We start from the raw sequence: 56437 nt of genomic DNA, 5'->3' as shown, positions 1-56437 counted from the left end.
GTGCAGTACTTCCCCGACGTCGACTATCTGCAGCGGGTCCTGCGCGGCGCACTCGCCCTGCTCGCGCCCGGCGGCCACCTCTACGTGGGCGACGTACGGGACCTGCGCCTGATCGAGGCGTTCCACTGCTCCGTGCAGGCGGCCAGGCTGCCCGACCGCACACCGGCCGCCGACCTGCGCAGGCTCGTGGACCAGCAGATCGCCCACGAGGAGGAACTGCTCATCCACCCGGCCCTCTTCGAGACGGTCGCCCCCAGCTCCCAGGTCTGCCTGCTCGCCAAGTCCTCCCCGCACCGCAACGAGTTGACCCGGTTCCGCTACGACGTGATCATCGCCGCGCCGGGCGGGGAATCCGCCCCCGAGGTGCCGGACGCCTGGCGCCCCTGGGCATCCGGCCCGCCCGACCAGGACGGGTCGTACGGCCTGTCGGGCCTGCCCGACGCACGACTGAGCGAGGACCTGGCCAGGGTGCGGCTGCTGCGCGAGGCAGACGCGGACACCGTGGGCGCGTTGCGCCGCGCCCTCGCCGATCGCGATCCGCAGCCGGCAGGTGAACCCGCGGACCTGCCCGTACCCGACGGATACACCCTGATGCCCCGGCTCGGCGCCGCACCCGGTGTGCTCGACCCGGAGTTTCGCGGGGCGAACCGCCCGGCGGGTGGCCGTCCCGCTCAACTGCCGCCCACCGACGGGGCCTTCGCGAACGACCCCCGGCGCGCGATCCGCGAGCGGCTGACCGTGGCGGGGCTGCGCGAACATCTGCACCGGACACTGCCCGACTACATGGTCCCCGCCTCCCTGATGGTGGTCGACCAGTGGCCGATCGGACCCAACGGCAAGTTGGACCGCGCCGCACTGCCGTCGCCCAGCTCGCTCAGGCCGGCCCTCGCGACCGGCTACGTCGCCCCGCGCGACGACACCGAGCGGATCATCACCCGGATGTGGCAGGAAGCTCTCGGCCTCGACCGGATCGGCGTCCACGACGACTTCTTCTCGCTGGGCGGGCACTCCCTGCTCGCCGTCCAGATCGTCGGCCGGATCCAGGACGCGTTCGCCTGCGAACTGCCGCTCGGCGTGCTGCTGCGCGCCCCGACGATCGCCGCCGTCGGCACATGGATCACCCAGCACTCCGGCAGCCGGGCGCCGCGGCTCGCACCCATCGCGCGCGCCGCCCGCCGGCACCGCGGACCCGGTCTCGCGACCCCGGCCGAACAAGGAGCCCGACCATGAGCGAACAGGCCCTGGCCGACGACGAACCGTTCGAACTGCCCGCCTCGTTCGGGCAGGAACGGCTGTGGCTGCTCGACCGGCTCGGCGCCGGCAACGCCTACCATCTCGGCGGCGCCATCCGCCTGGACGGTCAGCTCGACCCGGACGCCCTCGCCCGCGCCGTCACATGTCTCGTCGAACGGCACGAGATCCTGCGCACCACACTGGAACTGGGCCCCGACGGGCAACTGGTGCAGCTCGTCCACCCGGGCACCCGGGCGACGACCGCCCGGCTCCAAGCACCGCAGCCCACGCTCGCCGCCGCCCGCCACACCCTGGCCGAGCATCTCGACGCGCCCTTCGACCTCGCCACCGGCCCCCTGCTGCGCACCGCGCTCGTCCGATTCGGCGAGACGTCCTGGTTGTTCGGCGTCTCGATGCACCACATCGTGTCCGACGGCTGGTCGATCGGTGTGTTCCACCACGAACTCGCCGCGTTCTACCGTGCCGAGACCGCCACCGGCCCGGCCGAACTGCCCGAACTGCCCGAACTGCCCGAACTGCCCATCCAGTACGGCGACTTCGCCGCATGGCAGCGCGAGACCGTTGCCGCCGCCGGACCGGAGTTCACCGACTACTGGCAGGAGCGCATGGCGGGCGCCGTTGCGCTGGAGCCCGCGGAACCCGTCGACGGCACCTCGTCGGACGTGCCCGTCGAGGTGCCCGCAGCGCTGATGGAGGCCGTCGGCCGACTGGCGAAGCAGGAGTCCGCGACGCCCTTCATGGTGCTGACCGCCGCATACATGGCGGTCCTCGCACGCTGGACCGAACGGGACGACGTCGTGGTGGGCACGCCGGTCGCCGGCCGGCCGCGGCCCGAACTCCACCACCTCGTCGGCTTCTTCGTCAACACGTTGCCGCTTCGCACCCGCGTGGACACCGGATCATCGTTCCGTACGCTGCTCGGTGCGGTACGCGAGACCTGCCTGGGCGCCTTCGAGCACCAGGACCTGCCGTTCGAGCGGATCGTCGAGGTCTCGGGAGCCGACCGGGTCCAGGGCCGCACCCCGCTGGTCGGCGCGCTCATCGCCCTGCAGAACACGCCCACCCCACGATGGGACCTGCCCGGCATCACGGCCGAACCGGTCGAACTCGCCGACCTCCCCGCCCAGTTCGGCCTCAACCTCTACCTGTCGGAGACGGCGGACGCGGGACTGACCGGGCGGCTGGTGCACAACGCCCAATGGGACCCCGCTGACGTGCGGCGCCTCGTGGCGGGCTGGCTCGCCCTGCTCACCGACGCGCTGGCCGACCCGGCCGAACCGGTCGGACAGCTGTCACTCGGCGTGCAGGGAGACGGTGCCGAGGAGGCCCGACCGCCCGTCGCCGACGGCCTGGTGCACCACTGGATCTCCGCGGCGGCCAGGGAACACCCCGACAGGATCGCGATCAGCAGTGCCGACGACGAGATCACCTACCGCGAGCTGGAGGAGAGGTCGGGCCGGTGGGCGCGGCTGCTGCGCTCGCACGGCGTCGGCGTCGGACCGGAACGCCCGGTCGCCATCTGCATGCAGCGCTCGATCGCCCAACTCGTCGCGGCCCTAGGCATCCTCAAGAGCGGCGCGGCCTATCTGCCGCTCGACCCCGCCCACCCCGAGGAGCGACTGGCCTGCCTCGTCGCGGACACCGGCACGCCCGTCGTCCTGACCGACGCGACCACGGCCGGCCTCTTCGCGGACAGCACCGCCGCCGAGCTGCTGCGCGCCGACACCGTGCCGGAGGATGTCCCGTACGACGGCCCATCGCGCGCAGCGCAGGACCAGAACCCGGACTCCCTCGTCTACGTCATCCACACCTCCGGCTCCACCGGCACCCCGAAGGGGGCGATGAACACCCACCGGGCCCTGGCGAACCGGGTGGGCTGGGCGCAGCGGGTCTTCGGACTCGAGCCCGGCGAGGCCGTCCTGCACAAGACCCCGTGGAGCTTCGACGTCTCCGCCGCCGAGTGGCTGTGGCCGCTCACCGCGGCGGCCCGGATCGTCCTCGCGGAACCGGGCGGCCACCGTGACCCCCGGTACCTCGCCGGCCTCGTCACCGAGGAGTCGGTGACGACCTGCCACTTCGTTCCGTCGATGCTCCAGGCCTTCCTCGCCGACCCCGCCGCCGCCACGTGCGCGGGCGTACTGCGCCGTGTGCAGTGCAGCGGTGAGGAGCTGCCGGTCGCGACGGCCCGGCGTTTCAAGGAGATCCTGCCGGACACCGAACTCTGGAACCTCTACGGGCCGGCCGAGACCTGCGTCGACGTCAGCTACCACCAGGTCGCCCCCCAGGACCTCGACCACTCCCGACTGCCCATCGGACACCAGATTCCCGGCTCCAGGCTGCACGTTCTCGACCGGCGCGGCGAGCCGGTGCCGCCGGGCGTGCCCGGTGAACTGCACATCGGCGGGGTCGCGGTGGGCCGCGGCTACCTGTCGGCGCCCGCGCTCACCGCACAACGGTTCGTCCCCGACCCGTTCGCCGCCGACGGCGCCCGCCTGTACCGCACCGGCGACCGGGTCCGCCGACTCCCCGACGGCGCACTGGAGTTCCTCGGCCGCTACGACCACCAGGTGAAACTCCGGGGCATCCGCGTGGAGTTGGGAGAGATCGAGGCCGCGCTCGGCCGGTATCCGGGCGTCGCACAGACCGTGGTCCTGGTGCGAGGCTCCGGCGCCGACATCCGGCCAGTCGCCTACGTGGGATGCCCGGGACACCAGCCGACCGGTGAGGACCTGCGCAGCTTCCTGCTGCGGACGCTGCCCGCGGCCCTGGTGCCGAGCACGTATGTCGTCCTTGCGGCGCTGCCGGTGACATCCAACGGCAAACTCGACCGCGCCGCGTTACCCGAGGCCGGCCCCGGCCGACAGGACAAGACGCAGACCGTACCGCCGCGCACACCTGCCGAGAGGCTGCTGGCCGGGATCTGGACGGACGTGCTCCAACTCGGCGACGTCGGCATCCGGGACAACTTCTACGAGCTCGGCGGCAATTCGCTGCGGGCGGTACGGGTCTTCCAGCGCACCCAGGAAGAAGGACTCCTGATGGCCCTCGAGCCCATGCTCGGCGACCACACCATCGAACAGCTGGCGGCCGGTCTCGCCACCAGCTCCGGCGAGACCCTGCACGACATCGATCGACTGCTATGAGGTCCGCCTACCAACAGCGCACACAGAAAGTGGGAAGGATGTCGGTTGCAACAGTGGCCCTGACGCGTCGGGCTGAAGCACTCGGGAAGTGGGGGGACGCCCTGGCGGGCGACGACTTCGTCGCACTGCCGGGCAGCGAGTTGACCGGCTGGTTCCCGCCGGCGGACCTCGCGCGATTCGCCGCCACCTGGGAACACCTGCCACGCGACGAGACGGTCACCGGCGGCGTGGTCCGCGAGCGAAGGTACGGGCGCCTGATGGCCTCGCGCGGCCCCACCGGTCAGTGGAGTTTCGCCCCACTGCCGCACCGGGCCTTCCAGCAGACCGCGGAACACATCCCGCTCTACGACGGACAGGCCAGGATGTTCAGCCCGATCCCGGAGAGCACGCTGACCGATCCGGCGCTGACCGAACTGATCGGCATCGACCTGGCCGTCGTCGCAGCGGCCGCCCCGCAACTGTCCAGGGCCGAGGTGGGACTGCATCAGATCCGGGTGCTGGCCACCCCCGATGCGCCGGGCAGCCCGACCCCCGAGGGCAGGCACCGCGACGGCCACGACTTCATCGGCATGCACCTGATGGGCCGGGTGCACTGCGCGGGCGGCGAGTCCGTGATCCACCGCGACGGCCTGCCGCAGACGCGGATGACGCTCACCGATCGGCTGGACTCGCTGGTCGTGTCCGACACCCGGATAACCCACGAGGTCACGCCCACCGTCGCCGACGGCACCACCGGCGTACGGGACATGCTGCTGGTCGACATCAATGAGCGCTGACCCCACGCGCGTCGAGGAGACGCGGACGCTGCGCGGCCTGGTGGAGATCCCCTCGCCGTCCGGATCAGAGGCCGCGGCGGGCGCCTTCCTCGCCGCGCGGATGACAGCACTCGGGTACGACGTGCGCACCGACGCCGTCGGGAACGTGATCGGCGAGATCGGCGACCCCACCGGACCGGTGATCATGATGGTCGGCCACCTTGACACCGTGGCGGGGACACTCCCGGTACACGAGTCCGGCGGCCTGCTGTTCGGGCGGGGCACGGTGGACGCAAAGGGCCCGCTCGCCACCATGGTGCACGCCGGTGCACGGGCGGCCTCGTCCGGATGCGGGCGGATCGTCGTCATCGGCGCGGTGGAGGAGGAGGCCGCCTCGCGAGGCGCCCACCACCTCACCACCACCCTGGCACCCCCGGACGCCCTGCTCATCGGCGAGCCCAGCGGAGCCGGCACCCTGGTCGTCGGCTACCGCGGAGTCCTGCGGTTCTGCTACGAGGTGCGCCGCCCGCCCGCACACACGAGCAGCCCCGCGGAACGGGCGGTGGAGCTCGCGAGCGACCTGTGGCAGCAGGTGCGGACCCTGCTGCCTCCCGCGCCCGTCGACGCCCCCCTCTTCGACCACGCCTCGCCGGCACTTGTCGGCCTGGACGGCGGCCTCACCCACGCACGCGCCGAGATCTCCTGCCGGATCCCGCGCGGCTTCGACACCACCGGATTCCTGGACGAGGTACGCAAGCACGCGGCGGACGGCGAGATCACCGTGGTCGAGCAGGTGCCGGCCGTCCGGACGGGGCGCGGCGCGCCCCTGGTCCGCGCGTTCGCCGGTGCGGTGCGCCGCAGCACCGGCGCGGTCGCCGTCAAGGTCAAGCTCGGCACCTCCGACATGAACGTCCTGGCGCCCCACTGGTCGGCGCCCGCCCTCGCCTACGGCCCCGGGGACTCGAAGCTCGACCACACAGACGAGGAACACATCCGGCTGGAGGAGTACCTGCTCGCCATCGACATCCTGGCCGAGGCACTCCCGGACATCGCGAGCTCCCTGGCCCGGCCGGTACGAGCCGCCGGCCCCTACCCCGAAGAGAGGCGAACGTGAGCGTCGACGACCTCCCGCTGGCCGTGCTGGCCTCCCGGATCAGACTCGAGGAGAAACTGCTCCTCGCCGAACTCGAACGGCGCCGGGTCCCGTTCGAAGTCGTGGACACCAGGACGACCGTCTTCGGGCCCGGCAACGACCTCCGCTACCACGGCGCCCTCACCCGCGAGATCGGACACACCCGCAATCTCTACGCCACACGGCTGCTCGAGCACGCGGGCGTGAGGGTGGTGAACGACTCCTCCATCCTGGACACCTGCGGCGACAAGCTGCTCACCACACTCGCGCTGGAGGCGGCCGGGCTGCCGGTGCCCCGCTGGATGACGACCCTCACCCCGCAGGGGGCACTGCCCGCGCTCGCGGACTTCGGATACCCCGCCGTGGCCAAGCCCGTCGTCGGGTCCTGGGGCCGGCTGGCCGCCCGCCTCGAGAGCCACGACGCCGCCGAGGCGGTCCTCGAACACCGCGACGCGCTGCCCGGCCCGGTCAACCGGATCACCTACATCCAGGAGTACATCGACAAGCCCGGCCGCGAGATCAAGGCCTATGTGATGGGCGGCGAGACGATCGGAGCGATCTACAAGAGCTCGGACGAATGGCGCACCAACACCAAGCGCGGCGGCACCCCTTCGGTGTGCACGCCGGACGACGACCTCCTGAAGCTCCTCACGGCCACGGCCGACGCGATCGGCGACGGTGTCCTCGGCATCGACGTACTGGAGGACCGCTCGGGGGCCTACTACGTCAACGAGGTCAACCACACCCCGGAGTTCCATGGCGCCTTGGAAGTACTCCAGGTGGATCTGGTCGGCCGCTATGTCGACCACGTCCTGAGCAGGACGGGGCGATCCGGTGCGTGACGACTCCATCGAGTGCCGAGGCGGCCTCGTGCCCCTGCCCCACGGCCACCGGGACTGGCTGCCGCTGGTGTTCGACGGCCACGACCAGGCGCGAGCCGTCGACGGGGCCGAAGTCCTGGTGCACTACCCCGACGCGGTGGAGCCCGAATGGATCCACTGCCCGCCGGGCCTGGGCCGGGCCCGCGTCCCGCTCATCCGGCCCGAGAACCCCATCGCGATCCGCCTGCCCGACCGTCCGGGCGTATGGGTCCACATCGAGGAGGCTGCCGCATGACCCGTAACGGGCTGGCTATGTTCGGCGGTCCCCGCGCCGTCCCACGGGAACGGGCCGCGAAGGACCTGGTCGGCTGGCCGGTGATCACCGACGCCGAGCGCCACGCGGTCGTCGGCGTACTCGACAGCGGCCAGTTCACCTCGAACAACCCCGGCTCCGGACAAGTGCAGCTCCTCGAGCGCGAGTGGGCCGACCTGGTGGGCACCGCACACTGCGCGGCGGTCTCCAACGGCACCACCGCACTGGAACTCGCCCTCGCCGCCGCCGGAGTCGAACCGGGCTCGGAAATCCTGGTCCCTGCGCTGTCGTTCATCGCGAGCGCCGTGGCCCCGGTGCACCGGCTCGTCGTCCCCGTCTTCGTGGACATCGACCCGGTCACCTTCACCATGGACCCGCGCGCCGCCGCCGCGGCCATCACCCCACGCACCGCCGCGATCCTCGCCGTCCATCTGCACGGACTGCCCTGCGACATGGACGAGCTGAACGATCTCGCCCGCCGCCACGATCTGCTGCTCGTCGAGGACGCCGCCCAGGCCCACGCCGCGCAGTACCGCGGAACCCGCACCGGCGCGCTCGGCGACGTAGCCGCCTTCAGCCTCAACGTGGTCAAGAACCTGCCGACCTGCGGGGAGGGCGGCCTCATCACCACGGACGACTCCGCCCTGCACAACCGGCTGCTGCGCCACCGCCAGTTCGGCGAACAGCTCGAAGGACGCGGCAAGCGCGACTACATCTCCCACGAACTGGCCGGCAACGCCAAACTCAGCGCCATCCAGGCGGCCTTCACCCGCTGCCAGCTCGACCGGCTCGAGGAGTACCACCAGGCCCGTGACCGCAATGTCCGGGCCATGCTCGACCGGCTCAGCGTGCTGCCCGGCCTCCAGACACCGCACTGCCCCGACGACCGCACGCACGCCTGGCACATCCTCCGCTTCCGCTTCTCTCCCGGACGGATGGGCATCGAGGACGCTTCACCGGGCGCAGTCCGTGCCGCCGTCGAGCGGGTGATGCGCGCAGAGGGCGTTCCGCTCCAGCAGTACCAGCCCGTCCCCCTGCCCGAGCAGGAGGCGCTCGTGAGCCGCAAGGGCTTCGGCGGATACCCGTGGAAACTGCGGCCCGGCGAGTACGGGCCGACCGACACCTACCCGAACACCCTCGCCGTCATCGAGGACTCCCTGACCCTCCAGCGCTGGCACCTCAACCCGGCCGCAGGCCCGGTCCTCCAGGACTGCGCGGCCGCGTTCGAGAAGGTCTGGGCGAACCTCGACCAGGTGGCGACGCTCGCCCGTGCGATGAGCCCCACCCCGTCGGAGGCCGTGCGATGAGCACAGACGACGTCGACGTGCTCGCCGAACGGGCGCACCGAATACGCGAGCGCGTGCTGGAGATGGGGGCCGGCGAGACCGGCACCCACCTCGGTGGCAGCCTCTCCGCCACCGACCTGCTGACCGTGCTCTACGGCTCGGTGCTGCGCGTACGACCCGAGAGCCCCGACTGGCCCGACCGCGACCGCTTCGTGCTCAGCAAGGGCCACGCGGGCGCAGCCCTGTACGCCGTGCTCGCCGAGTACGGATTCATCCCGGCCGAGGAATGCGCCGACTACGCGAAACCGGGAAGCCGGCTCGCCGCCCATCCGCTACGCCGCGTCGAGGGCGTGGAATTCCCCACCGGCTCCCTGGGCCACGGCCTCTCGCTGGCCGCGGGCACCGCACTCGCCGCCCGCCGACTCGGCAGCCCCGCCCGGGCGTTCGCACTGCTCGGCGACGGCGAACTCCAGGAGGGCTCGGTATGGGAGGCGGTGATGGGCGCGGCCCACCACCGCCTGGACAACCTGATCGCCGTAGTGGACCGCAACGGCTGGCAGATCAGCGGCACCACGGAGGAGTGCCTGTCGCTGGAACCGCTGGCCGACCGCTGGCGCGCCTTCGGCTGGGCCGTACGCGAGGTGGACGGACACGACCTGAACGCGCTGCTCACCACCTTCGACGGGCTGCCGGACACCGAGGGACGGCCCACGGTCGTACTGGCCCGCACGGTCAAGGGCCGTGGCGTCCCGATGCTCGAGGACCGCAAGAAGAGCCATTTCGTCAAGCTGACGCCGAAGCTCCACCTGCGCGCGTTGGCGGGACTCCGCAACCGCAGGGAGCGACAACAGTGACCGAGCTGACGATCGCCCAGGAGGCGCCCTCCGAGCAGGAACCCTCGTGGCAGGAACGGTACGGGGGACCGAGCCGGGAGATCTGCCGGCTCGCGCTCGTCGACCTGGCCCGGCGCGACCCGCGGATCATGTGTGTGGACTCCGACGTCGGCGGACTGGAGAGCCTCTTCGCCGACCTGCCCGAGCAGTACGTCAACGTGGGCATCGCCGAGTCCAACCTGATCGGCACGGCCGCGGGCATGGCGGCCGCCGGTCTCGTACCGTTCGCGCACACCCTGAGCGGCTTCGCAGCGACCCGCGCCTGCGAGCAGATCAAGGTGGACGTGGCGGGCAACGACCTGCCCGTGCGCATCGTCGTCTCCCACGGCGGCCTGTCCGCCGGACACTACGGGCCCACCCACCACGCGGTGGACGACCTCGGGATCATGCGGCTGATGCCCAACCTCACCGTGCTGGTGCCCGCCGACGCGGTGGAGGCGGAACAGGCACTGATCGCCTCCGCCGGCCTTCCCGGCCCGGTCTTCCTGCGGTTGGGCCGCACCGAAACACCACTCGTCTACCGGCAGCCCTACGACTTCCGCATCGGCCGGGCCGTGACCCTCGCCGACGGCGACGACGTCACGCTCATCGCTTCCGGGCCGTATCCGGTGGTGATGGCGCTGCGCGCCGCCGAGACGCTGGCCGCCGCAGGCATCCGGGCCCGTGTGCTCAACATGCACACCATCAAACCGTTGGACGAGGAAGCGGTCCTGCGCGCAGCGGCCGAGACCCGCGGCATCATCACGATCGAGGACCACCTGGTCGTCGGCGGACTGGGCAGCGCGGTCTGCGAGACCGTCGCAGCCCGCGGCGGCTGCCCGGTGCGCAGGATCGGGGTGCCCGACCGGTTCAGCGACCGGGTCGGCGGAGAGCTCGACCTGCTCGAGCACGCCGGAATCACCCCGGAACGGATCGTCGCCGAGGCCCGGCTGCTGACCGCAGCGGTGAACTGATGGACTCAGCCGCCGATGCGCCACAGCGCGAGCGCACCGCCGTCCACGCGCCGCGGCATCCGGAACGCGGGCACGGCCTCGGTGGGCCGGGAATCCACCAGGAGGCCACCGGAGCGGGGGAGTCCGTCGCCGCCGAGGAACCGCGCCGGAGTGCCCACATGCAGTGCCGCGAGCCCGGCCAGCGCCGCAAGCCCCGCCTCGAGGGCGGCGCCGGTCTGGGCGGGCAGCGCCACACTGCCCCGCGGCCCGCCGAACCACACCCGCATCGGCCCGTCCCACAACGGGACGGGCTCGCCGCCCCACGGATAGGGCAACTCCTCATCCGCAGCGGCGAGATCCTTCACCATACGGACCTCGGACAACGGCTTGTCAGGCCCGGGGAAATGAGCCGTGGTGCGATAGCCCAGCCGGCAGTAGAACGGCGGGTTGCCGCGCTCGACCACGGCGTCGAGGACCACGCGTGCCGCACCACCGGCGCGCGCACCGTCCTCGATCGCGTGCATCAAGAGCCGTCCGACCGACCTGCCCCTGGCCCGCGGTGCGACCGCGAGCCGCCGTACCGCCCACACGTCCGCGCCGGGTATCGCGCGCACACAGCCGACCACGTCGCCGCGCCGGTCCAAGCCCGTCCACATCCGTGTCCCGCGCTCCAGCTCGGCCAGTACGTCGGCGCCCGTCTCCGCGGAACCGTCGGCGGGCGGCAGACCGGGATACCGGTCGCCCACGGCGAACGCGGCCCGGACCAGCGCCGCGGTCCGCTCCATGACGGCCGGATCACGCTCACGCGTCTCCACCGTCCGTATCGCGTCCTGTGCTCCAAGGAGGTTCCTGTGGTCAAGCACGTCACTCCCACTCTCGTCCGGTCCACGGTCGGAGCGGCCCACCCGGTCGCGATCGAGGACTACCTCGACAGCGTCGGCGTCGAACCGAACAGCCGCTCCGGTCGCGGTGCGTTCAACATCTGGGGCAATGCCTTTCCGGCCGAGGAACTGCCCTGCGGCAACCTCACGGAACTCGACCGGGTGCCGTTTCGCTTCCCCGCGGCCGACGGGAAGCGGCCGGACCATCTGCGCTGCCGCGGCCAACGCATCCCGCTGCCTGCCGTGCGGGCCGACTGGATCCACGTCCTCGGCGCCGCCGAGCGCCGTACCGAAGACAGCGTGCTCGTCGAGTACGCCGACGGAACCGTCCGCAGGCAATGGCTGCGGCTGTCGGATTTCTGGCCCCAGACCGGTCCGCGGTTCGGTGAGCGTCTCGCCTTCCGGACCACCGCGATGCTGTACCCGAGACACGAGCAGAACACGATGAGCCCGTCGATCTGGCACCAGCGGGTGCCTCTCGCGGTGGCCGACGGATTGAGCGCGCTCGTCCTGCCCCACAACCCGGCCATGCATCTGTTCGCGCTGACCCTGGTGACGGAGGCGGCATGAGAGTCGAGCTGGACAACGTGCGGCCGTGGCGCCACGACCTCGGACACTGCCTGCACGCGACGATGGGGGTGCTGCTCGGCTGCCATGGCGCCGACCCGCTCCACGTACTCGGCGCGGCCTGGGGATTCGGCTACCGGTCGGGCGATCTGCGGCGCGAGGAGTACTACGTCCCCTTCGGCGTCGAGTCGCTGCTCGGGGCAGTGGCCCCGCACCATCCGGTGACATCGCGCTGGCACCGCCCACCGGACCCCGAGACGGCCTGGACACAAGTACGCGACGCGCTCAGGGACGGACACGCCGTCGCCGCGGCGGTCGACAACTTCCATCTGCCTTTCCGTCCGGCATACCGGGACGTGCACACCAACCACCTGCTGACCGTGTACGGGTTCGACGACGAACGGGACGAGGTGCTGCTGGCCGATCCGGTGCCGCCACGCTTCCAAGGCGCCATCACACGAGCCGAGTTCGCCGCCGCACGCGCCTCGGCCAACCCCGAGGACCACGACCGGGACCTGTTCTTCACCCGCAATCCGATCGACGGGCGATGGCTGGAGGTCACGGTCGGCCCCGACATGCCGCCCTGGGACCTCGACCATGTGCGCACGGTGATCAGCGCCAACGTGGCCGCGCTGGAAGGCGATCGCACCCTGCGGGACGGATACGCCGACGACGGCGCGGAACTGTTCGCCGGGCGCCGCGGCCTGGCCCGCTACCTCGACGCCGCCGCAGCGCGGATGCGCACGGGCGGCGATACCGAGGTGGTGGACGAGACCTTCGTCGTGGCCGGCACCGTACTCGCCGAGACCGGAGTGCACGCCGACTGGCTCGCCGCCGCGGGCCACACCTTCGGCCGGCCCGAATTGACGGAGGCATCCCGTCAGGTGGAGCGGGTCGCCCACCACTGGAGCGCGGTACGGATCATCGTCGCCAACGCCCGTGCCGACACCGCGGCAGCGGCGGACGACCTCGAGCGCAGGTCCGCGGCGCTCCTGGCCGACCAGGACCGCGCCCTCGATCTCCTCGCACGGCCCGTTCCCCGCTGATCCGAACGACGCCCTAGCTCTTCGGGGCCAGGCTGCGCAGCACACAGAACTCGTTGCCCTCGGGGTCGGCCATGACCACCCATTTCCGGTCCGGGCCCTGCCCGACATCGGCCCTGGTGGCCCCGAGGGCGAGCAGCCTGTTCGCCTCGTCGTCGGTACTGCGGTCGATCGGACTGACGTCGAGGTGAAGCCGGTTCTTCACCGACCTGCCCTCGGGCACCTCGATGAACAGCACCGTGGGCGGCATCTGACGGGCCCGGACCTCCTCGACGGTCGGCACCCAGGAGCCGATCTCGACCTTGCCCTCGCTCCGGTCGATCACCTCGAAGCCCAAGACCTCGCACCAGAAGGCCGCGAGCCTCTCCGGATCGCGACAGTCGACTGCCAGTTCCGTGAATCTGCTCGTCATGTCACTCCTAGTCGTGCGGACGGAGCCTCAGAGTATTTGCCGACCCTGCCCCGGCCCACAAGTCCGGGATCTACCTGACTACTGGGGTCACGGCGCAGGAACGAAGCTGAGGCCCGCAGGTGTCCGACCAGGAGGAGAGGACCTTATGCCCACAGCGGAGACGACCGTGGAAGCCTGCCCGGAGTGCGAGGGCCGGGTAGGAGTGGAGAGCGACGCACGGGCCGGCGAGATCGTCGAATGCCCGGAGTGCGCGGCCGAACTCGAGGTCGTGGGAGTGTCACCGCTGCTGCTGGCGCTGGCACCCGACGCCGACGAGGACTGGGGCGAGTAGCCGTGATCGATGTCGCGGTAGTCGGGGCCTCGGGCTACATCGGCGGTGAACTGCTGCGGTTGCTGCTCGACCACCGAGAGGTGCGGGTGGCCGCCGCGGTGTCCACCAGGCTCGCAGGCAGCAGGGTGGACCGCGTCCACCCGAACCTGCGCGGCCGGACCGACCTCACGTTCATCGGCCCCGACGCGCTGGGTGATCACGACGTGGTGTTCGTGGCAGTCGGTCAGGCCGCCGGCCTGGAACTCGTACCCCGATTGCGCGAACAGGCCAAGTGCCTGATCGACCTCGGATCCGACTTCCGGCTGCGGGACCCGGAACTCTACGAGCGCTATTACAAAACGGCGCACACCGCACCCGAGTTGCTCGCCTCGTTCGTCCCCGGACTGCCGGAGACACACCGCGCCGAACTGGCCGGAGCCGACGCCATCAGCATGCCCGGCTGCATGGCCGTCGCATCGATCCTGGCACTGCGCCCCCTCGCCGAGGCGGGCGTGGTCGACGGACCCGTAACGGTGGACGGGCGGATCGGTTCGAGCGGCTCCGGCGTGCGCGCAGAGCAGATGAACCTGCACGCCGAACGCAGCGGCACCATGCGGCTGTTCGCACCCACGGGCCACCGGCACGAAGCCGAGATCGCGCAGGCGACCGGCATCGAGGCACGGATGGGCGCGACCGGCGTGGAGGCGGTACGCGGTGCCCAGGTGGTCTGCCGGGTGCCGGTGCGCGAACCCCTGGACGACAAGGCGGTACGGCGGCTGTACCGCGGCCACTACCAGGACGAACCCTTCGTCCGCATCATCGCCCAGCGCCGCGGCCTCTACCGGCTTCCCGAGCCCAAGATCCTGTCCGGCACCAACTACTGCGACGTCGGATTCGCCACCGACCCGGCCACGTCCACCGTGGTGGCCGTCGCAGCGCTGGACAACCTCGTCAAAGGCGGCGCAGGCGGCGCGGTTCAGTGCCTGAACGTGCGCATGGGATGGCCGGAGAACCTCGGCCTCGAATTCCCCGGCCTGCACCCCGTCTAGAGCGGTGTCCGGAACGGCTCGCCGGCTCCCGACCCGGCCGCGAGCCTTCCGGCCGTCCGTCCCGCGGACGGCACCGGCCACAACCGAAGCGCACAGCGTCCGGTACATCCACTCAGGAAGGAGACCGCGTGGGCACGGGACTGACCGTGGTGAAGTGCGGCGGCACCGCAGAAGTGCAGACCGAGGCAGTATGCGCCGGTGTGGCCGACCTGGTCCGCGAAGGCAGGCAGGTCGTCCTGGTGCACGGCGGATCCGCGATGGTCACCGAACTGGCCGGCCGCCTCGGCGTGCCGCTCGGTGAACTGGTGGCACCGGACGGCACCGTCAGCCGGCGCACCGACCCGGCCACACTCGAAGTCCTCACCCTGGCACTCGCCGGGAAGGCCAAACCGGCGCTGCTGCTGGAACTGGCTCGTCTCGCCGTGCCCGCCGTCGGACTGACCGGACTCGACGCCGGCCTGCTGCGCGCCCGGCGCAAGACCGCGCTGCGCTCCGTCGTCGACGGCCGGACCGTGGTGGTCCGCGACGACCGCAGCGGCCGGATCTCCTCGGTCAAGACGCCGCTGCTGCACACCTTGCTGGCCGACGGGATGGTGCCCGTACTGTCACCGCCCGCACTCGCCGAGGACGGCCGGCCCGTCAACGTCAACGCCGACCGGGTCGCCGCCTGCGTCGCCGCGGCGATGGGTGCCCAGCGGCTGGTACTGCTCACCGGCGCACCGGGCGTGCTCGCCGACAGCTCCGACCCGGGATCGGTACACACGGAGTACCGCACGCACGACGGCCGTGACCCGGCGGTCGGCGGCGGCATGACCGTCAAACTCACCGCGGCGCGCGAGGCGTTGGAGGCCGGAGTCGAGGACGTACGGATCGCCGACGGCCGCTACCCCAAAACCGTCGCCGACGCGTTGGACGGGCGAGGCGGCACCCGGATCGTCGGCGCCGCCGCACCCGCCGCGGCACGGCCGTGACCCGCACGGCGCGGCCCACCGCGCACGCCCGCCCGGACAAGGAGAACACCCCGATGAGCGACCCGGTGCCCCTGCTCCAGCAGATGATCAGGTTCCGCGGAGTCAACCCACCCGGGAACGAAGGCGCCTGTGTCCGTCACGTCGCCGCCCTCATGGAGAACGCCGGCGCGGACGTACGACTGCTCGGATCCGATCCCGAACGCCCGAACCTGGTCGCCCGCGTACGCGGAGCGGGTCTCGCGCCTCCGTTGCTGCTGCACGCACACGCCGATGTGGTGCCCACCGACGGCCAGCACTGGACGCATCCGCCCTTCGAAGGGCGGATCATCGACGGCCACGTCTGGGGCCGTGGCGCCATCGACATGCTGGGCAGCCTGTCGATGATGGTCTCCGCGCTGAACCGGTTGCGAGCCGAAGGCACCGCGCCGGCGGGCGACATCATCCTCGCCGTCTCACCCGACGAGGAGGCAGGCAGCAAGGTCGGCGCCGGCTATCTCGTCAGGGAACACCCCGACCTGTTCGACGGCATCGCCTACGGAGTGGGCGAGGACGGCGGGGCGGTACTGAGCTGCCTGCCCGGCCGTGTGCACCCCATCGTGGTCGCCGAGAAGCGCGCCTGCTGGATGCGCCTTTCACGTCGAGGACGCGGTGGTCACGCCTCGCGGCAGGGCTGGTCCGGCACCGCGATGAGCAAACTCGCCCACCTGCTCGGGCGCCTGGAGGAGGGCCGCCTGCCGAAGCATGTGACCCCCGCCCTCGACCGCATGCTCGACGCCCTCGCCGCTGCCGCCGACGAACCGCTCGCCGGCCGGCTGCGCGACCTGCGCGATCCCGACAGCACCGCGCAGATCCCCTACGACCTGCTGCCCGAGGCCGACGCCGTCTACCTGGACTCCGTACTGCGCAACACCGTCAACACGACCATCATCCGCACGCCCGAGAAGATCAACATGCTGCCGAGCGAGTTCTCCGTGGACTTCGACGGACGCATCCTGCCGGGCGACTGGACGGTCGAGGACTTCGAAACGGAACTGCGCACACTCATCGGACCGGACGGCGAACTCGAACTGCTGCTGGAAGGCGACGCCATGCCCCCGCCGGCCTTCGGCGGCTTCTTCGACACCATCGCCTCCGTGATGCGCGACGCCGACCCCGACGGACTGCCCCTGCCCATGATCACCCCGGCGTCCACCGACGCCCGGCTCTTCGCCGGACTCGGCATCGCCTGCTACGGCTGGGTACCGATGCTGCTCCCGGCCGGCAGCCGCTACCAGGACGCCATGCACGCCGCCGACGAGCGAGTGCCCGTCGAAGCCGTGCGCTTCGGTGCCGACCGCTTCCACGACCTCATGCTCCGCTACCGCTGACCGACCGTCGTTCGAGGAGTTCACGTGTACCCGACCTTCATCGAGACGCTCCGCCGGCGGGCTGAGAACACCCCCCACCGCCTGGCCCTGGAGTTCGAACTCTCCGAGACCGAGATCCGCGCGCTCGACTACGCCGAACTCGACCGCGGCGCCAGAGCGGTGGCCGCACTGATCCAGCAGCGTGCCGGCCGCGGCGACCGGGTCCTGCTCCTCCACCAGCCCGGCCCCGACTACGTGACCGCGTTCTTCGGCTGCCTGTACGCAGGAGCGGTCGCCGTCCCCGTCTACCCGCCACTCGGCACAGGCGGCCTCGAGCGGGTACGGGCCATCGCCGCCGACTGCGGCGCCACGCTCGCCCTGACCGACTCCGCCACGCTCACCGCCGTCGACGAGCGCCGCGACCACCTCGACCTGCCCGCCCCCCTCGAGTGGGTCACCACCGACGACACCGCCACCGCGGCGGAGGACTGGCAGGACCCGCAGGCAGCCCCGGACGACCTGGCATTCCTCCAGTACACGTCGGGATCCACCGGCACACCCAAAGGCGTCATGCTCAGCCACGCCAACCTCGTGCACAACGCGGCGACGACCGCACAGGCACTCGGCCTCGACGAGAACAGCCGCGCCGTGAGCTGGCTGCCGCCCTACCACGACATGGGCCTCATCGGCGGCATCCTGCAGCCGGTGCACGCAGGCTTCGCCTGCACCCTGCTCCCACCGATGACCTTCCTCCACCAGCCCATGCGCTGGCTGCGAGCACTCAGCCGCACCAGAGCCACCGTCACCGCCGCCCCCGACTTCGCCTACGCCGAAGTACTGCGCCGCGCCAAGCCGAAGGACCACGACGGCCTCGACCTGTCCGCACTGCGGCACGCTCTCGTCGGCGCCGAGCCGGTACGGCCGACCACCTTGGACGCCTTCGCCGAAGCCTTCCGCGACAACGGCTTCCGGCGCTCGGCGTTCTACCCGTGCTACGGCCTCGCCGAGGCCACCTTGTTCGTCACCGGCAGAGCGGACCCGGCGACCGACCCCACCGTCCTGCGCCTGCGGCGGCCGGACATGGAACAGGGCCGGGCCGTCGAGGCCGCACCCGACGAGCCCGCGGTCGAACTGACCAGCTGCGGCTGGGCACACCACCACGACCTCGTACTGATCGTCGACCCCGACACCGGTCGACCACAGCCCCCGGGCACCGTCGGCGAGGTCTGGGTCAGCGGCCCCACCGTCGCCCACGGCTACTGGAACCGGCCCGAGCGGACAGCCCAGACCTTCGCGGGCGTGGCCGACGGACACCCGCAACGCACCTTCCTGCGCACCGGAGACCTCGGCTTCACACACGGCACCGAGCTGTACGTGAACGGCCGGATCAAGGACCTGATCATCGTGCGGGGCCGCAACCTCTACCCGCCGGACATCGAGACGACCGCCGAGCGCGCCCACCCGCTCCTGCACCCGGGCCGAAGCGCGGCGCTGTCCGTCGACAACGGAACCTCCGAACAGGTCGTCCTCGTACACGAAGTGGTCCGCGGCTTCAGGGAACAAGACGGACCCCTCGTCGTCGCAGCCGTACGCGAAGCCGTGGCGGCCGAACACGGACTCGCCCTCGCCGACGTCGTCCTCGTCCGCACCGGCAAGATCCCACGAACCAGCAGCGGCAAGGTCAGGCGCTCGGAATGCCGCACACGCTGGCTCGCCGGAACACTCCAGCCGGTAGGCACAACAGGACCGGCCCACAAACCCGCCCAGGGAACCGGGACGATCCCCGCCGAGCTCGCCGAACTCGTCGCAGCCGAACTGGAGATCGACCCCGCGGCGCTCGTCGTCGACACACCGCTCATCGGACAACGACTCGGCTCGCTGGGCGCCGCCCGCCTCAGGACGGCCCTGCGCGAAACACGCGGCGTGGACGTCCCACTCACCCGGTTCCTGGACGGCCTCACCCTCCTCGACCTCGCCGCACTGCCGGCGAACGTGCCCGCGCACCCGCCCGAGACCACGACCGCGGACCCCACCGCCGTCACTCCCGACCAGGAACGCATGTGGCTGCTCGACCACATGGGCGCCGGCGACGCCTACCACGTCGCCGGCGGACTGCGGCTGCACGGCCCGCTCGACCCGCAACTCCTTCAGCGCTGCCTCACCGGACTCTTCGACGAAGTCCCCCTCCTGCGCACCGTGTTCCGGACCGGACCGGACGGGACACTGACCACATCCGTCCGCCCCACCGCAGACATGTTCCAACTCCCCTCCCGCGACCTGCGGACCTCCGGCGAAGACAGCGTGGCCGGGGAACTGCGCGCACTGGCCGCCGAACCGTTCGACTTCACCGCAGGCCCGCTCGTACGCCTGCTCCTGCTGCAGCAAGGACCGCAGGACTGGGTGCTCGCCGTCGCAGCCCACCACGCCGTACTCGACGGCTGGTCGCTCGGCCTGCTGCTCCAGCGGCTCGGCAACGCCTACCGGGACGGCGGAACGGTCGAGCACCTGCCGACAGCCGTCCCCGCCCGACAACCCTGGAGCGACGAGACCCTCGCCGCATGGCGAGACCGGCTCCAGGGGGCACAGACACTGGAACTGCCCACCGACCACCCCGTTCCGGCCACCCCCTCCTGGCACGGCGCCTCCCTGCCCGTGGAGATACCAGCCGATCTCGCCGAACGGATAAGGACGCTCGCCGCGGACCGGGGAGCCACCCCCTTCATGGTCCTCATGGCCGCCTTCGGCATGCTCCTCAGCCGGTGGAGCGGCCAGGACGACGTGGTGGTCGCCACCGTGGCCGCGCGACGAGACCAGCCCGGCGCCGAAACCGCCATCGGCATGCTCGCCGACACACTGCCGCTGCGCGTACGAACAGCCTCGGCCGACTTCCACACCGTCATCGACGAGGTGCGGACCCAATGCCTCGCGGTCTACGGCAACGAGCAGCCGCCGTACGACGAGATAGTCCGCGCGGCCGCCGAACGGCCCACCGACGGCCGCGCCCCACTGGCACGAGCCCTCCTCGCCCTCCAAGCCCTCCCCGTCGCCCCCTGGGAAGCCCGGGGAGTGCGCGCCGAACCGTTTGAACTGCCCACACCCGGCGCCCAGTTCGAACTGTCCGTCCACCTCGTCCCACAGGACGACGGCTCACTGAGCGGCCACGCCGTCTACGCGGCCGACCTGTTCGAGGAACAGACCGTCGCCGCCCTCCTGGCCGGACTGCCCACCCTCCTCGACGCGGCGCTCACCGAACCGGCCACCGCAGTCGCCGGCCTGCCCGCCCTGACACCCGCCGAAGCCAAGCGGATCACCCGGACCGTCACCGACGGAGGACCGGCGGAACTCGGCGACGGGCTGGTCCACCAGATCATCGAGCGCGTCGCACAAGCGGCCCCCGAAGCACCAGCCGTGTCCTGGGACGGAGGCTCCCTCGCCTACGGAGACCTCACCACACGGGCACGCGAACTCGCGGCCCGACTGCACGAACTCGGCGTGGACCGCGACGAACCGGTCGCCGTCTGCCTGCCGCGGTCACCCGAGCTGATCATCGCGGTATACGCCGTCCTGCTCGCCGGCGGCGCCTACCTCCCCCTGGACACCGCCCACCCGGCGGCCCGCCTCGCACAACAGATCAGCCGCTCCGGAGCACGGATACTCATCGGCTCCCTGCCGGACCTCACCCCTCCCGAGAAAACCGTGCTGGTCGACCCGAGAGAAAGCGGCGCCCAGCCCTGCGAACTCCCGCAACCACTGCCCGACCACCTCGCCAACATACTGTTCACCTCGGGCTCGACAGGCGAACCCAAAGCCGTCATGACCACCCACGCCGCCCTCGCGAACCAACTCGTATGGTTCCAGCGAGCCTACGAACTGAACGCCGGCGAGGCAGTCCTGCTCAAAACCCCGGTCAGCTTCGACGTGGCCGGACTCGAACTGCTCGGACCACTCGTCGCCGGCGCCACCGTGGTCATCGCCCGCCCGGAAGGCCACCGCGACCCCCACTACCTCGCCCACCTGATCGCTCGACAGTCCGTCACCAGCTGCCAGTTCGTCCCCTCGATGCTGCAGACCTTCCTCGAGGACCCCGACGCCGCACACGCCGCACGGACACTGCGCCGAATCGTATGCATCGGCGAAGAACTGTCCCCCGCCCTGGCCGAACGCTGCGCCGAAGTACTGCCCGACACGGAACTGCACAACCTCTACGGGCCGACCGAAGCCGCGATCGACGTCACCGCCCAGCCCGTCACACCCACGAAGACCCGACCGATCCGCGTCCCCATCGGCCGCGCGATCGCCGGCACCCACCTGTACGTCTTCGACTCGTCCGGCGGCATCGCCCCGCCGCTCGTCCCCGGAGAGCTCTACATCGGCGGAACAGCCCCGGCCCGCGGCTACCTCGGCCGCCCCGGCCTGACCGCCGAACGCTTCGTGCCCGACCCCTACCATCACGGCGCACGCCTGTACCGGACCGGCGACCGGGCACGCATGCACCCCGACGGCACCTTCGAATACCTGGGCCGACTCGACCGACAGCTCAAGATCCGCGGTCAGCGCGTGGAACCCGGCGAGATCGAGGCGGTGTTGAACCGTCACCCGCTCGTACGCATCTCCGTCGTCGAAGCACGACCCGACATCTCGGGCCAGCCACGGCTGATGGCCTGGGTCGTGCCGACAGGCGCAGAACCCCCCTCACCCGGCGCCCTGCGCGACCACCTCGAACAGTCCCTGCCCTCCGGCCTGGTCCCGGACGCGGTGACCGTGCTGGCAGAGCTCCCGGTAGGCCCACACGGCAAGCTCGACCGCGCGGCGCTGCCCGACCCGGTCCCGCCCGCGGAGACACCGCAGGACACCATCGCACCCCGCAACCCCGTGGAACACCGGATGACCGCCATCTGGAGCGATGTACTGGGCGTACCCGTGCCATCAGTCACGGCCGACTTCTTCCGACTCGGTGGGCACTCCCTCATGGCCACCCGCGTCGCCATGCGCGTGCGCGACGCGTTCGGAGTCACCCTGGCCGCCGGAGAACTGCTCAGCGGCTCACTGACCGTCGAGCGACTGTCCACCCTGGTACAGAGCAGACAGCTCACCCAGGCCGGCAGCAACGAGGTGGACGACGTACTCGGATGGCTGTCCGAACTCTCCGACGAAGAGGTCTCCGCACTCCTCGCCATGGAAACGGACGGCGAACACCGGACCTGACACACACCGCGCGGCCCATCGGCCGCGAAGAACTTGACACACCTTCCCGACCCACAGGTACCGCCGAGCACGGCAAAACTTCCCCGGCGGAGCCCCCTGCGAAGACGAGGACACGATGGCAAGCAAGGTCAGTCGCGCGATCCACCTGGTCTTCTCGGCCGCGGTCGCCCTCGCCGTGCTCCTGCTGCTCGGCGTCGGCTACGGCCCCGTGCCCGCACTCGGCAAAGCACTCGTGCCGGGCGGAGGAGCGTGGGCATCCGCCGCAGCACAGACCACCATCCGATCCGAGTCCCTGACACTCCCCGACCTCGACAAACCCGTGAAGGTGTCCTTCACCGCCGAGGGATACGCATCCATCGAAGCCGAGAGCGACCACGACCTCTTCCTCGCCCAGGGATACGTCACCGCCCGGCTGCGGTTCACCCAACTCGACCTCCAGCGCAGGATGGGGCAGGGCCGCCTGTCGGAACTGATCGGAGCGGCCGGAGTCAAGAGCGACAAGTTCGAACTGAGCCTCGGACTGCTGCGCACCGCCCGCGCCCGATGGGACGCCACCGCGCCGGACAGCGCAGCGGGCCAGGCGATGACCGCGTACGCCTCGGGCATCAACTCCTGGATGAGCAGGCTTGAGAAGACCGGCGAATGGCCGACGATCTACGGACTCACCGGAGTACGGCCAAAGCCTTGGACGCCGACCGACACCCTCGTCGTACAGGGCGTGCTCACCCAGCAGATGAACTTCAACACCATCCCGATCGACTACAAACTCCTGCAACGCTCCCTCGGACCGAAACTGACAAAGGACTGGTTCCCCGTACAGGCGCCGACCGCCACCTCCCAGCGCCCCTACGACCCCGGCCCCTACCAGCACGAGCCGCCGACACCCCTGACCGCACAGAACGCCAACGCGGCCGACCCGGCGAGCACATCCACCTCCCCGGCCCCACAGACCACGCCACACACACCCGCACGCGAGGACACCGCCCTGCCCGACTCCGTGCGGCAACTCGACTTCAACAGCAACGCCTGGGCTGCGAACGGCCCGAACGTGGCCAAAGGCGGCGCGATGCTGGCCGGTGACCCACACCTGCAGACCACACTGCCCTCGTACTGGTTCCAGGTGTCCCTGCGCTCGCCCGGCTACCAGGTCACAGGCGGCTCCCTGCCCGGCATACCCGGGATACTCGTCGGCCACAACGAACACATCTCCTGGTCCCTGACCAACGCCCAGACCGTCGGCACGCTCTACTACGAAGAGCAGCTCTCGCCCACCCGGCCCGACTCCTACTACTGGAAGGGCGCCTGGCGGCCGATGAAGAAGGCGCACTACACCATCCCGGTACGAGGCGGCCCGACAGTCGACCACACCACCGAACTCACCGTGCACGGACCGATGATGAAAGTGCTCGGCCAACAGGTCTCGGTCAACTGGATGGGCAACTTCGCACACAACGACCTGGACGCACTGCTCAAAGCCAACCGAGCACACGACTACACCTCCTTCCGCAAGGCACTGCGCGGCTGGAAGGCCCCGGCACTGAACTTCGTGTACGCCGACGACAAGGGGCACATCGGCACCCTCCTCGCCGGCGACGTCCCCCAGACACCCAAGGGCTCCCAGCCGTGGCTGCCCCTCTCCGGCACCGGACACGAAGACGTCGTGGGCACCATCCCCTACGAGGCGCTGCCCCAGAGCTACGACCCACCCAGCCACCTCGTCGCCTCGACCAACCAACGCCCCGCCGGCCCGGACTACCCGTACTTCCTCGGCACCTCCATGAACTTCGACCCCGGCTACCGGCAAACGGTGATCGAGCAGTTCCACACCGACCGGGACGCCCTCAAGCCCGAGGACTACACCGCACTTCAGAACAACGTCACCGACGACCTGGCCGCACAACTCGTACCCGAGCTCCTCACCGCGCTCGACGGCACGAAACTCACCGACCGGCAACGTGCCGCGCGCGACCTGCTCACCAAGTGGGACCACTCGATGGACAGCGACTCACCCGCCGCCTCCGTGTGGTGGACGTTCCTGGACTCCTACCTTCATGAGGTCTTCCAGCCGTGGTGGGACGAGAAGAAGGTCCCCGAGAGCAAGGACCGCTGGATCCTCGACCTCGAACGCTCACCCATCCCACTGCGCGAGATGCTCCAGCACTACACACTCGACGACCCGGACAACGCGGCCTTCACCCCACCGGGCGCCGCGCACCGCGCCGCCCCGCAAGCCATGCGGACCGCATTCCGCACGGCCGTGGCCGAGTTGACCGACAAGCTCGGCACACGCCCTTCCGCCTGGACCTGGGGAAAACTACACACCCGAGAGATCCCCTCCATCACCGAAGCCCCCGGACTCGGATACGAGCCCTACGCCGACGGAGGCAACCCCTGGACCGTGAACGCGGCAGGCGGCGAACTGAATTCGACCTTCGGCCCGAGCTTCCGCCTCATCGTCCACTGGACCGGACCGAGCACCCGCCGAGCACTCGCGATCTACCCCGGCGGACAGAGCGACACCCCCACCTCCACCTGGTACGACAACCTCGTCACGCCCTGGAGAGAGAAGAAATACCTGCCCTTGCCACCGCCGGACGGCAAGGCGAACGCCACGGCAACCTGGTCCCTTCGAGCAGGAGAGTGACATGACCGCCACCGACACCGCCGTGGAACCACCCGACCAGATCACCCCGGACACGGCACCCACCGCACAACGAGGAACCGGAAAGCTACCGCTGCCCGCACCGGTTCTTGTTGTGTCGGCTGTGGTGGTTGTAGGGCTCGGTGCGTGGGTGGAGTTCTGGTATCTGCCGTTCGTCGCCGGCCTCGTCGCTGGAGCTTTCAGCGCATGGCGTCGGCCAGGCCTCCTGCGCGCCGCCATGCTGCCGGTCGTGCTGGGACCGGTGCCCTGGGGCGTACTGCTGGTCATCCGCGCGCTCGCGGGGGACACGATCGGCGGCACCGCACGCACGACGGCCGGCCTCGCCGGGCTACCCGCCTCGGCGGCCGTGACCATTGCGCTGACACTCCTGGTCGCCCTGCTGCAAGCAGCCACCGGCCACTGGTTGGGACGCGCACTGCTCCGAGCCACCACCACGCGACACGATCAACGCTGACGAACTGACTCAACGGCTGGTCGCCGCAGGGCAGGGAATCGACGCCACCGGGGCTGCCGGCCGGCCGTACCGGCAAGGGCGCAGCCACCGACCGGCTCCATGGCGTGCGGCCCGATCCTCCGGCGTGCGGTGGTCCGGGGACGCGAGTGTTGCACGTTCTCGGCGCACCGGCGTTGGGCTGTCAGGGGTCTCCGAACAGCTTCTGTTGGCGCTTTCTTTCCCAGAAGCAGGTGTCACCGAAGACCGCGCCCAGGGAGGTTCCCCCTAAGGGTTGTCCTGCAGTGCCTCAGCAGTCACAGGTGACTCACTCGCCGGTCTGGCCGTCGATGAGCTCGCGCGCGACGTCGAGGTGACCGACGTGGCGGGCGTACTCCTGAAGCAGGTGAAAGAGGATCCGTCCGAGCGAGGGGGCTTGGTCGGGTGTCTTGAAGCGGCCTCCGAGACGTGCCTTGTCGCTCAACAGGGCAGGTGCCGTCAGCGAGCCCGCAACGGCCACTTCTGCTTGGTAGTCGGCGATGACCTGGACGGTCGAGGTGTTGGCGGCGACCGTCCACTCCTCGGCATCTCCGCCGGGTGGATAGGCGACGACGTCCTGGGCGCCGAACCCCCAGCGCACCCATCGGCGTTCAACCCGGCCGAGGTGCTGTACCAGGCCGAGCGGCGACCAGCCGAGCGGTTCGACGGGCGTGCGCAGTTGGTCGTCGGAGAGTCCGTCGAGCTTGCGCATCAGGGCCTCGCGATACCACTCCAGGTAGCCGAGGAGCAGTTCATGGGCGTCGGAGACGTCGGCGGCCGGGCCATCGAGGAGTGCGGGGACCTGTTCCGGAGGCTGCTGCATCCCGCGAACGTAACGCGGGCGCGGTGCCGGCTGCACGCCCCTGACATGATCTTCAGGTGACTGGTGTGATCACGGCGTCAGAGCCGTCCTGGATAGCCCCGTTCACCGGGCTGAGTCCGTGCAGCTTCGCCAAGTTGATGACCGTAGTGCGACGTGAGGACTCGGACGAGCCACGGCGTGGACGGCCGTGGATCCTGCCATTGGAGGACCGGGTACTGCTGGTCGCGGCGTACTGGCGCACCAACCTGACGCTGCGCCAACTCGCCCCGCTGTTCGGCGTCTCAAAGTCCGCCGCCGACCGGATCATCGACCACATCGGTCCGATGCTGGCGCTCCGGCCGAGGCAGCGGTTCGCGAAGGACACCGTGCTGATCGTGGACGGCACCCTGGTACCCACCCGCGACCACACGGTGGCCGAGCAGTCGAAGAACTACCGCTACTCCACCAGCCACCAGCCACCAGCCACCAGCCACCAGCCACCAGGTCGTCATCGATGCCGACACTCGGCTCGTCGTGGTCGTCGGCCGGCCACTGCCCGGAAACCGCAACGACAGCAAGGCGTGGGAGGAATCCGGCGCGAAGGACGCCGTCGGCAAGACGATGACCATTGCGGACGGCGGCTATCCGGGCACCGACCTGATCATGCCGCACTGCCGCCGTAAGGGCGAAGAACTGGCCGACTGACAGAAGACGCACAACACCTCCCATAAACAGGTCCGCGCCCGCGTCGAGCACGTCTTCGCCCGCATGAAGTGCTGGAAGATCCTGCGCGATCGCCGACTCAAGGGTGACGGCGTCCATCACGCCATGCTCGGCATCGCCCGCCTGCACAACCTCAACCTCGCCGGATAGACGACGGGCCCCACGGCGGCCGGACGCACCCTGGCCACGCCGAAGATCATTTACAGGACAACCCTTAGGCGACCAACAACCCGCCCTTCGTTCAGAGGCCCGCAGCCATTGCAGTGGGCGACGCGTGGTGGCGTGGATGTTGATGGTGCCGCTGCAGCCGCACGGCCGTTCCAGGGTGCGGAAGGCGGGACCGGACGACCGGAAGCAACGGCTCAACCCGCTGCCACTGTTTGTCAGTTAAAGCCACTCGAGCCAACGATCAGATGATCCGAATGAAAGGTGTCCTAGGAGTGTCACAGGGCACCGTGTACAGCTGGCGCAAGCAGCTTCGTCTCCCGTCTCGGCGTTTTCGTCATCAGTGATCTGCGTACACAGGTCGCACGGTATGGGGGGCCGGGCCGATGTGCGCGTCCCCTTCTGCGGCCGCGTCCGATGCTTCCCGCGATGACGGTCGGTCAGTGGCGCCTGGCACGCTGTGAGTCACCACGTAGGAAGGATGCCGTATGGCCGCCTCCAGCACGCCCGGCTGGCCGCATTGCAGGCAGGGTGCCGCGTCTGACGACTCGTTCGGCTGTCGTGGCCGCCGGGTCGATCCGTATGCCGAATGCCTTGCCCACCTCACGGACACTGATCGTGCCGTCTACTTGGCTGGCCTCCAGCCCGGAGCCGACATCGACCACCGCGGAACCCGGTTGACCACGGAATTGCTGGATGAGCTGCTCTCCACACTCAAAGACCCGATCAGCAACCGCCCCCAACTGGGAGAGACCTGGTTCCAGGAGGCGCAGTTCGAGGGCGATGCGAGATTCGACTTAGCGCAGTTTGGCAGCAGTGCCCGGTTCGACCGGGCAGAGTTCGGTGGCGACGCCTCGTTCACATGGGCAGAGTTCGGCAAAGACGCCTGGTTCAGTGGGACGCAGATCAGCGGTAACGTCCAGTTTGATAGGGCGGAAATACGCCTCGATGCCGGGTTCGCGTCGGTGAAGATCGGTGGCAACGCCTGGTTCCGAGCCGTGAAGTTTGGCGGCGAGTTCCGGTTCCATGGAGCGGAAATAGTCGGCGACGTCGACTTAGGCGAATCGGAGCTGGAACGTGCTCGGGCAGTGGGGCCGCTGACGTGCCATGGGACATTGGACTTCACCCAGGCAACTTTCGAGAGCGCCCTGACCATTGAGGCGGCCACCGCGGTCTTGCGGTGCGAACGGACGCGCTGGGCCTCTACCGCATCGCTGCGGCTGCGGTATGCCACCGTCGATTTAAGTGACGCGGTCATGGAACACCCAGTGAGCATCGTCGCCCACTCCCGGCCGTTCTTCACGGTACGGGGCCCGGTGGCCGAACCAGAACTACCGGACGCTCGCGCGCGGGTGGCGTCATTGCGAGGGGCGGACGCAGCACACCTGACGCTCATCAACGTTGACCTCACCGACTGCCTCTTCGCCGGGACCACCCACCTCGACCAACTGCGGCTGGAGGGACGATATCTCCTACCTCTCACACCCTCCGGGGTGCGTTGGCGTAACTGGGTGCCGCTGCGATGGACGCGGCGCCGGACGCTGGCCGAGGAGCAGCACTGGCGGGCGGCCCGTGGCACCACCGCCGGCGGCTGGACATCCGCGCCTGAGACGGTGGAAGTGCTGGAGCCGACCACGCTGGCACCGGTGTACCGGCAGCTGCGGAAGACTTTCGAAGACGGCAAGCACGAGCCCGGAGCCGCCGACTTCTACTACGGCGAGATGGAGATGCGCCGCCACGCCGACGACATTCCCTGGGCCGAGCGGAGCCTACTCGCCGCATACTGGGCGATCTCCGGCTATGGTCTGCGCGCCTCGCGTGCCTTGGGCTGGCTGCTGCTGGCCATGACCGCCACGGTGCTCGCGATGATGCTGTGGGGCCTGCCGAAGGACGATCCGAAGCCAGAGAGCACTGGCACGGTCGACGGACAGCGCATCTCGATGACGACCGACACAGCCAACCCGGTCAACCCCGACGGGCCTTACCGGGAGCGCCTTTCGGCCGGGCGGTTCGAGAAGTCGCTGCAAGTCGTCATCAACTCGGTGGTATTCCGCTCCTCCGGCCAGGAACTAACCACCAGGGGTACCTACACGGAGATGCTCTCCCGTATCGGCGAGCCGGTGCTGCTCGGTCTCGCTGTCCTCGCCGTCCGCGGTCGTATCAAGCGGTGACATCGCATCGTGCGCCTCGTCGACGACCACCAGGTCCCATGCCGCAAGGCCATCCGCGTGCGCCCGCTGGGGCACACCGGTCGGCGCAAAGCGCGCTACTGGTGAGGCGTCAATTCCACTTGTGGGGCCCCTATGTTCTTCGTCAAGCGGTGCGAGGATTCGGTGTTCGTAGAAGGTGCCGTCGCGGAGCATGGCGAAGAGGACGCTGATGCGGTGTCGGGCGAGTCACAGAAGGGCCTGAGTGTGGGTCAAGGCCCACGAAGCAGGCCTCACGGTCGTCCGCGCGATGGGCACCGACGAACTCCACCTCATCGGCGCCTGGCGTGACGTGTTCCCCGAAGGCCGCGGCGTCAGTGAGGTCAAGGTCAAAGACTCCTACACCGCGGGAACCGACCCGTCCCCACAACAGGATCGGTAGATGCCCGACAGGAACCTGGATTTCGGCAAGTTCGGTGCCCGCGGCGCCAAGGGCGCCGATCTCGTCGCTCTTTGCCTCGACGACCTCGCGGGCGGCGTCGCCACCCCCGTCACCGCACAAGCGCGGCCTGATGGCGCGGCTGAACTACCTCACCCGCACCGACCACGCCCGCACAGCCGCCCGCGACGCCGGCCTCACCGTCACCGACCGCACCCTGAAGGCCTGGCTCGACGGTAAACGCTCCCCGTCGAAGAAGAACCTCGCCCGCATCGAGTAGACCTACCGCACCGTGCGCCGCCACAACGTTGCCCGTCACCTCCTCAAACGCCTCAACCGCGACGGCCGCGGCGCCCGCGTCGAGATCCACCCGCTCAACCAGTCCCAGGGCAACCGCCCCACGAGTGCGTGCTGCCCTACCGCACCATGAACGTCCGCCGCCGAGACTCGATCGTCGACGTCTGGGCCGGAGGCAACAACCGGGGCCTCGACGACGCATGGACCGACGGCGTCTTGCCCGACCTCGGCTCCGACTACGGCGCCTACGAGTAGTGCACCAACATCGGCTTCGCCGCCTGAACCGGTGAGGAGGGAGCCGCATCAGACAGGGCGAGTATGAGAGCGGTGGAGGACAGCGCTGCGGCGGCGAGGACGATCCACGAGACCGGCTTCGAGGCCGAGGCGGCGGGGACGGTGTCTGGCGTCTCGTCCTTCGTGTCCAGAACCGACGCCTGCCGGACAGTTGAGCACCCCCGTAAGGTGGGACTGCGTCCCGATCGCGCTTTGAGGCCAGCGCTCGGACGATTGCTCAGGTGTAGTCCTGACTTCGGCTGCGGATCATCGACATCAGCAGGCCGTGGGTCTCGGCGTCGGCGGCCACGACAAGTCCGCGGCCTTCCTGCCCAATCGGGGCGCCATCGATTCCGGTGACTACACAGCCAGCGGCCTGGCACAGAGCGATGCCGGCGGCGAAATGCACGCTCCCGGACAGGTCACCGCCGTCGGTGACGTACGCCGCGCGCTTGCCTGCAGCGACCCAGGCCAACGCCAGCGTCGTGGACACGACTCGCGGTCGGAACCGCTCAACGAACCCGGAGTGGGCCAGCAGATCCACGGCCCGGAAGCCGGGAGCGCTCGGGAACGGCGGGTCCAGGTTGACATCCACCAGCTGGGTCGCGGACGTGGGGGCCAATTGCGCATCGGCCCCCACGTGCTTCACCCAGGCGGTCTCACCGTCGGTGAAGAAGACTTCGCCGCTGAACGGGTCGGCCACGGCTGCCGCCCCGTCACGCAGCGCCACGTTGACGGCCACCAGCATGTTGCCGACGGCATAGTTCAGCGTGCCGCACAAAGGATCCACCAACCACTGACGCTCAGCCTCGGCGGCACCCTGATGCCCGCTCTCCTCGCCGAGCACCGCATCATCGGGTCGAGCGGCACGGATGACGCCGAGGATCGCCTTCTCGGCCTCGACATCGGCGGCGGTGGCGAAGTCCCCAGCGCCCTTGTCGATGTGGGTGAACCGCTGGCCGTACATGTTGTGCACGACGTCCGCGCCGGCACGTGCCGCAGTTATCGCGACCCCAGCATCGTCAAGCCCCACGTATGAATTGATCACGTCGTGCAGAATATCGGCGCCGAAGCTCATGCCGACCGCAACGCTCACCAAGGCTCCCTACTCCGCTGCCCGAGCGAACGCCACACTCAGCCCGAGCTTTCGGAGTGCTGAGCTATCCAACAATGTCGATGGACAGCTCGCGTTGGAGCGGGCTCAGCCCCGATGCGGTTGAGCCAGTGTGCCGGGCCGTACTGCGTGGTCGCCGTGGCGGGCGCGGGCCTGGTCGGAGGCCTTCTCGATGCGGCGGCGTTTGTCGTCGGCGTGGTCGAGGAGGAGTTGGCGTGTGGCACAACACCAGCCACGAGCCGGGCAGCGCCGGGTCGAACGCCGCCCTCATCGCCCCTCGAGGGGTCGCAACTTCAGCGGGCAAGTTCACCCCGGTCCATGACGCCTGGTGGGCCCAGGCCCGCAAGGTTCACGGCGAGCGGGACTGCACCCGGGCGTTGATCGAGTTCCTGCTGCTGAACCGGCACCTCGCCGTCGAACATGTGGTCGCGGGCCTGGTCACCGCGCTTCAGGCCAGCGCCCTGACCGCCGACGCGGTCGCCCTGGAGGCCCGCAAGGGCGCCCAGTCAGAGGACGAGCCAACCGACGGCACACCTATCCCGCCGGTTTCTGGGCAGGCCCGACAACTGTCACATCCCTGCAGGAGTGGCGGCTGGCACACCTTCCGCCGGACACGAGACCTCTGCCGTCGGCGCCTCCTATGACCAAATGCTCCGAAGCCGTCGCACCAGCGGTGCCGACCAACGTGAGGGAGAAGCTCAGTGACCCTGCCCCGCCAGCGAGGCTTGACCGAGCAGGCCGCCGACGCCGCGATCGACACCGCCTGCCGTTTGCTTAGACTGCCGTCGCTCCGCAAGGAGTTCACCGACATCGCCGACCGTGCGGTCACGGACGCGATGACCTACCGGGGCTGTCTCGCCGAGTTGCTGATGACCGGTGCGACGACCGGGCCCGGCGATGCTCAGAACGACGGATCAAGGCGGCTGGCTTCCCGCGGGAGAAGTCGCTTTGGGCGTTCGACTTCGACGCCACCTCGAACATCGACGCGGCCACCATTCTCTTTAACGGTGAAAGGGCTCTGGTGGCCGTGAGGCAGCCGGCCTCGGTTGCGCTCACGGCCACTCCAGTAGTGGCACTGGCCTCTGCCAGGTCAGTCGGGATCCACCATGCACATACCCCACCTCACGCATGGCGTCGCTGCCGATGCTCACCGGCTTGGCCCGGGTGCGCAACAGGGTGACATCAGCGGACGGGGCCAGCGAGGCCGGACCGACAGAGGCATGGCGGTGTGTGGTGGACCGGGCAGGTGCGGTGTGGTGCCTGTCCGTCGTCGGTACAGCACTGGTCAATCCGTCGCATAGAGGTGTGGATCTGCGGGGGCAGAGCCGAATGGATCAAGGCGGTGTGCGGTCGCAAGGCGGCGAGGAGTTGGGCCAGGACCTGCGCTGCGGCGTGCCGCCGAGTCGGTTGGGTGGACCAGACGGCAGGCAGAACGACACCAAGGAACGTGCCGAGCACAAGCAGTATCGGCAGGAAGGCCGACAGGTGATGGGCCGAGCAGGACATCGCACCTCCTGAGGTGGCTCGTGGCGCGGATGCACCGATGATCGAGCCGGGGGAGTCTCGTATGGTCCACCGCCGAAGTAGCCGAAAGAGGCGCAGAGTTGACGCAGTTCAGAGCCTACTGTTTGCAGGGGTAGGGGAAAGTCAGGCGAAGCACAGGGGGTTGACGGTGGGGGCGTCATCGGGCGCGGTCGTGGACTTCTGCGCGCTGCCGATGCGCCATCTCGGGAAGGGGCCGTTCAACTGCCGTACGGGCCCTGGGGCGTCGTGAAATGCGTCGCGGCCTCCCGCCGGGCGGGGGAGGCCGCGATGCCCGATTCAAGCCGCGCTAATCGTTCTCGACCCACTGCCTCCGCAGTCTCGTGATCACCAATTCCTCCTCATTCCCGTTCGTGGAGAACAACGTGGCGGCGAATCCGGCCGGATCCGTCGGCGGGTGCGAGGCGGCGTCGATGACGAGGGTGCTGCGGCAGTACAGCTTGTCCACTCCGCGCAGTTCGATCACGATATCGGCCCAGACGCCCCGTTCATCCTCCCGGATGCCGAAACTCTGGATCACCCCCGGGGCGTCACTGGTCAGGGTGTGCTCGACCTGATCGCGCACGGTGCACTGATAGGTATCCAGGTACTCGGCGTACTGCTCGGTGAGTGTCATTCAGCAGTCCATCGGGGCGTTTTCGACTGTGTCACGGGCAGCGAAGCAGCCGTCGGTTCCGAGGTAGAAGGCAGTGATGACGCCGCCCGCCCGGCCGTCGGGAGTGTGGCCGTCAGCGTGGGTGTAGACGACCTTCATCCTCCCGAACATGGAGCTGACTTTCTTCTTGGACGTGCACGCCCACTTCTCCCCGCCTCTCGACTCACACGTCGAGTCGTCGAGCGTGTCCTGGATGTCGATGTCGAAGCTCTTCCACGTGATCGTCTCGCGGTGCAACCACCCCGTACGAGCTGAACCTGCCAGGGCGTATCGGGCTGTGATCACCGGCACAAATGCCCTGGTCGGAGTGGATTCGATCAGCAATGCCGTTTTACCGTGCGCTCTCCACTCGCACAGCTGAAGGATCACCCCGCACCATGGCCCGCCCCAATGTCGACATACGCCGCATCGCCGCACAGTGGCGCCGCCTGAACCGGCCCACCCAGATCGCCGTCGGCACCGGGGCGGGCGTCCTCGCACTCGGCCTCGCCGTGTCCGTGGCCACCTACGAGCCCCCGCCCCTGCCCAAGCCGCCGAAGCTCGACACGGCCGCCGCAGCCCCCACGCCGACGCCCACACCGAGGATCGAGTCGGCCGAGCCGCCGCCGTCGCCCGTGCAGTCGCCCACCGCCTACCGGGTCACCGCCGGAGTAATGGAGATCTCCACCGAGCAGGGCCAGACCGGCGACGGCGACCCGCAGGACGCGGTGCACCTGACGAACGTCGATGACGCCTCCGACGTGGAGAACCTGGACCGGGACGTGACGCTCCTCAGCGTCGGCAGGCCGGACCACGGCACGGCGAAGGTGAAGGCCGGTGCGGTCGTCTACACCCCCGAGGCCGGGTTCGCGGGCTCCGACGTCTTCTCGTACACGGTGAAGGCCGACGGCAAGAAGCACACCGGCCGCGTCCGGGCCACCGTGTACGAGCCGGTGACGTCGGGCGGGTCGTCCGGCGGTAGCGGAGGTGGCGGCGGGCCGCGTGCCTGCGCGGGCACGAAGCACTTCAAGGCCTGCCTGTGAAGCGGAGAGTGTGACGCGTGGACGACATATCGCGAGCAGGCGGCCCCAGCATCTATGACCAGGCCATGCCTGCGACCACGCTCTCCCCGCGCGTGTCCTTGTGGGTGACGCTGTTTCTCGCCGTGGTTCTGGGTGCACTGTCCGTACTGGTGCTGTATCCGGCGGCGGAGCAGTTCCGCTCGCTCCGGGGCGGAACTAGGGCCAACGCCACGCTGATTGAAGCCGGTGCCTGTATGGCCGGCCATTGCCGGATCGAGTTCCAGGCGGGCGGGCGGACGGTGGAGGCAGGCCTTCCCATCGGCAGTGCCGGAGGCAAGGACTCCGTCGGCACCGAGTGGGCCGTCCGCTACCGGGCGAGCGATCCGCAGGAGGTGGTGCGCGTGGACGATCTCGACGGGGGAGGGATGCTCCCGTTGGCGTGGCTGTCGAGTGCGACTACCGTGCTGTGCGCGGCGGGGGCGGTCTATTCGGCGGTGCGCGTGGCGAGGCAGCGGCGCACGTCCCGTGTTGCGGGAAGGTCCGGCAGCGGCCCGGACGCGCAGTAGCAGATTCGGGGCGGGGCGGCAGGTCAGTAGGACAGGGTGTCGTCGCCGATGATGCACTCGTTCGGCGCTGCGTCGCTGAGGGTGTTCAGCGGCCCGTTCCAGTGCCACTGGGCGATCGGGACACAGAGCTTGTCCATGTCGGCCACATCGCCGTTGATGAGCACGGCGCCCGGGTCGCCGTGGGCCGAAGCACTGCAGGCTCCCAGACCGGCCATCGCGACCGCGCCGGCGGCAAGGCCTTCTTGCGGATGAGGGAGTCCTCCAATTCTTCGGGCACTGAATAACGAGGTAGGGGCCGGTAAGCGATCGAAGTCGGCTTCCGGAACCGGCTGTTCACACGATCGCCCCGCCACCCGTGCCATCTGTGGATCGGAGCACTGGTGTTGACGGGGAAGACAGGGCAACATCGCAGCCTGTGGCGGGGCGGCCAGGGGTGTTCCGCCTTCGTCGAGGAGCGCACCCTCTTTCGCGAAAGGCAGGGCAGATGGATCGGGATCAGTACATCGAGGTGGCCACCGCTACCGAGAGCCGTGAGCAGGCCAACACGCTGGCGAAGGTGCTGGTAGAGGCTCGACTCGCTGCCGGCGCGCAGGTCATCGGACCGGTCGGCTCGGCGTTCTGGCATGACGGTCAGTTCGGCATGGGCGAGGAATTCCGACTGGTGCTGAAGACCCGAGGCGATAAGTACGACGCCTTGGAGGGCACTCTCATCGAGCACCACCCGTGGACGAACCCGGAAATCACCGCGAAGGTGCTCGATGCGTCGTCCGACGGCTACACGGCGTGGATGGACAAGACCCTCGACGCCTAGGCCGTTCCGTTCGGATCACCTTGCTGACGAGAGGAAAATGCCTGCGATGTGGAGTTCCGCGAGGTAGATGGTTTCCGTCTTCTCGTAGCGGGTGGCGATTCCACGCCGCTGTTTGAGGCGGCATGTGCGACCAGGTCATCAGACGGATCGGGACGAGACCTCCTCACAAGGAAGTTCGCCAGCACAAGAGCTCTTCGACCGTCTTTGCGGTCAGACCACGCGATGGATCTGTGGCGACCAGCATCGTCGGTGCAACACGGGCGTCGGCCCAGGCCCATGCTTCGGGAGCATGGGCATCATCCACCCAGGCAGCAGGCCGGCCGTCGGCGAAGGCGTCGATGGCCGGCACTTTTTCCGCAGCGTCGAACGGTGCGGGTGGGAAACGGACGACTGGCAGGAGGGGCAGGCTCAGAACGGGGGTGATAAATGTGTTCGCTTCGTCTTCCCAACCTGTCGCCCAGACCAAGTCGAACCCTTGGGCGAGGTCATTGAGCCAGGGGCCATGAGCGTCGCACAAACGAACTGGCGACTCGTCCTCGGGGAAGAACGCGTGCTCGCGATAGCCCTCAGGACAGTCATCTGCGGCAAAGGGGTTCAGCACCCCGTCGACATCTAACAGAAGAAGCGGACGTCGATCCGCAACCAGGCCAATGCCGACCTCAAGCGATCTCCCAAGTGGCATACGGGCATTGAACCAGTGGGACACCGGTCGAGGTCGTGATCCAAACGAAACGGCCTAGGACGCCGCTTGTTCCAGTACGTCCCTGACCTCTGGCACCGCCTTGTGTGCGGCCAGCAGGTCAAGGACGTTGTCCAGGCGTTGACGCGGTCTGACGGACGACACTCCACTGCACAGTTCCAGAGCGCGCCCCGTGACCGTGGCCGCGTGCTCCACCTCGCCCGCCGCGAGGTAGGACTCGGCCAGCCACGACATGTACAGACTCTTGTCCCGGGCGTGCGAGTCCTCGAAACCGTCGAGAACGGCCTCCAGTACCGGAACGGCGCGCAAGGGCCGGCGCAGCTCGGTCCAGCAGCGGCCCCCCCCATGATGTCGAGTTCGTCTTCGTCCACCCAGGCCGCCCAGTCCACCGTGTCGGTGCGTGGTGCCTCCGCGAGAGCCAGGGTCGCGCAGGCCAGGGCCGCCTCGGTTTCAGTGGCATGCCCGGCGACCGCGTGGGCCCATGCGAGACGTTCATGGAGAAGCGCCCGCACCTCTCGTGGTGCGTCGGGGCCTGCGGTGCGGCAGGCCTCGGCTGCGGTCTCCACGGCTTGTTTCGGATGGGCTTGCTGGTAGGCGAGGAAGGCCAGTGCGTTGCCCGCCAGTGCGGCGTCATCCGCGTCGAGTGCGGCTTGCCGGCTCTCCAGATACAGGCCGCGGGCGTCGGCGGGCTTGCCTGCGTCGAAGGCCGCCCAGCCTGCTTGCTGGCCCTGTTCCGCGAGGACCGAGCGCAGCGCGCGTCCGGTGGCGTCGCTGTAGGTGCGGTCGCGCAGGAGAGCTTTCGTGGACTGGTACTCGGAGAGGTAGGCACGGTAGGTGTCGCCGCCGCCGAGCACGTTGTCGAGGCGCCTGAGGCGGGCCGTTCGCCGACGTAGGTAGGCGGGTACGTCACTGCCGATTCTGGATCCCGTTGACGGGGGAGGGGCGAGGCTGGCGAGGCTGATCGCCGCACCCGCTGCCCCCGAAGCCTTCAGCAAGTCCCGGCGCCGCATGCTCTCTCCGTACTCAGCTGCGCCCGACGCGTCGGGCATCTCCCAGTAGCGGGAGGCGAGTCCGAGGAGCCGGCCCAGGATGCGGAACGCGTCCGCGATCAGCACGATCTTGTCGTGGTGATCTGCCCCTGGCTCCGGGCCAGTTGCCCGACCCGTTCCGGCTTGATGCCGCACTCTGCCGCGATCTTCGAGTAGCTGATCTTTCCCAGTTCACGGGCAAGCCGGAACACGGTGCCGAAGTCGTGCGCCGTGATCGCTGCCCGCATCTCTGCCTGATCCAGGACGTGTTGCGGCAGGGCAGTGGGGGGCCGGAGCTCGTCCATACCGTGTCGCCTCGCGTCTGGCTTGTCGAAGATCACCTTTGCTGATCAGGCGGACGAAAGCCTACCCATCATGGGGATACCCCTGCCCGGGAAGCGAGATTCCCCGCCCCTGCCGATGCTGAATCCACGGCACACGAGGGCGCCCTGGGAGGCACCATGACCACGCGAGACCGACCGTCGATCGCTCGGCGCCACGCAACCGAGCTGAAGAAGGTACCCAAGTGCGCGAATTGCCGCGCGCTCATCCTGTGGGAAAACCCCGCGGAGTCCTGCCAGTTCTGCGAGCAGTCGACGCGTACCGCGTCGGGCGCCGTGGTCTACGCGGAGATCATCGGCGATCCGCTGCCCCCTCTGCGCGCAACGAGACCGGGCCAGCCATGATGTACGCGCAGACGCAGCGCCCGCCGACGATGTGGTGTTGCTACGAGCAACGCATCGTCCCCTACGCGCCCGCCGTGCATCTGCAGGAGTGCTCGCTGTGCACGTCCCGCACGCACGCGGCCTGCGTCTGCCCCCCCCGCCGCGGGAAGCGGCGCACATCGTGAGCCCGGCCCGGCGGCGCGCCCTCGTCGAGCACGCCATCACCGGCACACTCGCCACCCTCACCGTGTCTGCGTTCCTGCTCGCCCTGTGGCAAGTCCTGTAACCCCCTATTCTCCAGCGCTCTCCCGAAGCGCCCGTCCGGCTCGGGAGAGCGCTGGACACCAACCCTGCCTGGGATCGACCGCCGCCCGCGCCCTCCCCGCGAACGGATGGCCGGTCCAGCGGTTCCAACGACGGAAGGACCCCCGGTGACTGCTTCCACCGCACCTGCCCACACGGACTGGACCGCGTTACGGAACTTCGCGGCCCTGCGCGGGCAGCAACGCGTGTCGCTCACACCTGTGTGCAACATCGGATGCTGGTTCTGCCACAACGAGTCCGATACGCCGCCCGCGCTGACCCGCAACACCCCGGGCCTGGAGCACCGGGCGCGAACGCTCACGGCTGACGATCTCCTGACGACGATCAACGCGTTGCGTCAAGCAGGCCTCAAGCGCGTCTACTTCACGGGCGGCGAGCCCTTGACCTCGCCGCTGGCGCGAGACGTCCTCACTGGCCTGACGCCCGCCGGGGCGGACGGCTCGTACACGCTGATCACGAACGGAACCCGCGTCCGTACGCACCGCTCGTGGCTCGCGCAGGCACCGCTCGACAAGATCAAGGTGTCGCTGCACTACTTCTCCGACGACTCGTTCCGGGCCATCGCCGGCACCCGCCTGCCCATCTCCCGGGTTCTCGACGGCATCGAGACCGCGCGCGAGCTGTTTGAACGCGTTGAGCTGAACTGCCTGTTGCAGAAGGAGAACGCGCACGAGGTCCGCAGGATCCTCGACTACGCCCTGGAACGCCGGATGCCCGTGCAGTTCATCGAGCTGGTCGGAACCGACTTCAACGCCGACCGCGCCTCGTCCGCGCTCGCGGCCGACGACATCGTGTCCCACCTGCGCACGCTGACCCGCGAGGAGCACGTGGAGATTGCTGGAGTCGGCCAGGGGCGACGGGTCTTCAGGATCGACGGCGTCGAAGTCGACGTCATCCACCGCGACCTCGGCCGCCACCACGTCGGCCAATGCGGCCCGTGCCCGCTCCGCAAGCAGTGCGTCGAGGGCTTCTGGGCCCTGCGCGTCGACCACGGCGGAGGCGTTCAGCCCTGCCTGCTACGCGACGACCTCCGCCTCGACGTCCAAGACCTTCTCAACGAGCCGGACAAGCTCGCGGCTGCCGTCGCCGACCACGTCACCGGCTTCACGGAGGGGACCCTGTGACCTCCGCGCTCCCCGCCCCGTACACGCCTCAACCCACAGGTCGACAGGGACCGTTCGTCGTTCTCGAGGGTGTCTCCGGGATCGGGAAATCCACTCTCGCCGCGCTCCTGGCCCAGCGTCTCAAGTCCAGCAGCATCCACACGCTGGCCGACCCGCATCAAGCATGGTCCTCGACGGCCAACCAAGAACTGGGCGCACTGCCGCAGATGGCGTTCTATCTGTCTGGCCTCCTGCACGCTTCCGACCTGATCAGGCAGCGCCTGGCCAGCGGCCCGGTGATCGCCGACCGCTACACGTCCTCCGTCACCGCATGCCACGCCGCAGCACACGGCATCGACCCGACGGACGTGGCCCGCCTCATCGACCCGTTCCGCCCCTACCTGGCGCCGCCGGATCGCACCTTCTACCTGCTCGGCTCCACGACCGCGCTGCGTCGCCGAATGCAGACGAAGACCGACCTCAAGCGCGACGACACCGACCTCTTCGCGATACCAGGCCGGCACGCGCAGCTCACCGCCAACTTCCACCACGTGGCGGCACACGACCCGACAGCAGTCCTCGTCGACACCGACCACCGCACGCCCGACCAACTGGCCGACGTCATCTGCACGCACCTGGAGCAGCCCCGTGCTCAATCCCATTGACCCCGACGTCGTGATCCGTGACGGAGGCGCCCACGGCACATACCCGGGCAGCATCCACCCCGGCGTCGCCTGGTGGCTGGCCTCCTGCTTCGTCGTCCTCACCCACACCCGCGAACTGATCGCCGCGCACGACGGCCACGCCATCAGCCGCAGCTTCCACGAATCTCTGTGCACCGGCGCCATCAACGCCCAGCACTACGCCTGCACCGTCATGGACCTCGGCGAAGCAACCCCCCAACGGCTTCGCGCAGCTCAACAGGTCCACGGTCTGCCCGCGTTGTACGTCACGCACACACAAGACGGCGCAACGACCCACATGTCCGTCCGGGTCCAACAGGCGGACGGCACACCCCTGACCCCTTCCGGCGGTCTCGACGCCATCCGGCAGATGATCGCAGCCGACCGCGTGCCGATCCCCGTCAACGCCGCGGCGAAAGGGCGCATCACCCCCTGCAGCACCCCCAGGAGCCCGGATGATCGACGCAGCCCACATCGTGCGCAGCGGCACCGGCATTCTGTTCGTCACGCTCGACTCACTGCGCTACGACGTCGCCCATACAGCGCTGGCCAAAGGCCAAACACCCCAACTCGCACGCCTGCTGCCCAACGGGGCATGGGAACGCCGGCACACCTCTGGCACATTCACGCTGCCTGCACACATGGCGTTCTTCTCCGGCTTCCTGCCGAAGCTCCCGCAACCAGAGCAGCCACCGAGACTCTGGGAGTGCAGGCCGCCTGCCTTCAAGACCGTGACACCCGGAACATTCGTCTTCGAATCCCCGAACCTGCTCGCTGGCCTTGCCCAGTTCGGCTACCGCACCGTGTGCATTGGCGGCGTCACCTACTTCTCGCGCGAGACACCCCTTGGATCAGTGCTGCCGGACATGTTCGACGACGACCACTGGCGCCCGGAGTTCTGCTCACCCGAGCCGGACTCCACCCGCCACCAAGTCGACCAGGCCCTGGCCGTCGCCGACGCACACGCCGACCGCCCTCTGTTCCTGTTCGTCAACGTCTCGGCCACCCACGTCCCCCACGGCCACTACCTCGACGACAGCGCCGACACCACCCGCTCTCAACAGGCAGCCCTCGCCTACGCAGACCCCCACCTCGGCCGTCTCATCACCTCGTTGACCCGCCGCAACCCGTGGCTGATCATCCTGTGCGCCGACCACGGCGACACCTACGGCGACAACGGTTACCACGGCCGGGGCATCGCTCACCCGAAGGTCGTCAACGTCCCCTACGCCGCCTGGCACGCCCAGCCCGCTACGCTCACGCCGCATGAGCGAGACCCGCACTGAGCCCTGTCGTGACGCCTCCGTCATCGTCGCCCGCGACGATCGCGACCACGTCGCCCTGCTCTCCGCGCCCTTCCCCGAGCACGGAGGCGAGTACCTGTTCCTGCCCGGCGGACGCATCGAGACGGGCGAGGACCCTGCCGCGTGCGCCCGCCGCGAACTCGCCGAGGAGGCCGGCGTCACTGCGCAGCTGTGGCGTTCGCTCGGCTCGTACGTGATCACGCTCGGATCCACCAGCCGCGTCCACCTGTACGAAGCACGCTCCCTGACCCTGGGCCCGCAGAACCTCACCGAATCCGAGCAGGACTTCAAGCTCGCCTGGTGGCCGATTCACGATGCGATCACCGCAGCAACGCAAGGGCGATTCCTTCTACCGGCCGGACCACTCGCCCTGCTTCTCGCCACCCGCGACGCTTGCCCATGACCTGCACCTGAGGGGGACTACTGATGCTGCCCGCCGACTCCGCGTTGGACGTCAGCCCCGTCGCGGGGCTGTGGGCAGGTACGGGGTTACAGGGAGGCCCAGCGTGCGATCTTCGCGATCCGTACGGTGTCGACCTTCGGTAGATCGTCGGTCGTCAGCAGAGCGCCGACCTTCTCCCGCGTGACCTGCCCCGGCTGCACGCTGCTGGCGCCGGCGAAGTCCTCGCCGATGCGCTCGCCGGCCTTGTTCAGGAACTCGACGGTGATGGAGTAGTCCGAGGTCTTCTTGCTGTGGTTGGTGATGGTGACCTTCGCTTCGCCCTGTTCGAGCCCGTAGCCCTGGTCCTTGACGGTGAACTTGCCGAGCTTGACGTCCTTGGCCTTATCGGAGGTCTTGGGCTTCTTCTTCGCGGCGGCGGACGGCTTCTTGCTGGGGGCGGTTTCGGCGTCGACCGTGCCCGCGCAGGCGTTGGCGCCGGCGCCGAGGGCGATCACGGAGGCAGCGGCGATGAGGGTTTTACGGGTGCGGTTCATGGCGCGGGGGTGTCTTTCTGTTCTGTGGCGGGTGCCGCGCTTGCGATGTCTCTAACCGTATAGGGCGACCGGTGTTTCCGCAGGTCAGAGGCACTGTAGTGTGCGCGAGTCCCGTGATTCGGTGATGTCCCGTGTGGGGGCGACGCGTCCCCCGACGCCGTGCCGACCCTCATAAAACTAGCGGACCCCCCAATCCAGATTCTCGGTAAGAAGTCCCGCCATAGCGGGACCAATGTCCCGACTCGCTTCAACCCTCAACTAGGTGTACTGACCAGAGAGGCTGGGGGGATGGTGGGCGGGTGCATTGTGGTGGACATTGCCGGTCTTTCCGCTGTGAAGGGTGACGATGGCCAGGTGTATGAGTGACGTCTCGTGCCCCCGGCCATCAGGTGGCCAGCGAACGGTGCTGCGTGGAGGTGCCTGCTGTTCAGCGGGTTCTCGTGCTGGCCTTGCCTGAAGAGCTGCTTTGGGCTCAGGGGTTTTTTGGGCGCAGGGCGCCTTGGTCGTCGAGGTCGCTGAGGACGGCAGGCAGGCCCGTGGTGAGCATTTTGGTGCGGACGGAGCCGAGGATTTTGGCCATGAAGAAGCCTCCGGCGCCGGTGAAGCCGGTGTGGTCGTAGGTGAAGCGGGTTCCACTGCCGTGCGGTTCGAGCCGATAGGCGACCTCGGTCACCTCGCGGCCACCTTCGTCCTGCCACGAGTAGCGCAGACGCGGAGGTGTGGCCGCCCGCCCTCATGCCCGGCAGACCGCTGACGATGCGCTCGCGCACGAGTTCGCCGCGGTGCACGTAGCCTCCCGCCGCACGTACCGGCCCCCCACGCATCCATGCCGAACTGCGGCGTCTGTGGCGGCGGGTGAACCGCAAGCGCATCGCCCGCGTGATGCGCGAGCGTGACATCCGAGGCGTCCCCCGGAACTGTGGGTGCCCGGCTCGTACGCACTTCCTGCCGCCGCGGATATCTCATCCGCCAGCGCAGGAGCACAGCACAGATCTCCTGAATCGCCCTTTGAGGCTTGCATGAGCGCCACGATGAGTGGCCCGAACGGTTCTGAGCGGGCAGCGGGGTGACTCGTCGCTCTAACCCGGCAATGCTTGCTGGATCAAGCTATTGGCTCCCGATGCGGGCCTCGGTCCAGGCGCGTGCAAGGATCTCGTCCACAGTCTCGGTGGGAGTCTGGAACGATGTGTCGATCCAGAGGCCGAGGTGTGGAGTCTCTTTGCGAAGGACCTTGTCGAGCATGTGGACGGTCAGCGTGTCGTAGGCGTTCTTGGTTCTGACGGCCTCGCGCTCCAGGACGGCTTCTGGTTCCGGCGCGAGGACGACGACCAGCAGCGGCGTGCTGTGGATCTGCGCGACGGTCTGGGCGAGGTGCTCGCCGAGGATGACGTCTTGTGCGACCACGGTGAAGCCGGCTCGGAAGTAGTCGTCGCTGGTGTGTGCGGTCAGCTGGTGACGGAGCCGCAGCTGGCGGATGGCCTCGTCGCTGGGGGCGGAGGTCATGTCGGCGCGGTCGTTGACCACCATGCGGCGAAATTGGTCGCCGCGCACGTGCACGGAGCGCGGCAGCCGCTCGGCCAGTGCCTGCGCGACCGTCGATTTCCCGGAAGCCTGGATGCCGGTGATGAGGATGACCGCCTGTTCGAGCTGCGGGAATTCGGGACTGCCGTGCTCGTCCACGTTCGGCGATACCTTCGGACTGCTGGTCATCATTGCCCTTCTGAACGGGATACTTGGGGGCGCCGGTTGGCGACGTCGGCGGCTCGCCGCCATTCGACGGTGACGGCAACGGCGATGTCCATGCCGAGGGTACGGACGAGGACTGCGGCGGGCAGCGGGTGGTCTTCCGCCTCGGTTGCCTCGTCGCAGCCGGTAGCCCTGCTGGTCGGCGGGGACAGGGATAGCTGTGCGGATGCCTCGCCTTCGGGGGTGTTGGCGGACGGCACGTGAGGAGTAGGCCTTGTCGGCCAGGACGAGATCCGGTCTGGTGCGGGGCCGTCCGCGACGGCGCGGAACGCGCAGGCGGGCCATCACCTCGGGGAAGGCGGGCGCGTCCTCGGCCTGGCCGGCCGTGAGGACGAATGCTATCGGCCGGCAGCAGGCATCAGCGGTGAGATGGATCTTCGTGCTCAGTCTGCCGCGGACCTCCCGATGGCGTGGTCAGTTCAGGTCCTCGTCCGCGTCGGCCTGTGCTATCAGCGCGGCGAGCACGCGCTCCCACGTGCCGTCGGCCGCCTACATGCGTAGCCGGTTGTGGACGCCTCGCCAGTTGCCGTACTTCTCCGGCGGGTGCACCCACTGCGATCCGGTCTGGAACTTCAAGGCGATCGCGTCGATCCCCTCGTGGGGGCGGGACGCCCCGTAACCACCACACCAGCGCGAGCCTGCCTACCGGTGCCACGTCCGCGCTGACCGGCTATCAGATAGTCAGGTCTGAAGGTCGAGCAGACCGACCGAGGCAGTCCAGCCCTACCTAGTCCTGATCGCCCTGTGCCGCACGGGGCGGCCGATGAGCCCGAGCCGTGTCTCGACTTGCCCTTACCTCGGTGCGCTTGAGTTTGCGTGTCGCCGTAGGGCGCGGCTTCTGATCACGCTGAAGGGGGGAGCTGTTCGCGTACCCATTCGGGATCAGGGTTGGTGTGTGGCTGGCCCGCCACGACGACGGTGGGCACGGTCTCGTTGCCGTCGTTGGCTGCTCTCACCGCTGCGGCTGCTGCCGGGTCGCGCCAGATGTTGACCCAGTGCAGCTGGCGGGCGCTGCGGCCCAGCCGGATGCGCAGTCGTATGCAGTATGTGCAGCCCGGCCGCCAGAAGACGACTGGCCGGCCGTCGACCGCGCCGCGGCGTTGTGCCTCCTGCGCTTCGATGGACCTCGGGAAGATCAGGGGAGAGGTCACGCCGGCGAGCACCAGGAACGTCAGGAAGAGTGCTGCGGCTGTGCCGGGGCTCTCCTTGAACTGCCCGGTCGTGAGGGCTGAGCCGCTGAGAACAAGCAGCATCGGCAGGATCCAAGCGCGCATCATGGTGATGCAGGCTACCGATGAGTCGAAATGCTCACGATTCGTCTGGCCATGGCGCTTTCCTGGAGCACCGACGGGGAGGGGGTTGTCCCAGCGAGTAGGGTCCTGTCGCCCGTTCGAGCGGGGCGGCGGCCCCAACTTCCCTGGGGTGGCCCCCGCGTTGTGGCGCTTCGTCAGACGGCGCCGAACTCGCCAATGTTCAGGGCTTGAATGCACCCCGGTCGCCCCCTGGCTCGCGTACACCGGCGAGTTCGATGAGCGGGACGGGCACGCCACCCTGGTCTTCGCGCACGCCCCGGAGAACGACCACGCGGGCGAGGCCGGGACACACCCGGCCCACTGGTTCGTGCGCAACGAACCGATCCCCGTGGTCGGGCCGTCCTGGGCCTTTCACGAGGAACTGGTACTCGCCCCGGGCGCCGATCTCGCCCGCCGCTAACGGATCGTGGTGGCCGACGGCCGCTGGACCCGCGAGCAGATCGTGGCCCAGCTCGCGGCCCGGGCCTGGTGAACGATTCTGGGCCGGGCACCTCATGCGCGAGATACCCGGCCCAGCGGTCCTCGGCCCTGCATGCGTGTTTCTCCACGACCGACACCCCTAACAGCCTCCCCGCCCATACCTCATTTTCCGGGAGGCGACAGGTGTGTGCGCCGCCCGAACTCCGCGACGATTGACCAGCTATCCGGTGCCGTCGGCATCGCCGAACTGGCGTGACGGGAGGGGAACTTGAACCTGGCGTACAACGTTGTAATATTGGGGCGCGTGCGGCGGGGGTTGCTGGTGGTGAACGTGGGAGCCGGGGTTCTCATCGGGTATGCGTTCGCGGTGCTGGTATAGCACCGTCAATGGACTGGGGTCCGGCCACTGTCGGCGGCGGCCGGACCCCAACTTACGCCCAAATGCAGACTGTTGTTCGCCTCGCATCACCTGGGCGCTGTACCGGTGAACTGCGTTCCGAAAAAGTACGGCGATAGAGGCAACGCGTCGGCTCGAATGGCCGTCTAGTGGTGAATAATCCCAGGTCAGGCATAAGAAGTAGTGGTGCATTTCCTTCGGTGAAGGTGTACGGTCCCCCGAGATCGTTTATCGGGCGCTTACGTCGCCCAGTAACCCGTGGGGGGTTTCCTATGTCTTTCAAGCGCAGAGCCGCAGTAATGGGTGTCACGGTTGTTGCATCCGGAGCGTTGATCACTGGCACGGCCCCGCTGGCCTCGGCGGACGCTACACCGGCCCCTTCGCCGTCCGGCACCGAGATCGTGCCGATGAGTGCAACGGGCTCCACCGTGATTGGGTCCTTCAATTACACGTGGAACGGAGTCTCGGTCAAGATCCCCACTGGCTGTTTCTTCACCCACACCGTGAAGGGCAAGGGTAAGAAAATCACCAACCAGTTCGCCGGCGCAGACTGCGCCGGAGTGGGCGCGTTCACGAAGTTCTGTAACTGGCGCATCGACTTCGCCTACGCCGGCACCAACGGCAAGACGTACAAAACGTCCAAGGGTGCGACACACAACTCGTGCAAGACCGCCGGGACGAACCTGCGCCACAATGCGCCGCAGACGCTGAAGAAGTACGGCAAGGCCTGTGCCCGTCTGTACGTGTGGCTTTATCGAGCAGTAGTGACGTCGCTTGTCGATGAGTTTGGGAGGCGCCCCGTTCCACGGACGGGTGGTGTTGATGAGTTTGGGAGGCACTGGGTCTCTTGCCAGGGCAGCATCGGGGTGCTCCTGGTGAAAGGTGCTGGTCATGCCGCAGATGTCGAGGGTCGAGCTGTACGCGGCGATCCGGCGTGACCATCGCGGTGGCATGTCGATGCGGGAGCTTGAGCGCAAGCACGGCGTGACGTGGCGGACGGTTCGCAAGGCATTGGATTCGGCCTGGCCTGAGCCTCGGAAGAAGCTGCCGCCCCGGGCGACCGCTCTGGACCCGTACAAGCCGGTGATTGACGGCATCCTCCGCGGGGATCTGGATGCGCCGCGCAAGCAGCGGCACACCGTCACCCGCATTTTTCACCGCCTGGTCGACGAGCACGGGGCGGACGTCTCCTACGGGATGGTCCGCTATTACGTTGCCGCCCGGAAGCCGGAGATCCTGGTCGAGTCCGGCAAGGCCCCGCTGGAGGCGTTCGTCCCGCAGACCCACCAGCCCGGGCACGAGGCGGAAGTCGACTTCGGGGACGTGACGATCCGTCTCGCCGGCGAGCTGGTGACCTGCTACTTGTTCTCCTTCCGCCTGTCGTATTCGGGCAAGGCCGTCCACCGGGTGTTCGCCTCATGCGGCCAGGAAGCCTTCTTCGAAGGCCATGTCCACGCGCTGCGGACGCTGGGCGGTGTCCCGCGGAGCAAGGTCCGCTACGACAACCTCAAGGCCGCCGTCGCACGGGTGCTGGGACTCAGTCGGGCCAGGGTGGAGGCCGAACGATGGATCGCGTTCAAGTCGCACTTCGGCATCGAGAGCTTCTACTGCCGTCCGGGCATCGAAGGCGCCCACGAGAAGGGCGGTGTCGAAGGGCAGATCGGCTACTTCCGCCGCAACCACTTCGTTCCCGTTCCAGAGGTCGCCTCGCTCACCGAGCTGAACGAAATGGTCGAACAGTGGGACCGGCAGGACGACACACGCCGCATTGGCACCCGGTCCAAGACCGTCGCCGAGTACTTCGCACTCGAACAGCCGCTGCTGATGCCGCTGCCCGAGGAACCGTTCGAGACGGGCCGGCTGTTCACCCCGCGGGTCGACCGCTATGGCCAGATCCCGGTCCGCACCAACCGCTACTCAGTGCCGATCCGGTTGATCGGCAAACGTGTGCGGGTCGTCTTGCACGCTTCTCACCTGGTGGTTTACGACCAGAACGTGGAAGTGGCCCGGCACGAGAGGCTGATCGCCAAGGGCGCCGTCCGCCTGGAACTGGATCACTACCTGGAGGTCCTGGTCCGCAAGCCCGGTGCGTTCCCCGGCTCCACCGCCCTCGAGCAAGCCCGCTCAGCGGGCAAGTTCACCCCCGTCCACGACGCCTGGTGGGCTCAGGCTCAGAAGGTCCACGGCGAGCGGGACGGCACCCGGGCCCTGATCGAGGTCCTGCTGCTGGGCCGGCACCTGCCGCACGAGCACATCGTCGCCGGTCTGGCCGCGGCCCTGCGGGCCGGGGCGATGACCGCCGACGCAGTCGCTCTGGAGGCCCGCAAGGCCGCCCAGGCCGAGACCGAACCCGACCTGGCAGGTCGGCCGCTGCCTGGCACACCGCCGACGAACGTGACGTCCCTGCACGAGTGGAAGCTGTCCCACCTCCCGCCGGACACCAGGCCCCTGCCGTCGGTGACCCCCTATGACCAGTTGCTCCGACGTCGTCGCGCCAGCGGCGGTGACCACCCAGAGGGAGAAGCACAGTGACTCTGCCCCGCCAACGAGGCTTGACCGAGCAGGCCGCCGACGCCGCCATCGACACCGCCTGCCGCATGCTGCGGCTGCCGTCGATCCGCAACGAGTTCCCCGAGATCGCCGACCGGGCGATGAAGGACCAGATGACCTATCGCGGCTTCCTCGCCGAGCTGCTGATGACCGAGTGCGACGACCGGGCCCGCCGCCGCTCGGAACGGCGGATCAAGGCGGCAGGCTTCCCGCGGGAGAAGTCCCTGCGGACCTTCGACTTCGACGCCAACCCCAACATCGACCCCGCCACCATCCACACCCTCGCCAGCTGCGAGTGGATCAAGAAGAGCCAGCCGCTCTGCCTGATCGGCGACTCCGGCACCGGCAAGTCCCACATGCTCATCGCCCTGGGTACCGAGGCCGCGATGAAGGGCTACCGCGTCCGCTACACGCTGGCCACCAAGCTCGTGAACGAGCTGGTCGAGGCCGCCGACGAGAAGCAGCTGAACAAGACCATCGCCCGCTACGGCCGAGTCGACCTCCTCTGCATCGACGAACTGGGCTACATGGAACTCGACCGGCATGGCGCCGAACTGCTTTTCCAGGTACTGACCGAGCGCGAGGAGAAGAACAGCGTCGCCATCGCCTCCAACGAGTCGTTCGGAGGCTGGACCAAGACCTTCACCGACCCCCGCCTCTGCGCGGCCATCGTCGACCGCCTCACCTTCAACGGCACCATCATCGAGACCGGCACCGACTCCTACCGCCTCGCCAGCACCCGAGCACGAGCCGAAGAGCCTGCCAAGGCCGGCTGATTCGGGAAGCCGACTCGGCCCGACGGTGCATCTGGCCAGGGATAGGGTCGTCGGATGCGCCAGTTCACGGATGGTGAAGCCTTGTCAGGGATCGTGCAGGAGGCACTGGGGGCGGAGGCCCGCGTTGCCGGAGTGGACCGGTTGCGCGGCGGGAGCAAGAAGGGGGTCTACCGGGTTCACACGAGCGGATCACGTGCAGCGACTGTGATCGTCTACAGCTGGGCCGAGGCCGAGAACTTCTGGCCGGCTGCGGAAGCCATCGACCCGGCCCACCCGTTCGCTCCCGCCTCCGGGCTGGCCCCCTTCCTAGCGGCCCAGCGGAGACTGGACGGCCTTGGAGTCCGGGTTCCAGGGGTGCTCTTCGCAGATGACAGCCGACGCCGCTACCCGGCGGACGTGGCAGTTGTCGAGGACGTTGCCGGCGGCACTCTGGAAGCGCTCCAAGAGACGGATCCCGCACGCGCATCACATGCCTTGAGTGAGCTGGCCGCCATGCTCGACGTGATGCACCAGCAGCACAGTCAGCACTACGGCAGGGTGGACGTGCTCGAACGGGGCGACAAAGCGAGTGGCGATTCATGCGAGCAACTGGTGCTCGAACGTGCCATCGAGGACCTCGCTGAGGCGGCCGAACGCGACCCCAGCATCGGATTAGCCGCAGCTTCTTTGCACGATCGCTTGCAGGAGCTGGCCACACGAGTGGCGCCGCGCACGCAGCACGGACTGATCCACGGCGAACTCGGGCCCGACCATGTCCTGGTCGATGCCTCCGGACACCCTGTCCTCATCGACATCGAGGGCCTGATGTTCTTCGATGTCGAGTGGGAGCACGTGTTCCTGCAGCTTCGCTTCGGTGATCAGTACCCTGCTCTGTCCCGCTCCGGACTTGATCCGGCACGGCTCGACCTCTACATGCTCGCCATGCGTCTCTCACTGGTGGCCGGACCCCTTCGCCTGCTCGACGGCGATTTCCCGCACCGCACGGCGATGCAGGAAATCGCCGAGCACAACGCGAAGGAAGCGCTGGCTCTGTTGGTCTCATAGCACCGCGGCCGCCACATACGCATCGCTTCTGCCGCTACCTGCCTCGACGGCCAGCCGCCCTGACGGGCGGCTGGCCGTCCCGCGTTCCCCTCACTCACTCGGCAGTGCCGTCATTTCTCCTCGACACTTGCGAGTCGGCTGATCGACAACTGACTCCAGAACCAGTCGACAAACGCTGTTCCTGGAGATGAACGAAGCCAGTACGTGGGTGGAAAGTCCCGCGCGGTGCAGTGCCACAACATCACCAAGTGAGGACAGCCCTGATGCCGAAGGACGACGACGAGAGGACACCCACCACCGCCCAGTGGTGGGGGGAAATCGCGGTCTTCATCGTCACGACGATCGGTGTCGCGGTACTCGTCGCCGTCGTGTTCGCAGTGGCCTTCGGGCGCTCGCCCGTCGTAGACCTGGGAGGTCTGCTCGTCGGTGGCGCGGCGGGGGTGTGGGCGGCGCGCTCGTACCGCCGTAAACGCACCGGGCAGTAGCAGGAACGGCAAGGGTGCAACGACTGCTTGTCGTCGTTCGAAGTAGGGCCCGGCCGATGTCGTCCGGGCCCTACTTCGTCCGTGTGTGGTTGGAGGCCCGGCGCGTCGGTGCACCACGGCTCTCACGGGGAGGGAGAGCGAGAGGGCAACGCCGGGCCTCCAACCACACACAGTAAACAGTCGGACACGAACTGTCCGTGTGGATGGCTAGTGCCGGCCGGATGATCCGCATCGGCCGCGAAGCATTACGCTGTCTGCTCGCCCGCCGTGGCGTCACCTTCCAGCGCACCAAGACGTGGAAAGAGTCCCCGGACCCCGAGCGCGACGCCAAGCTCGACCGGATCGACGAAGTCCTGGACCGCTTCTCGGACCGGGTGTTCGCGTTCGACGAGTTCGGCCCACTCGGGATCAAGCCCACCGCGGGCTCGTGCTGGGCCGAACAACGGCTCCCCAACCGGCTGTCCGCCACCTACCACCGCACCCACGGAGTCCGATACTTCCACGGCTGCTACTCGCTGGGCGACGACCGCCTGTGGGGCGTCAACCGCCGCAGGAAGGGTGCCGCGAACACGCTGGCCGCACTGAAGTCGATCCGCGCCGCCCGGCCCGACGGCGCACCGATCTACGTGATCATGGACAACCTGTCCGCCCACAAGGGCACCGGCATCCGCCGCTGGGCGAACAAGAACAAGGTCGAGTTGTGCTTCACTCCGACCTACGCCTCGTGGGCGAACCCCATCGAGGCGCACTTCGGACCGCTGAGGCAATTCACCATCGCCAACTCCCACCCCCCCCAGCCACACCGTGCAGACCCGGGCCCTGCACGCCTACCTGCGGTGGCGCAACGCCAACGCCCGCCACCCGGGCGTCCTGGCCGCCGAACGCAAGGAACGCGCCCGCACTCGCAGTGAGAAAGGCATCCGATGGGGCGGACGCCCCTTCACCATCGCCGCATGACCAGCCATCCAGTGATCATTTCCGACGACTTTGCCGGGAGTTGCGCCTGAGATCGACCCCGGCCCGCCTACGCATCCGACTCGGAACTATCACCCGCCATCGCCCGGTCGAGGATCGCCGCAACGACCTCGGACTTGGCGTCGGCGTAGTTCTGCATGTACTCCCAGGACTGCCGGGACAGCGACCGCTTGGCGTCCGCGTATAGCTTGCGGTCGCCGCTGTCTGTGCGCAGCCGGTCGCGAAAGCGCAGCATACGGACGACTTCCTGGCAGCCCTCGGGAAGGACGTGCAGGTTGGCTGATTCGGTGCTCGGGTCGAGGCCGTGCTTGCGCAGCACGCGGTGCTCGTACCATCCGGGCTCACGGATGACGAGCGTGAAGCCCAGGCCCTCAAGGGCCGGTACGTAGCCCGCCTCGTCGCCAGGATCGGGGACGGTCAGGAGCATGTCGATGACCGGCTTGGCGGGCAGGTCCGGCACGGACGTGGAGCCGACGTGCTCGATCCGGTGGTCGACATGGCTGAGGCACTCACGCATGCGGGCGGCCTCCTGCTCGAAGACCGCGGGCCACTGCGGGTCGTACTCCCGCAGCGTGACTTGGCCGTTGAGCTTGGGCGGCACGACCACGTGGACCGCATCGATCTCCTCGGCGGTCATGGGGATGCGCGGCACTTCCTTTTCTGGCCGTTCGGACAAGGGAGCTCCCGTCAGCACTCTGAGGCCATGGAGCCAGGGCTCGTGGCAATGAATTAATGGCTCGCCGGCCCCAGTGCGGCTGGTGGTTATCGTTGCACCCCGCACATCCAACCGCCACGACCACCAACCCGGCGAACCTATGCGGTCAGAGCACTAGATTGGGCCCGGGTCCGAACTGCACTGCGCACCCGACGTCGAACCCCTCCTCACCCACATCGCGGCCGTCACTGTGTGCGCCTGTCGGCGATCCTGTCCGACCTCATCGGCGAATGGCTTGTCCACCAGCCGGACTCGACATGGTCACCGGACCGCATCGACGCCTCCGTCCTCATGGCGGAATACCTGCTCGGGCCGCCGTCGTCGGCGAAGCCGGTGTCGACGCCGAAGGGCTCCCGCAAGGAGATCGCAGCCCGCAACGGGCGGGCAGGTGCCCGGATCGGGAAGCGCTCGTATTGAGCCCGACGTGCATCGTTAGCAGCGGACAGGCCAGTCTGTGTCGAATTGCGGGGTAAATACCGCCGTGTGAGCCTGGATCGATTCAGCGGTCAGGGCCGTGAAAGGGCAGGGTTTTATGGCACAGCACAACCCACATGCTTGGGGTCAAAATCAGCCCGCCCCCACCCCGCAGGCTCAGGACGCCTACCCGTACTCGCCTCAATATCATCCGGATCCTCGGCAGGTTCCGGCCGAGAACGGGCCCGCTACAGCAGCCCTCGTATGCGGCGTCATCGCCGTCATCGGCGGCATCATCCCGCTGGTCAACCTCGTGTCCGGCGTTGTGGCCATCGCTGCGATCGTCCTCGGCTTCGTGGGGATCGGACGCGCGCGCCGAGTACGGGCTGGCAAGGGCAAGAGCATCTGGGGCATCGCCCTCGGGGTCATCGGGATGGCCCTCACGATCTTCGTCATCGTCGGCGTGTTCTACGCAATTGACGATGGAGTGAAGAAGCTGGACCAGGGGATCGCGCAGGTCCGCTAATCGCGAAACAGCTGTGCGCTGTAGCGCGTTCCGTCACTTCTCGGAGGCGTTGTCTCAATAGGCTCTGTAGGCACCTGAGATGCGTCGCCGGTCGTCGCCCGTCATCTGCTCGGCACCCGGCACCGATCCGACAGCGCGCAGCTGTGCCGCGTCGCCGTGGCCGCACCGCCGGCCTAGTTTCGTCAGTGCGGCTTGCAGCGCGCCGGGAGAAGCGCGGCCCAGCCACATGGTGTCGTCAGCCACCACCCATACAACGTTCAGCATTCCCCTCTGCCGCCCGTGAGCCCCTCACGGTCGTACCCCGGAGCGGAGTCCCGCGCCATGAGCGCGAGGGGGATCAGCCCCGCGAGAGCGGCGGCAGTCACCAGGAGCGCTATCCAACCCGGTTTGCCCCTGCGCCTGACTCGTCGGTGCCTGCTAAAAGCGCCCCTCAGCGTCTCGACCGTTCCCTCCCCATCCCGCAGGGGGAAATGAGAGCATCCCACTGCCATGCGATCACTCACTGAGCAGTACGCCGAGTATCTGGACACCTATCAGCGCATCGTGCGCGCGCAGGTCGAGGACACCCTGACCAGGGACATCCCGGGGGCGATCCAGAGCTTCGGCATCCGAGAGGATGGGCGGGGCGTCTGGGCCGAGATCGTCATCGAGCTGCGCGGGGTGGACAAGCTCTACCGCCGCCGCACTCTCGTCATCGACGCCGCCTCGCACCCGCCGCCTGATCCGGCCGACTTCGCCGCGACGCTGTTCGCCACGAACGCGGTCGAGGAGGAGTTAGTGATCCCGAGGCTACGCAAACAGTGGATCGAGAATGACTAGGACGGTGTCCGATGTGGTGAGTCGGACGAGGCGTTTGTAGCAACAGATTGCTGCGGCGAGCCCGAGAAAGGCCAGGTAGTTCGAGGGGTGGCGCTCGTAGCGTGGGCTGAGCCGGCGGTAGCCGGTCAGCCACGACATGGTCCGCTCGATCACCCACCTGCGGCGTCCCAGCCGTTCGCTGGACTCGACTCCTTTGCGTGCGATGCGGACGCCGATGTGCCTGCCCCATAACCATTTCCGCAGGTGGGGGACGTCGTATGCCTTGTCCGCGTGCAGCCGGGTGGGTTTGAAGTAGCGGCCGCGGCAGGGGTCGTGTCTCGTTTGGTGACCGGCAACCATGGGCTTCAGGGCGAGGCTGTCGTGGACGTTCGCGGCGGAGATGCCAACGACCAGAGGCAGTCCGTTCGCGTCCGACAGGACGTGCATCCTGGAACCCGGCTTACCCCGGTCCACGGGGCTCGGACCTGTGTGTTCGCCCCCTTTTTTGCCCGCACGTGCGCGGAATCCAGCACGACGCGCGAGACGTTGACGAGGCCGGCGTCGTCGAGGCGGTGCACCACCGCTTCATGGAGACGGCCCCAGACACCAGCTCTCGACCAGATCATGAACCGACGGTGCACCGTCGACTTCGACACCCCGAAACACGGCGGCAAAGCCCGCCACGAACAGCCGCTGACCAGCACATACACGATCGCCGCGAACAACGTCTCATCAGGCGTGTCCTGCGTCCCGCCACCCTGCGGCCGCACCCTCGAAGACGGGATGAGAGGCCTCGCCATCTCCCACAGCCCGTCCGGAACAATCCAACTCCACATCCCCTGAACCATGTTGGACAGTCCTACCCATCCTCACCACATAGGACACCGTCTTAGAGACTGTCTGTTCCGCCGCTCCGAGCGGCCGGTCGGCCGGGTTGTCCGGTGTCAGCTGAGGTGGGGTGGGGGGACTGTCGGCCGCCTGGCCTGGCCTGGGCGGGCAAGGCAGCCGACAGAGACCCGCCACGCTCCAGGGTGGGACCGCCTGTCAGGTCGTCGCCTGACACAAGGCGTAGATCGTCAGGGGAATCGTCTTGGTTGTCCCGTTGTACACGTGGGCCATCCACGATGAGTTGCCACCGTGTGGCCCATCTCCCAGGATGGTGAGCGTGCCGGTCTCGGGCGCGGTGTTAGCGTGCCATCCACCGCTGACCATCTGCGTCCCTGCGGGGCAGCCTGGGCTGTTCATCTGGCCGTTGCTGTGTGGCGCCATTTCGTGCGTTTTCGACACCTTGACGAGCGGGGCCCTGGAGGCGTCCTTGCCTGCCGGGCCTTCGGGCCCTCTGGGGCCCTGCGCCCCGTCGGCGCCGTCTGCGCCAGGTTCTCCCCTGGCTCCGGTGTCTCCCTTGGCCCCTTCAGGACCTCGGGGCCCTTCGGCTCCGGTGTCTCCCTTGGCCCCTTCAGGACCTCGGGGCCCTTCGGCTCCGGTGTCTCCCTTGGCCCCTTCAGGACCTCGGGGCCCTACGGCTCCGGTGTCTCCCTTGTCGCCCTTGGCTCCGT

The 56437-nt window shown here is 68.7% G+C and carries 53 protein-coding genes and 9 pseudogenes (1 of these 62 cut by a window edge); 44 read left to right on the top strand and 18 right to left on the bottom strand.

All coding sequences use genetic code 11. From position 1 onward, the window contains the following. The 9 genes in view from DSC45_RS24000 to DSC45_RS23960 are tightly spaced (at most 38 nt apart) and all read left to right on the top strand, a layout consistent with a single transcriptional unit that may run on beyond the window. Positions 1-1230, top strand: partial view of a non-ribosomal peptide synthetase gene (locus tag DSC45_RS24000; RefSeq protein WP_119294006.1) — the 3' portion only. Its footprint begins 3252 nt before the window's first position; the window shows 1230 of its 4482 coding nt (coding positions 3253-4482); its start codon lies off the left edge, out of view; it ends in the stop codon at positions 1228-1230. Further along, positions 1227-4397, top strand: coding sequence for a non-ribosomal peptide synthetase (locus tag DSC45_RS23995; protein ID WP_162929329.1), 3171 nt, complete (start codon positions 1227-1229; stop codon positions 4395-4397). The genes DSC45_RS24000 and DSC45_RS23995 overlap by 4 nt, the downstream gene beginning before the upstream one ends. Positions 4398-4435: 38 nt before the next feature. Then, positions 4436-5173 (top strand): 2OG-Fe dioxygenase family protein, encoded by a 738-nt coding sequence (locus DSC45_RS23990; RefSeq protein WP_162929328.1) that lies wholly within the window; start codon positions 4436-4438, stop codon positions 5171-5173. Beyond that, complete coding sequence (locus DSC45_RS23985) at positions 5163-6266, top strand: M20/M25/M40 family metallo-hydrolase (RefSeq protein ID WP_119294003.1); 1104 nt, start codon at positions 5163-5165, stop codon at positions 6264-6266. Before DSC45_RS23990 ends, DSC45_RS23985 begins: the two co-directional genes overlap by 11 nt. After that, positions 6263-7126, top strand: coding sequence for a RimK family alpha-L-glutamate ligase (locus DSC45_RS23980; protein ID WP_240434811.1), 864 nt, complete (start codon positions 6263-6265; stop codon positions 7124-7126). The genes DSC45_RS23985 and DSC45_RS23980 overlap by 4 nt, the downstream gene beginning before the upstream one ends. Then, the gene (locus DSC45_RS23975) at positions 7119-7400 is read left to right on the top strand and encodes a hypothetical protein (RefSeq protein ID WP_119294002.1); all 282 of its coding nucleotides are present in this window, start codon (positions 7119-7121) and stop codon (positions 7398-7400) included. Before DSC45_RS23980 ends, DSC45_RS23975 begins: the two co-directional genes overlap by 8 nt. 17 nt (positions 7401-7417) lie before the next feature. Further along, on the top strand, positions 7418-8725 hold the full coding sequence (locus DSC45_RS23970) for a DegT/DnrJ/EryC1/StrS family aminotransferase (RefSeq protein WP_240434810.1): 1308 nt from the start codon (positions 7418-7420) through the stop codon (positions 8723-8725). Continuing rightward, positions 8722-9558 carry a transketolase gene (locus tag DSC45_RS23965; RefSeq protein WP_119294000.1) on the top strand — a complete coding sequence of 279 codons (837 nt, stop codon included), beginning with the start codon at positions 8722-8724 and terminating at the stop codon, positions 9556-9558. Before DSC45_RS23970 ends, DSC45_RS23965 begins: the two co-directional genes overlap by 4 nt. Further along, positions 9555-10550, top strand: a complete 996-nt coding sequence (locus tag DSC45_RS23960) for a transketolase family protein (RefSeq protein ID WP_205571410.1) — start codon at positions 9555-9557, stop codon at positions 10548-10550. The genes DSC45_RS23965 and DSC45_RS23960 overlap by 4 nt, the downstream gene beginning before the upstream one ends. A 5-nt stretch (positions 10551-10555) precedes the next feature. Here DSC45_RS23960 and DSC45_RS35870 read toward each other — a convergent pair whose 3' ends face one another. Further along, positions 10556-11392 carry a GNAT family N-acetyltransferase gene (locus DSC45_RS35870; RefSeq protein ID WP_162929326.1) on the bottom strand — a complete coding sequence of 279 codons (837 nt, stop codon included), beginning with the start codon at positions 11390-11392 and terminating at the stop codon, positions 10556-10558. Between DSC45_RS35870 and DSC45_RS35865 the strand changes: the two genes are divergently transcribed. Both DSC45_RS35865 and DSC45_RS23950 read left to right on the top strand, forming a co-directional pair. Then, the gene (locus tag DSC45_RS35865; protein ID WP_162929325.1) at positions 11381-11980 is read left to right on the top strand and encodes a hypothetical protein; all 600 of its coding nucleotides are present in this window, start codon (positions 11381-11383) and stop codon (positions 11978-11980) included. The genes DSC45_RS35870 and DSC45_RS35865 overlap by 12 nt on opposite strands. Next, entirely contained in the window at positions 11977-13023 is a 1047-nt protein-coding gene (locus DSC45_RS23950; RefSeq protein WP_119293998.1) for a BtrH N-terminal domain-containing protein, read from the top strand. The genes DSC45_RS35865 and DSC45_RS23950 overlap by 4 nt, the downstream gene beginning before the upstream one ends. Before the next feature lie 13 nt (positions 13024-13036). Here the strand turns inward: DSC45_RS23950 and DSC45_RS23945 are convergent, their stop codons facing one another. Further along, positions 13037-13432 (bottom strand): VOC family protein, encoded by a 396-nt coding sequence (locus tag DSC45_RS23945; protein WP_119293997.1) that lies wholly within the window; start codon positions 13430-13432, stop codon positions 13037-13039. Between the two features lie 145 nt (positions 13433-13577). Between DSC45_RS23945 and DSC45_RS23940 the strand changes: the two genes are divergently transcribed. From DSC45_RS23940 to DSC45_RS23910, 7 genes are all read left to right on the top strand, one after another. Then, entirely contained in the window at positions 13578-13763 is a 186-nt protein-coding gene (locus DSC45_RS23940) for a lysine biosynthesis protein LysW (RefSeq protein WP_205571409.1), read from the top strand. A gap of 2 nt (positions 13764-13765) precedes the next feature. After that, positions 13766-14791: an N-acetyl-gamma-glutamyl-phosphate reductase gene (argC, locus tag DSC45_RS23935; protein WP_119293996.1), complete on the top strand. Its 1026-nt coding sequence runs from the start codon at positions 13766-13768 to the stop codon at positions 14789-14791. 128 nt (positions 14792-14919) lie between these two features. After that, positions 14920-15762: an acetylglutamate kinase gene (gene argB / locus DSC45_RS23930; RefSeq protein WP_240434809.1), complete on the top strand. Its 843-nt coding sequence runs from the start codon at positions 14920-14922 to the stop codon at positions 15760-15762. A 53-nt stretch (positions 15763-15815) separates the two neighbouring features. Beyond that, positions 15816-17129: a M20/M25/M40 family metallo-hydrolase gene (locus tag DSC45_RS23925; RefSeq protein ID WP_162929324.1), complete on the top strand. Its 1314-nt coding sequence runs from the start codon at positions 15816-15818 to the stop codon at positions 17127-17129. A gap of 24 nt (positions 17130-17153) precedes the next feature. After that, positions 17154-22313, top strand: coding sequence for a non-ribosomal peptide synthetase (locus DSC45_RS23920; RefSeq protein WP_119293993.1), 5160 nt, complete (start codon positions 17154-17156; stop codon positions 22311-22313). Between the two features lie 115 nt (positions 22314-22428). Continuing rightward, complete coding sequence (locus DSC45_RS23915) at positions 22429-24957, top strand: penicillin acylase family protein (protein ID WP_119293992.1); 2529 nt, start codon at positions 22429-22431, stop codon at positions 24955-24957. A gap of 1 nt (position 24958) precedes the next feature. Beyond that, positions 24959-25429, top strand: a complete 471-nt coding sequence (locus tag DSC45_RS23910) for a hypothetical protein (protein ID WP_119293991.1) — start codon at positions 24959-24961, stop codon at positions 25427-25429. Between the two features lie 304 nt (positions 25430-25733). Here DSC45_RS23910 and DSC45_RS23905 read toward each other — a convergent pair whose 3' ends face one another. Beyond that, positions 25734-26267, bottom strand: a complete 534-nt coding sequence (locus tag DSC45_RS23905) for a DinB family protein (RefSeq protein ID WP_119293990.1) — start codon at positions 26265-26267, stop codon at positions 25734-25736. 56 nt (positions 26268-26323) lie between these two features. Here DSC45_RS23905 and DSC45_RS23900 point away from each other — a divergent pair. Continuing rightward, positions 26324-27119, top strand: a pseudogene (locus DSC45_RS23900) (transposase family protein). 503 nt (positions 27120-27622) lie between these two features. Beyond that, positions 27623-29305, top strand: coding sequence for a pentapeptide repeat-containing protein (locus DSC45_RS23895; protein ID WP_119293989.1), 1683 nt, complete (start codon positions 27623-27625; stop codon positions 29303-29305). On the opposite strand, the pseudogene DSC45_RS36550 reads toward DSC45_RS23895, so the two are convergent. Next, positions 29204-29554 (bottom strand): annotated as a pseudogene (locus tag DSC45_RS36550) (hypothetical protein); the annotation flags it as partial. The gene DSC45_RS23895 and the pseudogene DSC45_RS36550 sit on opposite strands and share 102 nt — an antisense overlap. Here DSC45_RS36550 and DSC45_RS23890 point away from each other — a divergent pair. Continuing rightward, positions 29553-29723 (top strand): annotated as a pseudogene (locus DSC45_RS23890) (transcriptional regulator); the annotation flags it as partial. The pseudogenes DSC45_RS36550 and DSC45_RS23890 overlap by 2 nt on opposite strands. After that, positions 29724-30272: pseudogene (locus DSC45_RS23885) on the top strand (transcriptional regulator). 256 nt (positions 30273-30528) lie between these two features. On the opposite strand, the gene DSC45_RS23880 reads toward DSC45_RS23885, so the two are convergent. Beyond that, entirely contained in the window at positions 30529-31338 is an 810-nt protein-coding gene (locus tag DSC45_RS23880) for an inositol monophosphatase family protein (protein WP_119294108.1), read from the bottom strand. Positions 31339-31619: 281 nt separating this feature from the next. Here DSC45_RS23880 and DSC45_RS23875 point away from each other — a divergent pair, with 281 nt between their 5' ends. Both DSC45_RS23875 and DSC45_RS36545 read left to right on the top strand, forming a co-directional pair. Further along, a complete protein-coding gene (locus DSC45_RS23875; protein ID WP_240434808.1) occupies positions 31620-32048 on the top strand; it encodes a hypothetical protein in 429 nt (142 codons plus the stop codon). A gap of 57 nt (positions 32049-32105) precedes the next feature. Next, a pseudogene (locus DSC45_RS36545) lies at positions 32106-32401 on the top strand (ATP-binding protein); the annotation flags it as partial. An 834-nt stretch (positions 32402-33235) separates the two neighbouring features. Here the strand turns inward: DSC45_RS36545 and DSC45_RS23860 are convergent. Further along, positions 33236-33562, bottom strand: coding sequence for a hypothetical protein (locus DSC45_RS23860; RefSeq protein ID WP_119293986.1), 327 nt, complete (start codon positions 33560-33562; stop codon positions 33236-33238). Beyond that, entirely contained in the window at positions 33563-33970 is a 408-nt protein-coding gene (locus DSC45_RS23855) for a hypothetical protein (protein ID WP_205571419.1), read from the bottom strand. Positions 33971-33978: 8 nt separating this feature from the next. Here DSC45_RS23855 and DSC45_RS23850 point away from each other — a divergent pair, with 8 nt between their 5' ends. Together DSC45_RS23850 and DSC45_RS23845 are read left to right on the top strand one after the other, a co-directional pair. Further along, complete coding sequence (locus DSC45_RS23850) at positions 33979-34623, top strand: Ig-like domain-containing protein (RefSeq protein WP_119293984.1); 645 nt, start codon at positions 33979-33981, stop codon at positions 34621-34623. 17 nt (positions 34624-34640) lie between these two features. Continuing rightward, entirely contained in the window at positions 34641-35168 is a 528-nt protein-coding gene (locus DSC45_RS23845; RefSeq protein WP_240434807.1) for a hypothetical protein, read from the top strand. A gap of 23 nt (positions 35169-35191) precedes the next feature. On the opposite strand, the gene DSC45_RS23840 is transcribed toward DSC45_RS23845, so the two are convergent. After that, positions 35192-35383: a hypothetical protein gene (locus DSC45_RS23840; protein WP_119293983.1), complete on the bottom strand. Its 192-nt coding sequence runs from the start codon at positions 35381-35383 to the stop codon at positions 35192-35194. Positions 35384-35652: 269 nt separating this feature from the next. Here DSC45_RS23840 and cutA point away from each other — a divergent pair, with 269 nt between their 5' ends. Further along, a complete protein-coding gene (gene cutA / locus DSC45_RS23835) occupies positions 35653-35979 on the top strand; it encodes a divalent-cation tolerance protein CutA (protein ID WP_119293982.1) in 327 nt (108 codons plus the stop codon). Between the two features lie 163 nt (positions 35980-36142). On the opposite strand, the gene DSC45_RS23830 is transcribed toward cutA, so the two are convergent. The 4 genes and pseudogenes from DSC45_RS23830 to DSC45_RS36530 form a co-directional block, all read right to left on the bottom strand. Next, positions 36143-36661 (bottom strand): HAD domain-containing protein, encoded by a 519-nt coding sequence (locus DSC45_RS23830; protein WP_119293981.1) that lies wholly within the window; start codon positions 36659-36661, stop codon positions 36143-36145. Positions 36662-36715: 54 nt separating this feature from the next. Then, the gene (locus DSC45_RS36540) at positions 36716-36988 is read right to left on the bottom strand and encodes a hypothetical protein (RefSeq protein ID WP_240434823.1); all 273 of its coding nucleotides are present in this window, start codon (positions 36986-36988) and stop codon (positions 36716-36718) included. A 654-nt stretch (positions 36989-37642) separates the two neighbouring features. Further along, positions 37643-37689: pseudogene (locus DSC45_RS36535) on the bottom strand (twin-arginine translocation signal domain-containing protein); the annotation flags it as partial. Between the two features lie 98 nt (positions 37690-37787). After that, positions 37788-38012 (bottom strand): hypothetical protein, encoded by a 225-nt coding sequence (locus DSC45_RS36530; protein ID WP_240434806.1) that lies wholly within the window; start codon positions 38010-38012, stop codon positions 37788-37790. A gap of 156 nt (positions 38013-38168) precedes the next feature. On the opposite strand from DSC45_RS36530, the gene DSC45_RS35860 reads away from it, so the two are divergent. From DSC45_RS35860 to DSC45_RS23805, 6 genes are all read left to right on the top strand, one after another. After that, positions 38169-38393: a hypothetical protein gene (locus tag DSC45_RS35860; protein ID WP_162929323.1), complete on the top strand. Its 225-nt coding sequence runs from the start codon at positions 38169-38171 to the stop codon at positions 38391-38393. 97 nt (positions 38394-38490) lie between these two features. Next, positions 38491-38658 (top strand): hypothetical protein, encoded by a 168-nt coding sequence (locus DSC45_RS35855; protein WP_162929322.1) that lies wholly within the window; start codon positions 38491-38493, stop codon positions 38656-38658. A gap of 145 nt (positions 38659-38803) precedes the next feature. Then, the gene (locus tag DSC45_RS23820) at positions 38804-39820 is read left to right on the top strand and encodes a radical SAM protein (protein WP_240434805.1); all 1017 of its coding nucleotides are present in this window, start codon (positions 38804-38806) and stop codon (positions 39818-39820) included. Then, on the top strand, positions 39817-40464 hold the full coding sequence (locus DSC45_RS23815) for a dTMP kinase (protein WP_119293979.1): 648 nt from the start codon (positions 39817-39819) through the stop codon (positions 40462-40464). The genes DSC45_RS23820 and DSC45_RS23815 overlap by 4 nt, the downstream gene beginning before the upstream one ends. Positions 40465-40937: 473 nt before the next feature. After that, a complete protein-coding gene (locus DSC45_RS23810) occupies positions 40938-41768 on the top strand; it encodes an STM4013/SEN3800 family hydrolase (protein ID WP_119293978.1) in 831 nt (276 codons plus the stop codon). Then, on the top strand, positions 41749-42189 hold the full coding sequence (locus DSC45_RS23805) for an NUDIX hydrolase (protein ID WP_119293977.1): 441 nt from the start codon (positions 41749-41751) through the stop codon (positions 42187-42189). Before DSC45_RS23810 ends, DSC45_RS23805 begins: the two co-directional genes overlap by 20 nt. Before the next feature lie 86 nt (positions 42190-42275). On the opposite strand, the gene DSC45_RS23800 is transcribed toward DSC45_RS23805, so the two are convergent. Further along, positions 42276-42722 (bottom strand): FxLYD domain-containing protein, encoded by a 447-nt coding sequence (locus DSC45_RS23800; protein ID WP_119293976.1) that lies wholly within the window; start codon positions 42720-42722, stop codon positions 42276-42278. A 472-nt stretch (positions 42723-43194) separates the two neighbouring features. Next, complete coding sequence (locus DSC45_RS23795; protein WP_240434804.1) at positions 43195-43395, bottom strand: SRPBCC family protein; 201 nt, start codon at positions 43393-43395, stop codon at positions 43195-43197. Between the two features lie 121 nt (positions 43396-43516). Here DSC45_RS23795 and DSC45_RS36525 point away from each other — a divergent pair. Then, positions 43517-43625: pseudogene (locus DSC45_RS36525) on the top strand (IS3 family transposase); the annotation flags it as partial. A 204-nt stretch (positions 43626-43829) separates the two neighbouring features. Here the strand turns inward: DSC45_RS36525 and DSC45_RS23785 are convergent. Both DSC45_RS23785 and DSC45_RS23775 read right to left on the bottom strand, forming a co-directional pair. After that, positions 43830-44432: an AAA family ATPase gene (locus tag DSC45_RS23785; RefSeq protein ID WP_162929321.1), complete on the bottom strand. Its 603-nt coding sequence runs from the start codon at positions 44430-44432 to the stop codon at positions 43830-43832. A gap of 878 nt (positions 44433-45310) precedes the next feature. Continuing rightward, entirely contained in the window at positions 45311-45745 is a 435-nt protein-coding gene (locus tag DSC45_RS23775; protein ID WP_119293972.1) for a glutaredoxin domain-containing protein, read from the bottom strand. A gap of 220 nt (positions 45746-45965) precedes the next feature. On the opposite strand from DSC45_RS23775, the pseudogene DSC45_RS36520 reads away from it, so the two are divergent. The 7 genes and pseudogenes from DSC45_RS36520 to DSC45_RS23740 form a co-directional block, all read left to right on the top strand. After that, positions 45966-46253, top strand: a pseudogene (locus DSC45_RS36520) (DUF6807 family protein); the annotation flags it as partial. A gap of 617 nt (positions 46254-46870) precedes the next feature. After that, on the top strand, positions 46871-47536 hold the full coding sequence (locus DSC45_RS36125; protein ID WP_205571408.1) for a hypothetical protein: 666 nt from the start codon (positions 46871-46873) through the stop codon (positions 47534-47536). Then, complete coding sequence (gene istA, locus DSC45_RS23760; protein WP_162929340.1) at positions 47499-49130, top strand: IS21 family transposase; 1632 nt, start codon at positions 47499-47501, stop codon at positions 49128-49130. The genes DSC45_RS36125 and istA overlap by 38 nt, the downstream gene beginning before the upstream one ends. Further along, positions 49127-49924, top strand: a complete 798-nt coding sequence (gene istB, locus DSC45_RS23755; protein WP_119293969.1) for an IS21-like element helper ATPase IstB — start codon at positions 49127-49129, stop codon at positions 49922-49924. The genes istA and istB overlap by 4 nt, the downstream gene beginning before the upstream one ends. A gap of 54 nt (positions 49925-49978) precedes the next feature. Further along, positions 49979-50968 carry a phosphotransferase family protein gene (locus tag DSC45_RS23750; protein ID WP_119293968.1) on the top strand — a complete coding sequence of 330 codons (990 nt, stop codon included), beginning with the start codon at positions 49979-49981 and terminating at the stop codon, positions 50966-50968. 263 nt (positions 50969-51231) lie between these two features. Then, entirely contained in the window at positions 51232-51453 is a 222-nt protein-coding gene (locus DSC45_RS23745; protein WP_119293967.1) for a hypothetical protein, read from the top strand. Between the two features lie 215 nt (positions 51454-51668). After that, positions 51669-52410, top strand: a pseudogene (locus DSC45_RS23740) (transposase); the annotation flags it as partial. A gap of 67 nt (positions 52411-52477) precedes the next feature. Here the strand turns inward: DSC45_RS23740 and DSC45_RS23735 are convergent. Further along, positions 52478-53104 carry a GrpB family protein gene (locus DSC45_RS23735; protein ID WP_240434803.1) on the bottom strand — a complete coding sequence of 209 codons (627 nt, stop codon included), beginning with the start codon at positions 53102-53104 and terminating at the stop codon, positions 52478-52480. Positions 53105-53335: 231 nt separating this feature from the next. Between DSC45_RS23735 and DSC45_RS23730 the strand changes: the two genes are divergently transcribed. The 3 genes from DSC45_RS23730 to DSC45_RS23720 all read left to right on the top strand — a co-directional run bounded on the left by DSC45_RS23730 (position 53336) and on the right by DSC45_RS23720 (position 54902). Continuing rightward, the gene (locus tag DSC45_RS23730; RefSeq protein ID WP_119293965.1) at positions 53336-53560 is read left to right on the top strand and encodes a hypothetical protein; all 225 of its coding nucleotides are present in this window, start codon (positions 53336-53338) and stop codon (positions 53558-53560) included. Positions 53561-53675: 115 nt separating this feature from the next. Then, a complete protein-coding gene (locus tag DSC45_RS35845) occupies positions 53676-54083 on the top strand; it encodes a DUF4190 domain-containing protein (protein WP_162929320.1) in 408 nt (135 codons plus the stop codon). 489 nt (positions 54084-54572) lie between these two features. Further along, the gene (locus DSC45_RS23720) at positions 54573-54902 is read left to right on the top strand and encodes a hypothetical protein (RefSeq protein ID WP_119293963.1); all 330 of its coding nucleotides are present in this window, start codon (positions 54573-54575) and stop codon (positions 54900-54902) included. Here DSC45_RS23720 and DSC45_RS23715 read toward each other — a convergent pair. After that, positions 54873-55729 (bottom strand): IS5 family transposase gene (locus DSC45_RS23715; protein WP_119293962.1). Its coding sequence is split into 2 segments (ribosomal slippage): positions 54873-55390 and positions 55390-55729, totalling 858 coding nucleotides; the frame shifts between segments, so codons are not numbered across the junction. The two genes, DSC45_RS23720 and DSC45_RS23715, sit on opposite strands and share 30 nt — an antisense overlap. Positions 55730-56437 lie beyond the last annotated feature (708 nt).

It is taken from the genome of Streptomyces sp. YIM 130001, assembly GCF_003574445.1.
In the GTDB taxonomy this organism is placed as follows: domain Bacteria; phylum Actinomycetota; class Actinomycetes; order Streptomycetales; family Streptomycetaceae; genus Streptomyces.
Note: the sequence above shows the minus strand (reverse complement) of the source record. Positions and strands in the feature narration are given on the sequence as shown.

What these genes read in the sequence shown, in the direction of transcription:
- DSC45_RS23995 (WP_162929329.1), top strand. Translation starts at nt 1,227, where the DNA reads ATGAGCGAACAGGCCCTGGCCGACGACGAACCGTTCGAACTGCCCGCC.
- DSC45_RS23990 (WP_162929328.1), top strand. Translation starts at nt 4,436, where the DNA reads ATGTCGGTTGCAACAGTGGCCCTGACGCGTCGGGCTGAAGCACTCGGG.
- DSC45_RS23985 (WP_119294003.1), top strand. Translation starts at nt 5,163, where the DNA reads ATGAGCGCTGACCCCACGCGCGTCGAGGAGACGCGGACGCTGCGCGGC.
- DSC45_RS23970 (WP_240434810.1), top strand. Translation starts at nt 7,418, where the DNA reads ATGTTCGGCGGTCCCCGCGCCGTCCCACGGGAACGGGCCGCGAAGGAC.
- DSC45_RS23965 (WP_119294000.1), top strand. Translation starts at nt 8,722, where the DNA reads ATGAGCACAGACGACGTCGACGTGCTCGCCGAACGGGCGCACCGAATA.
- DSC45_RS23950 (WP_119293998.1), top strand. Translation starts at nt 11,977, where the DNA reads ATGAGAGTCGAGCTGGACAACGTGCGGCCGTGGCGCCACGACCTCGGA.
- DSC45_RS23945 (WP_119293997.1), bottom strand. Translation starts at nt 13,432, where the DNA reads ATGACGAGCAGATTCACGGAACTGGCAGTCGACTGTCGCGATCCGGAG.
- DSC45_RS23940 (WP_205571409.1), top strand. Translation starts at nt 13,578, where the DNA reads ATGCCCACAGCGGAGACGACCGTGGAAGCCTGCCCGGAGTGCGAGGGC.
- DSC45_RS23925 (WP_162929324.1), top strand. Translation starts at nt 15,816, where the DNA reads ATGAGCGACCCGGTGCCCCTGCTCCAGCAGATGATCAGGTTCCGCGGA.
- DSC45_RS23915 (WP_119293992.1), top strand. Translation starts at nt 22,429, where the DNA reads ATGGCAAGCAAGGTCAGTCGCGCGATCCACCTGGTCTTCTCGGCCGCG.
- DSC45_RS23910 (WP_119293991.1), top strand. Translation starts at nt 24,959, where the DNA reads ATGACCGCCACCGACACCGCCGTGGAACCACCCGACCAGATCACCCCG.
- DSC45_RS23905 (WP_119293990.1), bottom strand. Translation starts at nt 26,267, where the DNA reads ATGCAGCAGCCTCCGGAACAGGTCCCCGCACTCCTCGATGGCCCGGCC.
- DSC45_RS23895 (WP_119293989.1), top strand. Translation starts at nt 27,623, where the DNA reads ATGGCCGCCTCCAGCACGCCCGGCTGGCCGCATTGCAGGCAGGGTGCC.
- DSC45_RS23860 (WP_119293986.1), bottom strand. Translation starts at nt 33,562, where the DNA reads ATGACACTCACCGAGCAGTACGCCGAGTACCTGGATACCTATCAGTGC.
- DSC45_RS23850 (WP_119293984.1), top strand. Translation starts at nt 33,979, where the DNA reads ATGGCCCGCCCCAATGTCGACATACGCCGCATCGCCGCACAGTGGCGC.
- DSC45_RS23840 (WP_119293983.1), bottom strand. Translation starts at nt 35,383, where the DNA reads ATGGCCGGTCTGGGAGCCTGCAGTGCTTCGGCCCACGGCGACCCGGGC.
- cutA (WP_119293982.1), top strand. Translation starts at nt 35,653, where the DNA reads ATGGATCGGGATCAGTACATCGAGGTGGCCACCGCTACCGAGAGCCGT.
- DSC45_RS23830 (WP_119293981.1), bottom strand. Translation starts at nt 36,661, where the DNA reads ATGCCACTTGGGAGATCGCTTGAGGTCGGCATTGGCCTGGTTGCGGAT.
- DSC45_RS36530 (WP_240434806.1), bottom strand. Translation starts at nt 38,012, where the DNA reads ATGGACGAGCTCCGGCCCCCCACTGCCCTGCCGCAACACGTCCTGGAT.
- DSC45_RS35860 (WP_162929323.1), top strand. Translation starts at nt 38,169, where the DNA reads ATGACCACGCGAGACCGACCGTCGATCGCTCGGCGCCACGCAACCGAG.
- DSC45_RS23810 (WP_119293978.1), top strand. Translation starts at nt 40,938, where the DNA reads ATGATCGACGCAGCCCACATCGTGCGCAGCGGCACCGGCATTCTGTTC.
- DSC45_RS23805 (WP_119293977.1), top strand. Translation starts at nt 41,749, where the DNA reads ATGAGCGAGACCCGCACTGAGCCCTGTCGTGACGCCTCCGTCATCGTC.
- DSC45_RS23800 (WP_119293976.1), bottom strand. Translation starts at nt 42,722, where the DNA reads ATGAACCGCACCCGTAAAACCCTCATCGCCGCTGCCTCCGTGATCGCC.
- DSC45_RS23785 (WP_162929321.1), bottom strand. Translation starts at nt 44,432, where the DNA reads ATGACCAGCAGTCCGAAGGTATCGCCGAACGTGGACGAGCACGGCAGT.
- DSC45_RS23775 (WP_119293972.1), bottom strand. Translation starts at nt 45,745, where the DNA reads ATGATGCGCGCTTGGATCCTGCCGATGCTGCTTGTTCTCAGCGGCTCA.
- DSC45_RS36125 (WP_205571408.1), top strand. Translation starts at nt 46,871, where the DNA reads ATGTCTTTCAAGCGCAGAGCCGCAGTAATGGGTGTCACGGTTGTTGCA.
- istA (WP_162929340.1), top strand. Translation starts at nt 47,499, where the DNA reads ATGTCGAGGGTCGAGCTGTACGCGGCGATCCGGCGTGACCATCGCGGT.
- DSC45_RS23750 (WP_119293968.1), top strand. Translation starts at nt 49,979, where the DNA reads ATGCGCCAGTTCACGGATGGTGAAGCCTTGTCAGGGATCGTGCAGGAG.
- DSC45_RS23745 (WP_119293967.1), top strand. Translation starts at nt 51,232, where the DNA reads ATGCCGAAGGACGACGACGAGAGGACACCCACCACCGCCCAGTGGTGG.
- DSC45_RS35845 (WP_162929320.1), top strand. Translation starts at nt 53,676, where the DNA reads ATGGCACAGCACAACCCACATGCTTGGGGTCAAAATCAGCCCGCCCCC.
- DSC45_RS23720 (WP_119293963.1), top strand. Translation starts at nt 54,573, where the DNA reads ATGCGATCACTCACTGAGCAGTACGCCGAGTATCTGGACACCTATCAG.